Annotated in this window: 56 protein-coding genes, 4 tRNA genes and 2 pseudogenes (2 of these 62 cut by a window edge); 26 read left to right on the top strand and 36 right to left on the bottom strand. The window is 63.2% G+C overall.

Annotation, left to right across the window (positions count from 1 at the left end; translation table 11 throughout):
- Positions 1-302, top strand: partial view of a dihydrolipoyl dehydrogenase family protein gene (locus tag B586_RS16950; protein WP_054879335.1) — the 3' portion only. It extends 1,159 nt beyond the left edge of the window; 302 of the gene's 1,461 nt are visible here — the last part of the coding sequence; its start codon lies off the left edge, out of view; it ends in the stop codon at positions 300-302.
- A 398-nt stretch (positions 303-700) separates the two neighbouring features.
- On the opposite strand, the gene B586_RS20460 is transcribed toward B586_RS16950, so the two are convergent.
- Both B586_RS20460 and B586_RS16945 read right to left on the bottom strand, forming a co-directional pair.
- A complete protein-coding gene (locus B586_RS20460) occupies positions 701-769 on the bottom strand; it encodes a hypothetical protein (RefSeq protein ID WP_082607758.1) in 69 nt (22 codons plus the stop codon).
- A gap of 111 nt (positions 770-880) precedes the next feature.
- Positions 881-1,180 (bottom strand): PE family protein, encoded by a 300-nt coding sequence (locus B586_RS16945; protein WP_047315178.1) that lies wholly within the window; start codon positions 1,178-1,180, stop codon positions 881-883.
- A gap of 371 nt (positions 1,181-1,551) precedes the next feature.
- On the opposite strand from B586_RS16945, the pseudogene B586_RS22625 reads away from it, so the two are divergent.
- A pseudogene (locus tag B586_RS22625) lies at positions 1,552-1,670 on the top strand (MOSC domain-containing protein); the annotation flags it as partial.
- Between the two features lie 267 nt (positions 1,671-1,937).
- Here the strand turns inward: B586_RS22625 and B586_RS16940 are convergent.
- From B586_RS16940 to dacB, 3 genes are all read right to left on the bottom strand, one after another.
- Positions 1,938-3,062 (bottom strand): FAD-dependent oxidoreductase, encoded by a 1,125-nt coding sequence (locus B586_RS16940; RefSeq protein ID WP_156406821.1) that lies wholly within the window; start codon positions 3,060-3,062, stop codon positions 1,938-1,940.
- 111 nt (positions 3,063-3,173) lie between these two features.
- Positions 3,174-4,121, bottom strand: coding sequence for a class A beta-lactamase (gene bla / locus B586_RS16935; RefSeq protein WP_082607672.1), 948 nt, complete (start codon positions 4,119-4,121; stop codon positions 3,174-3,176).
- Positions 4,122-4,255: 134 nt separating this feature from the next.
- Positions 4,256-5,689: a D-alanyl-D-alanine carboxypeptidase/D-alanyl-D-alanine endopeptidase gene (gene dacB, locus B586_RS16930; RefSeq protein WP_054880847.1), complete on the bottom strand. Its 1,434-nt coding sequence runs from the start codon at positions 5,687-5,689 to the stop codon at positions 4,256-4,258.
- A 244-nt stretch (positions 5,690-5,933) separates the two neighbouring features.
- On the opposite strand from dacB, the gene B586_RS16925 reads away from it, so the two are divergent.
- From B586_RS16925 to B586_RS16915, 3 genes are all read left to right on the top strand, one after another.
- On the top strand, positions 5,934-6,815 hold the full coding sequence (locus B586_RS16925; protein WP_054879336.1) for a LysR family transcriptional regulator: 882 nt from the start codon (positions 5,934-5,936) through the stop codon (positions 6,813-6,815).
- Positions 6,812-7,702: a serine hydrolase gene (locus B586_RS16920; protein WP_054879337.1), complete on the top strand. Its 891-nt coding sequence runs from the start codon at positions 6,812-6,814 to the stop codon at positions 7,700-7,702. The genes B586_RS16925 and B586_RS16920 overlap by 4 nt, the downstream gene beginning before the upstream one ends.
- 282 nt (positions 7,703-7,984) lie before the next feature.
- Positions 7,985-9,256, top strand: coding sequence for a M18 family aminopeptidase (locus B586_RS16915; protein ID WP_054880848.1), 1,272 nt, complete (start codon positions 7,985-7,987; stop codon positions 9,254-9,256).
- Positions 9,257-9,270: 14 nt separating this feature from the next.
- On the opposite strand, the gene B586_RS16910 is transcribed toward B586_RS16915, so the two are convergent.
- Positions 9,271-9,909 (bottom strand): acetyl-/succinyl-CoA transferase, encoded by a 639-nt coding sequence (locus B586_RS16910; RefSeq protein WP_054879338.1) that lies wholly within the window; start codon positions 9,907-9,909, stop codon positions 9,271-9,273.
- A gap of 116 nt (positions 9,910-10,025) precedes the next feature.
- Here B586_RS16910 and purL point away from each other — a divergent pair, with 116 nt between their 5' ends.
- Both purL and B586_RS16900 read left to right on the top strand, forming a co-directional pair.
- Positions 10,026-12,314 (top strand): phosphoribosylformylglycinamidine synthase subunit PurL, encoded by a 2,289-nt coding sequence (purL, locus tag B586_RS16905; protein ID WP_054879339.1) that lies wholly within the window; start codon positions 10,026-10,028, stop codon positions 12,312-12,314.
- Positions 12,315-12,444: 130 nt separating this feature from the next.
- Entirely contained in the window at positions 12,445-13,398 is a 954-nt protein-coding gene (locus B586_RS16900; protein WP_054879340.1) for a phosphodiesterase, read from the top strand.
- Here the strand turns inward: B586_RS16900 and B586_RS16895 are convergent.
- Positions 13,313-14,941, bottom strand: coding sequence for a stealth family protein (locus B586_RS16895; protein WP_054880849.1), 1,629 nt, complete (start codon positions 14,939-14,941; stop codon positions 13,313-13,315). The genes B586_RS16900 and B586_RS16895 overlap by 86 nt on opposite strands.
- 256 nt (positions 14,942-15,197) lie before the next feature.
- Positions 15,198-16,412 carry an MCE family protein gene (locus B586_RS16890; protein ID WP_054879341.1) on the bottom strand — a complete coding sequence of 405 codons (1,215 nt, stop codon included), beginning with the start codon at positions 16,410-16,412 and terminating at the stop codon, positions 15,198-15,200.
- Positions 16,413-16,431: 19 nt separating this feature from the next.
- Here B586_RS16890 and B586_RS16885 point away from each other — a divergent pair, with 19 nt between their 5' ends.
- From B586_RS16885 to purM, 3 genes are all read left to right on the top strand, one after another.
- Entirely contained in the window at positions 16,432-16,827 is a 396-nt protein-coding gene (locus tag B586_RS16885; RefSeq protein ID WP_054879342.1) for a sterol carrier family protein, read from the top strand.
- A 132-nt stretch (positions 16,828-16,959) separates the two neighbouring features.
- Positions 16,960-18,525, top strand: coding sequence for an amidophosphoribosyltransferase (gene purF / locus B586_RS16880; RefSeq protein WP_047315189.1), 1,566 nt, complete (start codon positions 16,960-16,962; stop codon positions 18,523-18,525).
- 90 nt (positions 18,526-18,615) lie between these two features.
- A complete protein-coding gene (gene purM, locus B586_RS16875; protein ID WP_047315190.1) occupies positions 18,616-19,710 on the top strand; it encodes a phosphoribosylformylglycinamidine cyclo-ligase in 1,095 nt (364 codons plus the stop codon).
- Between the two features lie 110 nt (positions 19,711-19,820).
- Here the strand turns inward: purM and B586_RS16870 are convergent, their stop codons facing one another.
- Together B586_RS16870 and ygfZ are read right to left on the bottom strand one after the other, a co-directional pair.
- Positions 19,821-20,012, bottom strand: coding sequence for a DUF3073 domain-containing protein (locus tag B586_RS16870; protein ID WP_054879343.1), 192 nt, complete (start codon positions 20,010-20,012; stop codon positions 19,821-19,823).
- A 156-nt stretch (positions 20,013-20,168) separates the two neighbouring features.
- A complete protein-coding gene (gene ygfZ, locus B586_RS16865) occupies positions 20,169-21,269 on the bottom strand; it encodes a CAF17-like 4Fe-4S cluster assembly/insertion protein YgfZ (RefSeq protein ID WP_054879344.1) in 1,101 nt (366 codons plus the stop codon).
- A 170-nt stretch (positions 21,270-21,439) separates the two neighbouring features.
- Here ygfZ and B586_RS16860 point away from each other — a divergent pair, with 170 nt between their 5' ends.
- A complete protein-coding gene (locus B586_RS16860; protein ID WP_047315256.1) occupies positions 21,440-22,312 on the top strand; it encodes an aminodeoxychorismate lyase in 873 nt (290 codons plus the stop codon).
- Positions 22,313-22,575: 263 nt separating this feature from the next.
- Here B586_RS16860 and B586_RS16855 read toward each other — a convergent pair whose 3' ends face one another.
- From B586_RS16855 to lmeA, 9 genes are all read right to left on the bottom strand, one after another.
- Complete coding sequence (locus B586_RS16855; protein WP_054879345.1) at positions 22,576-24,087, bottom strand: sensor domain-containing protein; 1,512 nt, start codon at positions 24,085-24,087, stop codon at positions 22,576-22,578.
- A gap of 149 nt (positions 24,088-24,236) precedes the next feature.
- Positions 24,237-26,570 (bottom strand): hypothetical protein, encoded by a 2,334-nt coding sequence (locus tag B586_RS16850; RefSeq protein WP_236971314.1) that lies wholly within the window; start codon positions 26,568-26,570, stop codon positions 24,237-24,239.
- Between the two features lie 120 nt (positions 26,571-26,690).
- Positions 26,691-27,299, bottom strand: coding sequence for a heme-binding beta-barrel domain-containing protein (locus B586_RS16845; RefSeq protein ID WP_231584538.1), 609 nt, complete (start codon positions 27,297-27,299; stop codon positions 26,691-26,693).
- 279 nt (positions 27,300-27,578) lie between these two features.
- A complete protein-coding gene (locus tag B586_RS16840) occupies positions 27,579-27,881 on the bottom strand; it encodes a DUF1416 domain-containing protein (RefSeq protein WP_047315195.1) in 303 nt (100 codons plus the stop codon).
- A gap of 1 nt (position 27,882) precedes the next feature.
- A complete protein-coding gene (locus tag B586_RS16835) occupies positions 27,883-28,725 on the bottom strand; it encodes a sulfurtransferase (RefSeq protein ID WP_047315196.1) in 843 nt (280 codons plus the stop codon).
- 49 nt (positions 28,726-28,774) lie between these two features.
- Positions 28,775-29,245 (bottom strand): DUF4395 domain-containing protein, encoded by a 471-nt coding sequence (locus tag B586_RS16830; RefSeq protein ID WP_047315197.1) that lies wholly within the window; start codon positions 29,243-29,245, stop codon positions 28,775-28,777.
- A gap of 109 nt (positions 29,246-29,354) precedes the next feature.
- Positions 29,355-29,468 carry an Ms5788A family Cys-rich leader peptide gene (locus B586_RS22840; protein WP_368859894.1) on the bottom strand — a complete coding sequence of 38 codons (114 nt, stop codon included), beginning with the start codon at positions 29,466-29,468 and terminating at the stop codon, positions 29,355-29,357.
- A 5-nt stretch (positions 29,469-29,473) separates the two neighbouring features.
- Complete coding sequence (locus tag B586_RS16825) at positions 29,474-29,905, bottom strand: thioredoxin family protein (RefSeq protein WP_047315198.1); 432 nt, start codon at positions 29,903-29,905, stop codon at positions 29,474-29,476.
- A gap of 106 nt (positions 29,906-30,011) precedes the next feature.
- Positions 30,012-30,824 carry a mannan chain length control protein LmeA gene (lmeA, locus tag B586_RS16820; protein WP_047315199.1) on the bottom strand — a complete coding sequence of 271 codons (813 nt, stop codon included), beginning with the start codon at positions 30,822-30,824 and terminating at the stop codon, positions 30,012-30,014.
- 296 nt (positions 30,825-31,120) lie between these two features.
- On the opposite strand from lmeA, the gene B586_RS16815 reads away from it, so the two are divergent.
- The 5 genes and pseudogenes from B586_RS16815 to pstB all read left to right on the top strand — a co-directional run bounded on the left by B586_RS16815 (position 31,121) and on the right by pstB (position 35,306).
- Positions 31,121-31,879, top strand: coding sequence for a winged helix-turn-helix transcriptional regulator (locus tag B586_RS16815; RefSeq protein WP_047315258.1), 759 nt, complete (start codon positions 31,121-31,123; stop codon positions 31,877-31,879).
- The gene (mshD, locus tag B586_RS16810) at positions 31,876-32,814 is read left to right on the top strand and encodes a mycothiol synthase (protein WP_054879347.1); all 939 of its coding nucleotides are present in this window, start codon (positions 31,876-31,878) and stop codon (positions 32,812-32,814) included. Before B586_RS16815 ends, mshD begins: the two co-directional genes overlap by 4 nt.
- Before the next feature lie 190 nt (positions 32,815-33,004).
- A complete protein-coding gene (pstS, locus tag B586_RS16805; protein WP_197079853.1) occupies positions 33,005-34,096 on the top strand; it encodes a phosphate ABC transporter substrate-binding protein PstS in 1,092 nt (363 codons plus the stop codon).
- 252 nt (positions 34,097-34,348) lie between these two features.
- A pseudogene (locus tag B586_RS22265) lies at positions 34,349-34,516 on the top strand (phosphate ABC transporter permease PstA); the annotation flags it as partial.
- Positions 34,517-34,529: 13 nt separating this feature from the next.
- The gene (pstB, locus tag B586_RS16800) at positions 34,530-35,306 is read left to right on the top strand and encodes a phosphate ABC transporter ATP-binding protein PstB (protein ID WP_054879349.1); all 777 of its coding nucleotides are present in this window, start codon (positions 34,530-34,532) and stop codon (positions 35,304-35,306) included.
- A gap of 22 nt (positions 35,307-35,328) precedes the next feature.
- Here the strand turns inward: pstB and phoU are convergent, their stop codons facing one another.
- The 6 genes from phoU to B586_RS16770 all read right to left on the bottom strand — a co-directional run bounded on the left by phoU (position 35,329) and on the right by B586_RS16770 (position 41,978).
- Positions 35,329-36,000: a phosphate signaling complex protein PhoU gene (gene phoU, locus B586_RS16795; protein WP_047315203.1), complete on the bottom strand. Its 672-nt coding sequence runs from the start codon at positions 35,998-36,000 to the stop codon at positions 35,329-35,331.
- 56 nt (positions 36,001-36,056) lie between these two features.
- A complete protein-coding gene (locus tag B586_RS16790) occupies positions 36,057-38,159 on the bottom strand; it encodes an LCP family protein (protein WP_082129342.1) in 2,103 nt (700 codons plus the stop codon).
- Between the two features lie 166 nt (positions 38,160-38,325).
- The gene (dusB, locus tag B586_RS16785; protein ID WP_054879350.1) at positions 38,326-39,459 is read right to left on the bottom strand and encodes a tRNA dihydrouridine synthase DusB; all 1,134 of its coding nucleotides are present in this window, start codon (positions 39,457-39,459) and stop codon (positions 38,326-38,328) included.
- Positions 39,460-39,465: 6 nt separating this feature from the next.
- On the bottom strand, positions 39,466-40,482 hold the full coding sequence (locus B586_RS16780; protein WP_047315205.1) for an acyl-ACP desaturase: 1,017 nt from the start codon (positions 40,480-40,482) through the stop codon (positions 39,466-39,468).
- A 182-nt stretch (positions 40,483-40,664) separates the two neighbouring features.
- Positions 40,665-41,306 (bottom strand): TetR/AcrR family transcriptional regulator, encoded by a 642-nt coding sequence (locus tag B586_RS16775; protein ID WP_047315206.1) that lies wholly within the window; start codon positions 41,304-41,306, stop codon positions 40,665-40,667.
- 261 nt (positions 41,307-41,567) lie between these two features.
- Positions 41,568-41,978, bottom strand: coding sequence for an ArsR/SmtB family transcription factor (locus B586_RS16770; RefSeq protein ID WP_047315207.1), 411 nt, complete (start codon positions 41,976-41,978; stop codon positions 41,568-41,570).
- 95 nt (positions 41,979-42,073) lie between these two features.
- On the opposite strand from B586_RS16770, the gene B586_RS16765 reads away from it, so the two are divergent.
- A complete protein-coding gene (locus B586_RS16765; RefSeq protein WP_054879352.1) occupies positions 42,074-42,973 on the top strand; it encodes an SAM-dependent methyltransferase in 900 nt (299 codons plus the stop codon).
- Between the two features lie 27 nt (positions 42,974-43,000).
- On the opposite strand, the gene B586_RS16760 is transcribed toward B586_RS16765, so the two are convergent.
- Positions 43,001-43,813 carry a TIGR04255 family protein gene (locus B586_RS16760; protein ID WP_047315260.1) on the bottom strand — a complete coding sequence of 271 codons (813 nt, stop codon included), beginning with the start codon at positions 43,811-43,813 and terminating at the stop codon, positions 43,001-43,003.
- 159 nt (positions 43,814-43,972) lie between these two features.
- Positions 43,973-44,045, bottom strand: a tRNA-Lys gene (locus B586_RS16755).
- A gap of 124 nt (positions 44,046-44,169) precedes the next feature.
- Between B586_RS16755 and B586_RS16750 the strand changes: the two genes are divergently transcribed.
- The 3 genes from B586_RS16750 to B586_RS16740 all read left to right on the top strand — a co-directional run bounded on the left by B586_RS16750 (position 44,170) and on the right by B586_RS16740 (position 44,451).
- Positions 44,170-44,242 (top strand) — tRNA-Glu (locus B586_RS16750).
- Positions 44,243-44,272: 30 nt separating this feature from the next.
- A tRNA-Asp gene (locus B586_RS16745) sits at positions 44,273-44,349 on the top strand.
- A gap of 28 nt (positions 44,350-44,377) precedes the next feature.
- Positions 44,378-44,451, top strand: a tRNA-Phe gene (locus B586_RS16740).
- A gap of 183 nt (positions 44,452-44,634) precedes the next feature.
- Here B586_RS16740 and B586_RS16735 read toward each other — a convergent pair.
- From B586_RS16735 to B586_RS16730, 3 genes are all read right to left on the bottom strand, one after another.
- Positions 44,635-44,979 (bottom strand): site-specific integrase, encoded by a 345-nt coding sequence (locus B586_RS16735; protein WP_054879353.1) that lies wholly within the window; start codon positions 44,977-44,979, stop codon positions 44,635-44,637.
- A gap of 15 nt (positions 44,980-44,994) precedes the next feature.
- Positions 44,995-45,186: a helix-turn-helix transcriptional regulator gene (locus B586_RS20450; protein ID WP_236971309.1), complete on the bottom strand. Its 192-nt coding sequence runs from the start codon at positions 45,184-45,186 to the stop codon at positions 44,995-44,997.
- Between the two features lie 70 nt (positions 45,187-45,256).
- Positions 45,257-45,598, bottom strand: coding sequence for a hypothetical protein (locus tag B586_RS16730; RefSeq protein WP_054879354.1), 342 nt, complete (start codon positions 45,596-45,598; stop codon positions 45,257-45,259).
- A 9-nt stretch (positions 45,599-45,607) separates the two neighbouring features.
- Here B586_RS16730 and B586_RS16725 point away from each other — a divergent pair, with 9 nt between their 5' ends.
- From B586_RS16725 to B586_RS16715, 3 genes are all read left to right on the top strand, one after another.
- Positions 45,608-46,420, top strand: a complete 813-nt coding sequence (locus tag B586_RS16725) for a hypothetical protein (protein WP_054879355.1) — start codon at positions 45,608-45,610, stop codon at positions 46,418-46,420.
- Positions 46,413-46,898 (top strand): hypothetical protein, encoded by a 486-nt coding sequence (locus B586_RS16720; RefSeq protein WP_054879356.1) that lies wholly within the window; start codon positions 46,413-46,415, stop codon positions 46,896-46,898. Before B586_RS16725 ends, B586_RS16720 begins: the two co-directional genes overlap by 8 nt.
- A 114-nt stretch (positions 46,899-47,012) precedes the next feature.
- Positions 47,013-47,225, top strand: coding sequence for a hypothetical protein (locus B586_RS16715; RefSeq protein WP_054879357.1), 213 nt, complete (start codon positions 47,013-47,015; stop codon positions 47,223-47,225).
- A 188-nt stretch (positions 47,226-47,413) separates the two neighbouring features.
- Here B586_RS16715 and B586_RS16710 read toward each other — a convergent pair whose 3' ends face one another.
- From B586_RS16710 to csoR, 3 genes are all read right to left on the bottom strand, one after another.
- Positions 47,414-49,759, bottom strand: a complete 2,346-nt coding sequence (locus tag B586_RS16710; RefSeq protein WP_156406912.1) for a copper-translocating P-type ATPase — start codon at positions 49,757-49,759, stop codon at positions 47,414-47,416.
- A gap of 76 nt (positions 49,760-49,835) precedes the next feature.
- Positions 49,836-50,111: a DUF1490 family protein gene (locus B586_RS16705; protein WP_156166264.1), complete on the bottom strand. Its 276-nt coding sequence runs from the start codon at positions 50,109-50,111 to the stop codon at positions 49,836-49,838.
- Between the two features lie 86 nt (positions 50,112-50,197).
- A complete protein-coding gene (gene csoR, locus B586_RS16700) occupies positions 50,198-50,557 on the bottom strand; it encodes a copper-sensing transcriptional repressor CsoR (protein ID WP_047315214.1) in 360 nt (119 codons plus the stop codon).
- Between the two features lie 140 nt (positions 50,558-50,697).
- On the opposite strand from csoR, the gene B586_RS16695 reads away from it, so the two are divergent.
- Positions 50,698-50,937, top strand: a complete 240-nt coding sequence (locus B586_RS16695; RefSeq protein WP_054879359.1) for a copper chaperone — start codon at positions 50,698-50,700, stop codon at positions 50,935-50,937.
- 18 nt (positions 50,938-50,955) lie between these two features.
- Here B586_RS16695 and B586_RS16690 read toward each other — a convergent pair whose 3' ends face one another.
- Both B586_RS16690 and B586_RS16685 read right to left on the bottom strand, forming a co-directional pair.
- On the bottom strand, positions 50,956-51,771 hold the full coding sequence (locus B586_RS16690; protein WP_054879360.1) for a hypothetical protein: 816 nt from the start codon (positions 51,769-51,771) through the stop codon (positions 50,956-50,958).
- Positions 51,749-52,777 carry a type IV toxin-antitoxin system AbiEi family antitoxin gene (locus B586_RS16685; protein WP_047315217.1) on the bottom strand — a complete coding sequence of 343 codons (1,029 nt, stop codon included), beginning with the start codon at positions 52,775-52,777 and terminating at the stop codon, positions 51,749-51,751. The genes B586_RS16690 and B586_RS16685 overlap by 23 nt, the downstream gene beginning before the upstream one ends.
- Before the next feature lie 415 nt (positions 52,778-53,192).
- Between B586_RS16685 and B586_RS16680 the strand changes: the two genes are divergently transcribed.
- Together B586_RS16680 and B586_RS16675 are read left to right on the top strand one after the other, a co-directional pair.
- On the top strand, positions 53,193-53,852 hold the full coding sequence (locus B586_RS16680; RefSeq protein WP_054879361.1) for a class I SAM-dependent DNA methyltransferase: 660 nt from the start codon (positions 53,193-53,195) through the stop codon (positions 53,850-53,852).
- Between the two features lie 231 nt (positions 53,853-54,083).
- Entirely contained in the window at positions 54,084-54,995 is a 912-nt protein-coding gene (locus B586_RS16675) for a uridine phosphorylase (protein ID WP_236971307.1), read from the top strand.
- A gap of 258 nt (positions 54,996-55,253) precedes the next feature.
- On the opposite strand, the gene B586_RS16670 is transcribed toward B586_RS16675, so the two are convergent.
- A protein-coding gene (locus B586_RS16670) for an MFS transporter (RefSeq protein WP_054879362.1) crosses the window boundary here: on the bottom strand, positions 55,254-56,647 show its 3' portion. Its footprint extends 196 nt past the window's final position; only the last 1,394 of its 1,590 coding nucleotides appear in the window; the start codon falls outside the window, past its right edge; its stop codon occupies positions 55,254-55,256.

Genomic DNA, 56,647 nt, shown 5'->3' with positions numbered 1-56,647 from the left:
CGGGTCACCGGATCAAGATCATAGATGTGGAAATCGGTGCTGTCGTTACTGGAGCCAAGCTGTTCGCCGACGGATACCCGGGTCGAGCGCGCATGGTGGTCGACGTCGATCAGGGCCATCTGCTCGGTGTCACATTGGTCGGCCCGGGTGTCACCGAGCTGCTGCACGCGGCCACCATCGCCGTCGCCGGCCAGGTACCCATCGATCGGTTGTGGCACGCCGTGCCGTGCTTTCCGACCATCAGTGAGTTGTGGCTGAGACTTCTTGAAGCCTATCGGGATTCGTTCTATCTGATCGTCTAGGAAGCCTGCTTGGGGCGACAACAAACTGCAGGACTCATGGGAACCTTGGATGGATTCCCCCCGCCTTCGACTCCGCTGCGACACCGCACAATCGGAGGGACTGCGATGCTTCGCATCTGCGGGACTAACCCGGCTTTGTGGTGATGCGTCCGAGTGCGGTTATCGGCGATCTCCTGCGGAGGCGCCATCGCGCGACGCGCATCGGCATAGGCCTCGCTAGAGGCGCAAGGTCTGTTTACGTGTCTCAGAGAGCTGCTCAGAGAGATCGGTCAGCCACTGCCGAAACGGCTCGGCTGCCTCAACCGCCTGTAAAACCGACAGACCTGACCACTGCTGTAGCAGCCCCTCGAACACTTGCTTGAACCAGGCAATTAGGGATACATCTCCGCATGCACGCCCTACCACGTCTGAAAGGCGGCAAGCATCGAGCCAGGACCCGGGCCGGCATATATGTTGCCGGAGTTGATCTCTGGTGGTCGCGGTTCGTTGGAATAGTTCTCTTTGTTCGTTGTTTCTTTTAGGTCGTAATGACTGCTGCTGCTCGTGTGTTTGCTGTGCTGGTATTGCGTTCAGTGAGGTCAGGTGAAATCCTTGCCGGTGTTGGCCTCGGTGGTCGCATACTTTTCGGCGCCGGTGGTCAGGGCGACCGCAAACGCCTCAAGAACCGTCGCCGCCTCAGCGATGGTGTCCTTATACTTCTTCGCGTGGTCGACCAGGTAGGTCGCCGCTCTCGTCGATACCGCGTCGATCGCAGGGGGCTTAACAGCGTTTGTCACCGGGGCCGCCTGAACAGAGATCGCAACCGCTCGATCCTTGATTTCTCGAACTCCCTCAGCTGCTGCCTTCAACGCCTCGGGGTTTGTGGTCACAAAAGACATGTCAACTCCGCTCCTGTTTAACGAACCCGAGCAAATTGCACGGGACGGTCAATTACCGGTCCTCGCGTTGTCGGCACCGCCTGTGTTGGTGGTGCCCAACGACTCCGCTGCTCACAGTTATGCGATGGACCTAAGCGGTTGGTTCCACGTAAACTGCTGCAGTTCAATGTGCAAAATACACACACCGTCGCCTCTCGAGGTGAGGGGACCACCCGTGTCGACGTTTCAGGCGGTGATGTATAGATGCGAGCCGCGTTTGATGCACACTTCTGAGTTTCGTCAAATCGGTCGCTTTGCCACCCGGGGCTGATCGTTGTACTTGGCTTGGCCTTTAGCTGGTGGGCGGCGGCGCTTCTGGAAGACTCACTGAGCCCGGTCACTTCGGGGAAAGCTTCACCATGACCGGGCCTGCCGATGGCGAAGTCTGCATCGGCGACTGCTATCGCATCGGCGAGCCGAATTCGAAGTCACCCAGCCGCGTGTCGCCTGTATCCCATCGGTCAGGTTTCTATTCCCGCGTAATCGCCGATGGGCAACGACATACGTCCAGTCACCGCTTGAACTGCCTGACAAGAGAACGGTGCTGACCTATTCAGCCGCTCCGGCAAGCGATCTGGTGCTAGGCCCTTGGGAGAAGTTGCCGACGGCAGCCATGATGGAGATCCCGGCGGCGACATCCACACCGGGAATGATCATCAACCGCGCCACTTTCGCCTCGGCGAGAGCTTCCTACGAGTTCTGCCCCGCACTGGGCTCATCAGACAGGGGCACTGTGCAGCGGTGGTGTGCAGCGGTACTCGTTGAACAAGCCCTTGTGAGCGTTGAGGATCTTGGTGATGTCGCCGGCCTGGGGCGCGGGATCGAAGACTCCGTTTTCGAATGTGCCGCCCAAGATGATGCCGTCGGGACGTGGGAACATGTAGCCGGATCTCTTGAAGGCGTAGGCGTACTGGATTTCGGGCTGCGGCAGCAAGATGGCCACTTGTCCGCGTATGGGGGTTAGGTCGGTGTCGCCAAATAGTTGACGTGCACCGAGCCCGGTGCAATTGAACACCAAACGCTCGGGCAGCGACGTAAGATCAGCAGCGGTGGCAAAGTCGCGAGTGTGGATTTTGCCGCCAGCTGTTCGTATATCGCGGATCAGCTGCCGAAGATAGCGGCCCGTTTCGATGTACATCGTCTCGAAGTACGCCACGTGGTCGACGGGGAATGGATGGTCGTCGTGGGTGAGCATACGGCTATCGGGCGGGAAGCCGGGAAGCAATTGCGATATGGCGCTGCTGCTTTCTTGATACGTGGGTAGCCAGCGAACGCCGTAATCGTCTCCCACGAGAGTCTGAAACCGGCGCCAGCTGTAGGCGGCGGCAGCGAGGTATTGCTGGCGCCATGCGGCAGTGACGACCGTGTCGTCGAAAAGGTGAGCAGGCTGCCATTGGCCGCCGGCGACGTTGGAGGTGGTGTCCGGCGGCAGCGCCTTGGTGTACACGGTGACATCGAAGCCGGCTTCTTGCACAAGTCGGGCATTGCTAAGGCCCACGACTCCTGCTCCGATGACGGCGACCGGGCCGCTGTGGCCGGGCAAGCTGAGATCCACGGCTAGTCGTGAGGTGCCCCATGACAAGGTAATTCCCGCGCCACCGTGACCGTAGTTGTGTACCAAACGTTTATCGCCTAACGCCTCGGCGCGCACGACGAACCCGCCTGGCCGGTACGGCCGCAGCCCGGCCATGGTGTGGATCACCCGCTCGGGGGCCACGTCGACTTTCGGTAGGCATGTCATTGGTTTTCGTACCGTCCGTGTGCAGCCCGCGAAGGCCAGAGATGCCGCTCCTGCCGCAGCAGAGCCCAAGAAGGCCCGACGGCCGATCTCCATGTCAGTCATCTCGCTATTCCTATTCGTATGACGGCAATTGGGGTGACGATCGCCGGGTTTGCGGCGAGACCGGTCAGGCTCTGCGACGTTGATGTATTCCTGACGTGATGGTCGGGCAAGCTAAACCAGCACCGAAGCAACACCAGCGGCTGCATCGGCGATGAGTGCATCGCTGGGTTGGGCCTCGTATCCGCCATTGCGATCGGACATGATCGCCACGACAGATGGCGCGCCGGCGGGCGACCACACGACGGCAATGGCGTTCGCGCGTCCGTAGTCACCGGATCCGGTGCGGTCAGCGATCTTCCAGTCGGCGGGAAATCCGGCTCGGATGCGTTTGTTGCCGGTGGTGTTTCGGACCATCCAGTCGGTGAGCATCGCCCTTTTATCAGACGTCAACGCATCACCGAGAATCAGCTTTTGGAGGACCCCGCCGACAGCTCGAGGAGTCGTGGTGTCTCGCTCATCACCAGGCGGGTTCCTATTCATTTCCGGCTCTGCCTGGTCCAGCCTGCTGACTGTGTCACCCAGACTGCGCAGATAGGTGGTAAATCCAGCGGGCCCGCCGATATCGTTCAGCAGCAGATTGGCCGCAGTATTGTCGCTATATCGGGTAGCCGCATCGCAGAGCTGGCCAATCGTCATGCCAGTTTCCACGTGTTGCTCGGTGATTGGCGAGGCCGCATGAATGGCATCTTGTCGATAGGAGATCACGGTGTCCAGATATGCGACCGGATGACCCTGCAGCACAGCTGCAGCCAGCGGGGCCTTGAAGGTGGAGCAGAACGCGAATCGCTCATCGGCCCTGTAGGCGATCGTGGTCGCCGTCGTGGTGGACAGCGCATACACCCCAAGGCGGGCGTCGTACTTACGTTCAAGCGCGGCAAAACTTTGAGATAACGGTGAGTTAGGTGATGCAGTAGTCGCGGCTGGCGGACGACTGACCTGACTGCGGTGCGCACATCCGGCCAGGGGGATTAGTGCCGCCATCGCCGTCAGCATTTCGCGTCGACCGAAACGACCTGCATGCCACGAAACTTGGCTATCGGGGCTCGGTTGATACTTCATATCGCCAGATCACGCAAGCGATGGTCGGTGGGCAGTGCTGCCACGCCAAATCCTCCCTATGCAGATGAGTTATATAAGCGCCGATTGATGGACTGAACGTTGGATTGCACCTCGGTGTTCGATGGTCGGATAGATCACGGCGGCGGCTCACCGACGGGAAGGCCGTCAGCGGACGTTGGGGTTTCACAGTCGTAGCTGCGCAGTGCGGCGGCGACAGTGTCGAGGGCGGCGCGGCCATGGGGGCCGGCTCCATTGGCGATCAACGCGAAAGTCAACACACGTCCGTCGACGTTAGTGACGATTCCGGCCAGGGCGTTGGTACCGGTGAGCGTTCCAGTCTTGGCGCGTAACCATCCAGCAGCTGCCTGGGTGTCGTGATCGAGAAATCGGTGCGCGAGTGTGCCGCTGCGGCCGGCGACCGGCAGCAAGTCGAGTAGGGGTCTTAGTTGTTGGTGCTTTGAGCTGGCGGCGGTGTTGAGCACCTGATCGAGGGTGTCAGCGGTGAGCCGGTCCTCGGTGGACAAGCCACTGGCGTCGTGCAAAGACGCGTCGTTGAGGTCGATTCCGAAGTTCAGAACAGTGTCGAGAACGGCCTGGACGGTGCCGGCAAAGCTTTGTGGGTGATGGGTCGCGGCGGCGACCTCACGGCCTATTGCCTCAGCCAGCACGTCATCGGACGTGTTCATCATCGTGCGTAACCGTTCCATCAAGGGCGGCGATTGCACCGAAGCGATATCGCGTCCCACGGTCGGCGTCGCGGTAAGGACTACATCAGCAGGGTCAAGACCGAGTGCGTCGGCGAGCGCACGGCCGGCATCGAGGGCCGGGGTGTGTGAACGAGGTGAGTCAGCAGTGGCAGGTTGGGTCCGTCCACCATCGAGCATCACCGATTCGATAGGGGCGATGTCACCACCATCGATATCGGCGGGGTCCCAGCCCGGAGCCATTTCGGCGCCGGAGAACTGCGACGTGTCGACCTGTATCGAGGTCGGGGTGAAGCCGCTGCGGCGAACCTGCTCGGCTAGGTCGCCGATGCGCGCTGCGTCGCGAATCCAACTGTCCTGATCGGATGGCGCCGCCGAGAGGGCTGGATCACCTCCACCAACCAACACGATCTGCCCTGGCTTACCGGATCGGGCGGGGGTAACGACACGCGTGGTGAGCCGAGCATCGCGATCGAGCGTGAGCAGTGCAGCGGCTGCGGTCAGCACCTTGGTGGTCGATGCGGGCTGCATCGGTACCCGCTCGCCCTGCGTCCACAAGAGCTGCCCGGTCATCGCGTCGGCCACTTGTCCTGTTAACGTGCCCAGCTCAGGGTTTGCTAACAGGGGCGCTAATGTGGCAGCGAGTCGACCCGAGTCAGGGGCAGTCAGCGTCTCGTCGAGGCGTATCAGCGCCGGCTGGGACCTTCCCTGCTTTGGTGGCGGGCTGTCCACTTCGCCAGTGGCACGGTGGCCCGCCAGTATTGTCATCGCCGTAGCCGCTATCAGACCGGTCATCAGGCCTTTGCAGATCAGACCGATCAAGCGGCGGGGACCGGTAAACCACCTCAGCCCCACCGAGGTCATGACAGTCTCGCCCGATCCGGCATCTCGCATATATCCATGGCTAACAACCTCCACGTCTTGCGTCTGTACGTGCCACCGATCACACAGGCTTTGGTCATGACGGGGGTAGCCAAGCACGGCACCTGGCCATGCGACTATTTCGCTAAACCATATATCGTGATAGCAAACGTGTATAACTGCTTTTCAGACGGTTAAAGAAGGGAAATTTTTGCCTCGTGATGGGCGTGGAAGGGTTCATTGATTCGTGGATCTGATCAGGCACTTGCGCTACTTCGTCGCGGTCGCCGAGCAGTGCCACTTTGGTCGCGCCGCCGACACTCTGGGAGTGACCCAGCCCCCGGTCTCTCAAGGAGTGCGCCGGCTGGAGCAGACGTTGGGTCTGCAACTATTCGAGCGCAAGCCCACCGGCGTCGTATTAACCGACCATGGAGCGTCCCTGCTCTCGCGCGCTCGCCTCGTTGTCGGGGACACCGACCGATTGCTCGAAGAAGCCGCTCGGCTCAGTGGCCCACCGCGCCAGCTGCGTATTGGCTTCACTACGGCAATCGATGACTGCTTGCTGAGCGCATGCGTTACCGCGGTGCGTGAGTCGATGACGGATCCGCACCTCCCGATCTTTACCGCGACCGGAAGTACCGTGGACCTTGCTGATCGTTTGCGATTGCGTGAGCTCGATGTCGCTGTCGTCGAACATCCTGCGCTGCTTGATGAAATTCAAGCCAGCCCAACAGTGCGGATTCCTCGTTGGTTCTTGTTGCCAAGTGAGCACCGTGCGGCGCGGGCGGCCGCGCCGCACATCCAGATGCTGAGCGGCCTATGCTTTGCCACCCCACCGCGGGCGCACAACCCACCAAGCCATGACCAGCTCATCGACAGATTGCGCGCGCGTGGCCTAGACCCAGCGATCATGGCAGCGCCGTCGCTTCGCGATGTCATCAGCGCCGTGCTGTCTGGACAGTGTTTCGGCCTTACTACCGGACAATCACCGAATCTTGCCGGCATCGCACGGCGCCGGATGATCCGCAAGGAATCTAGTCTGACGGTGCGCGTAGCAACAGCAGATGTGAATCGCTTCCAACGACCAGTCGACATCCTGGACCGAGTACTGCGGAGTGCAAATCGATGAACGAGGTCAGCCGCCAGATCCAGGCCGTGTTCACCGACGCCGGTTGCCGGGGCTGGCTGCAGGCGCGCCCGGTAAGCACAGTCGAGCCGGCGATCAACTTCCGTGCTGATGAACCGGTCCCCACAGCATCGATCTACAAGGTGCTGCTGCTGGCCGCGGTGGCTCGGTCATTCGATCGCGGCGAACTCGATCCCAGTGCACGAGTAACCATCAGGCCAACCGATTGCACTCCAGGACCAACTGGCTTCAGCACATTCATCGATCCGGTCACGGTCAGTTGGCGCGACCTGGCACGGTCGATGATCGTCTTATCGGACAACGCCGCCGCCGATATTCTGCTAGCCGCGGTCGGTCTGCCTCGGATGGACGAGATCATTGACGAACTCGGACTGGCGTCCACACGTGTGATCGGCGGCGCTGCCGCCCTATATGAGCAACTTATCCATGACATGGGTGCGCAGACACTCGACGAAGCGATCAGTGCCCTCGGCAACAGCGACACTGCGAACTCGCTGTCCATCTATGACCCTGATCAAACCAACGCCACCAGCGCGGCCGACAGCAATACAATCCTGGCCGCCATCTGGACTGACACCATTGCATCACCCCACGCGTGTAGCTACATGCGTGGGGTTCTGGCGCAGCAAGTCTGGCCTCACCGCATCAAATCGGGCTTCCCACAGCGTGAGATCAGCGTTGCCGGAAAGACTGGAACGATCGGCAAGATCCGTAGCGAAGTAGCTGTTATCAGCTTGCCCAACGAAACGCCCATTGCCGTATCAGTTTTCACTCACGCCGCACGATCCGAGCACTCCTTACCTGCGGTGGACCGTGCAATCGGCACCGCGGCCCGCATCGCAGTCACCGCTGTACGAACGGGAAGTTAGCCTGGGCTAGCGGTTTCGGAGCAACGCCACTGCCGGAGAGTCGAACTCGGTCTCTAAGCCGTGATTGCGAGGCATGGTTGTCACAGACCGCGTTGGTGTGCCGTGCCCGTTTTCGGACGTAGTTCGTGTAGGCGTCAACGGTGCGAGTATGGGTTGTGGCGGAACCGGAGGCACTCTGCCGGCCCCGCGTGGCGACGGCGAGCGTCGGTATCGGCGCGAGTGAGGAGCGCGCATTTTGGCCCCGCGCGAACTCCGCGGTGGCCAACAGCCATGATGTTGAGCATGTCGGCCAGCGCCGCAGGCCTCTGCGAATTCATCGACGCCTCCCCATCGCCATTTCATGTCTGCGCCACGGTGGCCGCACGACTGCTCGGCGCCGGTTACACCGAACTCAACGAAGCCGACCCCTGGCCGCCCCAGCCGGGCCGATACTTCACCGTCCGCGCCGGTTCACTGGTCGCCTGGAATGGAGACGCATCAGCCAGCGCATTCCGGATCGTCGGCGCGCACACCGACAGCCCCAACCTGCGGGTCAAGCAGCATCCGGATCGGCTGGTCGCCGGCTGGCAGGTGGTCGCACTGCAGCCCTATGGGGGAGCCTGGCTCAATTCCTGGCTGGATCGCGATCTAGGCGTCTGTGGACGGTTGTCGGTGCGCTCGGCGGGTAACGGCGCCGGGATCACCGACCGGCTCGTCCGGATCGACGATCCAATTCTGCGGGTGCCGCAGTTGGCCATCCATTTGGCCGAGGACCGTAAGTCGCTCACCTTGGATCCGCAGCGCCACGTCAACGCGGTATGGGGTGTTGGCGACAAAGCGGGGTCATTGATGGGGTACGTCGCCGAGCGCGCCGGAGTGGCCGCGGCCGACGTGTTGGCCGCCGACCTTATGACTCATGACCTGGCTCCGTCGACCGTGATGGGCGCCGCCGCCAACCTGCTCAGCGCACCTCGGCTGGATAACCAGGCCAGCTGCTACGCGGGCATGGAGGCGTTACTGGCAGCCGAGCCGCGCGGGTTCCTACCCGTGTTGGTGCTCTTCGACCATGAAGAGGTTGGTTCGGCCTCGGACCGTGGTGCGCAGTCAAACCTGCTGAGCACCGTCCTGGAACGTATTGTGCTCGCCGCCGGCGGCGGTCGGGACGACTACCTGCGGCGGCTGCCTGCGTCGCTGCTGGCTTCCGCCGACATGGCACACGCCACGCACCCCAATTACCCCGAGCGTCATGAGCCCAGCCATCTCATTGAGGTCAACGCGGGGCCGGTGCTCAAGGTGCACCCGAATCTGAGGTATGCCACCGACGGGCGCACGGCGGCGGCGTTCGAGTTGGCCTGCCACCAAGCCGGGGTCGGATTGCAACGCTACGAGCACCGGGCCGACCTGCCTTGTGGTTCGACGATCGGGCCGTTGGCTTCGGCTCGGACCGGTATTCCCACCGTCGATGTCGGTGCCGCCCAGCTTGCGATGCACTCGGCGCGGGAATTAATGGGTGCTCACGACGTGGCCGCGTACTCCGCAGCGCTGCAGGCGTTCCTTTCCGCTGAACTGGTCTAACGTTCGACGACCAACTACAGGCCAAAGAGCGTTCGGCAGCCGTCGAAACCCTCCACCTGCACTTCGACGCTGCGATGCCGCTGCCAATCGTCGCGGGTCAGCCGGAACCGAAGCTGTTCAGCCAGGGTCCCCTCGCGTGCCATGCGGTCCACGCCGTTGTCTTGGTAGCCGTTGCGACGCGAGACCGCGATCGAGGCTGGGTTATCGACGAACGACGCTGAGGTCGCGACCTGGGCGCCGAGCTCGGAAAACGCGAAATACAGTGCAGCTGCACGCATTTCGAAGCCATAGCCTTGGCCATGGTGGGGTAGTCCGAGCCACGATCCGGACCCTACTTCGCGAGTGATCGGGAAGTCCTTCGCGTTGAGGGCCTGGATACCGACCGCTTTCCCACCGATGACAACGGCAAGCGGCAGGGCCCAGCAATCTTGTTTGAATCCGGCCAGTTCCTGCCAAAGGTAGGAGAGTGTGTTGAACGGCACCTCCTCGCGAGGAGCTCGCGTCCAGGGGATCGAAAACGGCATCAGGTCAGGGTTGTGCACTCCCTCGAGAACGGTGTCGATCAGCTGGTCACACAGCTCTTCGGTAGGTAGCCGCAGCTGCAATCGCCGGGTGGTGATCCGCAGGTCGAACAGCGGCCAGTGACGAGACATCGCCCCATTATCTGGACCGCGCTGGGCAGTGTCATCTGGTTTTTGCTGCGGGTCTCGCGCGCGAGCCAAGGGGCGTGGGACTCTAGACTGGCTCCGTGACGAGCACGCGCACCCACGTGACTGACACCGTTGAACATGCCGCCGCCACCCCCGACCAGCCACAACCATTCCACGAGCTGGGCCTCAAAGACGACGAGTACCAGCGAGTTCGCGAAATTCTGGGCCGGCGGCCCACGGACACCGAGCTGGCGATGTATTCGGTGATGTGGAGTGAGCACTGTTCGTACAAGTCTTCCAAAGTCCACCTGCGCTACTTTGGTGAAACCACCACCGAGGAGATGCGTGCCGGAATGCTGGCCGGTATCGGCGAAAACGCCGGTGTGGTCGACATCGGTGATGGCTGGGCCGTCACCTTCAAGGTGGAATCGCATAACCACCCTTCCTACGTCGAGCCCTACCAGGGGGCCGCGACCGGCGTCGGCGGCATCGTGCGCGACATCATGGCGATGGGCGCGCGACCTGTCGCCGTGATGGACCAGCTTCGGTTCGGTGCTGCCGATGCGCCCGACACCCGCCGCGTGCTGGACGGCGTGGTCCGCGGCATCGGCGGCTACGGCAACTCACTGGGCTTGCCCAACATCGGCGGCGAGACCGTCTTCGACGCGTGCTACACCGGCAACCCGCTGGTGAATGCGTTGTGTGTCGGGGTATTGCGCCAGGAGGACCTGCATTTGGCGTTTGCCTCGGGTGCGGGTAACAAGATCATTCTGTTCGGCGCGCGCACCGGCCTGGACGGTATCGGCGGGGTCTCGGTGCTGGCGTCGGACACCTTCAGTGTTGATGGCGACGAAGACGCCGCTCGTAAGAAACTCCCGTCGGTTCAGGTGGGCGACCCCTTCATGGAGAAGGTGCTCATCGAGTGCTGTCTGGAGCTGTATGCGGGCGGGTTGGTGATCGGCATTCAGGATCTCGGAGGGGCCGGATTGTCTTGTGCTACTTCGGAGTTAGCATCAGCTGGGGACGGCGGAATGGTGATTCAACTCGACACCGTCCCGCTCCGGGCGAAGGATATGACGCCCGCCGAGGTGCTCTGCAGCGAGTCGCAGGAGCGCATGTGTGCGGTGGTGGCACCGGAGAACGTGGATGCCTTCCTGGCGGTCTGCCGCAAGTGGGAGGTGCTGGCCACGGTGATCGGTGAGGTCACCGACGGTGACCGGCTGCAGATCACCTGGCACGGCGAGACGGTCGTCGACGTGCCGCCGCGCACCGTGGCCCACGAAGGCCCGGTGTACCAGCGGCCCGTCACCCGCCCCGAATCACAGGACGCCTTGAACGCGGACTCATCGAAAGAATTGCCGCGACCGGTCACTGGAGCCGAGCTGTGTGCGACTTTGCTTGCGCTGCTGGGCAGTCCGCACCTGTGCAGCCGGGCTTTCATCACCGAGCAGTACGACCGGTACGTGCGCGGCAACACCGTCCTGGCCGAGCACGCCGACGGCGGTGTGCTGCGTATCGACGAGTCCACCGGTCGCGGTATCGCATTGTCGACCGACGCGTCGGGACGCTACACCCGGCTGGATCCCTACGCTGGTGCCCAACTGGCGCTGGCCGAGGCATACCGCAACGTGGCCGTCACCGGTGCCACCCCGGTCGCGGTGACTAACTGCCTTAACTTCGGTTCACCCGAAGATCCCGGGGTGATGTGGCAGTTCGCACAGGCCGTGCGGGGGCTGGCCGATGGCTGTGCGGCCCTAGGGATTCCGGTGACCGGTGGCAACGTCAGCTTTTACAACCAGACCGGGTCGGCGGCGATCTTGCCCACACCGGTGGTCGGGGTGCTCGGCGTGCTGGATGACGTGAGCCGGCGCATCCCGACCGGGCTTGGTGTTGAACCGGGGGAGACCCTGATGCTGTTGGGCGAGACCCGCGACGAGTTCGACGGGTCGGTCTGGGCGCAAGTGACCGCCGACCATCTGGGTGGGTTGCCGCCGATGGTGGACCTGGCGCGCGAGAAGCTGCTGGCCGAGGTGCTGAGTTCGGCGTCGCGCGATGGGCTGGTATCGGCGGCGCACGACCTGTCCGAAGGCGGCCTTGCTCAGGCCATCGTGGAATCGGCGTTGGCGGGTGAAACCGGTTGCCGCATTGTGCTTCCCGAAGATTTTCAATCAGGCACAGGTCCGTTCACATTTCTCTTTTCTGAATCAGCGGGCCGGGTGCTGGTGGCTGTACCACGCACCGAGGAGAGCCGGTTTCGGTCGATGTGCGAGGCGCGGGGTTTGCCAGCCATTCGTATCGGCGTCGTCGATCAGGGTTCGGACTCGATCGAGGTTCAGGGTCAATTCACCGTGTCCCTGGCCGAACTGCGTGCGACGTCCGAGGCGGTGCTGCCGCGATTCTTCGGATAGGTGGGCCTCGGAAATCGAGGCTAGCGTGGCGGAGCGGCTCACAAGTGCACGTCGTTGCTCGTCGGAGCGGCTACACTGAATGTTTCGTTTGTGTAAAGCCAATTGATCATGGAAGGGGTTGGCACCTCCGGTGCACAGACTTAGGGCCGCGGAGCATCCGCGGCCGGATTACGTCCTTTTGCACATCAGCGACACACATCTCGTTTCGGACGGCGCGCTCTACGGGGCGGTCGACGCCGACGGCCGGCTCGGCGAGTTGCTCGAGCAGCTGAAGCGCTCCCGACTGCGTCCCGACGCAATCATCTTTACCGGCGATTTGGCCGATCAGGGCGAGCCGGAAGCATACCGAAAGCTCCGAGGCCTGGTTGAGCCGTTCGCGGCCGAGCTGGATGCCGAACTCTTCTGGGTGATGGGCAACCATGACAATCGGGCCGCATTACGCACGTTGTTGCTGGACGAGGCGCCCTCCATGGCACCGCTGGACCGCGTGCGCAGAGTCGACGGACTCCGGGTCATCACGTTGGATACCTCGGTGCCGGGCCAGCATTACGGCGAAATCAGTGCATCACAATTAGATTGGCTTGCCGACGAGTTGGCAATCCCGGCCCCGGACGGCACCATCTTGGCGTTACACCATCCGCCGATTCCAAGTGTCTTAGACATGGCCGTCACGGTGGAACTACGCGACCAAGCTTCGCTGGGGCGGGTGCTCAAGGGTAGCGATGTTCGTGCCATTTTGGCCGGGCACCTGCACTACTCGACGAATGCCACCTTCGTCGGAATTCCAGTGTCAGTCGCCTCGGCCACGTGCTACACCCAAGATCTAACAGTTGTCGCCGGGGGAACGCGCGGTCGAGACGGCGCCCAGGGTTGCAACCTTGTGCACGTCTACCAAGACACTGTGGTGCACTCGGTGATTCCACTTGGCACCGGAAACACTGTGGGTACCTTTGTCTCTCCCGCGCAGGCGCGACGCAATATCGCCGAAAGCGGTCTGTTTATCGAGCCGTCTGGGCGGGATTCGCTGTTTGCCCATCCACCAATGGTGCTGACACCGTCGGTGACGCAAAGTCCCGGCGATTGACGTCGGTCGCGACCTTTTCCCAGGGCGCCGGTATTGGAAAGTAGCGTTCCAGGAAACTGACGACCCGTTCGGCACGCTCGGTCGCGGAGACTTCGGGGAAACTACCGTCGTTGAGGCAGAAAAAGTCGTAGTTGCGATGCTTCCGCAACTCGGGAAGTAAGTCGAGGCCTGCATACGAGGTGGTATCCACGTACAGGACTTTGGCTTTTTCTTGTTGGACGGCGCGTCCAGTCATCAGCGCGTAGTAGTGGTAGAGCGAATTGGTAACCGAGATATCGGTGCCGGACCGGAACGCACTTGCCTGGGTCCGAGCGAATTCGTCCGGGAATTCGCGTTCCATCTCGATCAGCACGCTCTTGCGCAGCGGGACCGCGGTGTGTTCCAGATGACGCGTGATCAGTTGGCCGAATCGCTGTAAGAGGAGCTGGCGGTTAACCCGGGCCGCATTCTCAAAGCCACTGCGCGTTGGATCGTTAGTACCTAATCCGATACGGGTCTTGGCTTCGATGAACCTGGTCACTCCACCCGGGGAGAAGAACATGCTTGCTTTAAGCGGGCGACCGAAAAACATGTCGTCATTGGAGTACAGGAAATGCTCGCTGAGGTCGGGGATGCGATGCAGTTGGCTTTCCACGGCGTGCGAGTTGTAGGTAGGCAACGCCGACCTATCCGAAAAGTGGTCCTCCGCGGGGACAATTGTGATCATTGGGTGATCGGCTAACCATGCCGGCGGGGCTGAATCCGTCGCGATGAAGATGCGCCGGATCCACGGAGCAAACATGTTCACCGACCGCAGGGCATATTTCAACTCGTCGATCTGTCGAATCCGCGCGTCGGCGTCGTCGCCTTCTCCCACTACGTGGTGCGACATTTGGGCCGCCCGACGTGCCCGAAATTCTGGATCGCTACCGTCGACCCACGAGAACACCAGATCGATGTCAAACCTGACGTCACTTGCGTGCGGGGTGAACATCCCCTCAATGGTCTGCCACTTGTACCCGTAGAGCTTGACGGTGGCCGGTGTTATTTCTTTGCGTGGCAGCACCTTGCGGGTCAGGGAGTTTTCCAACGGGCAGCGGATCAGGGTCTCCTCGAAGGCCCAGAACTGGAGTTCGACACTGAACCTCGGACCGAACCGAAATCCTCCCGGCGCAATCCGTCGTCGATACAACCGTACGATACGTGGATCGATCGACTGCGATAACTGACCCTTGGCCACCAACACGGGAGAAACTCGGCGCTCATCAATTGTCTTGGCGTACATAGGTTCGCTGGCGCACGCGGTGACGAGCGCGCGTTCGACCGCGGGGCGCAGCTCGATGTTGACGGCAAGAACCGGCCGGTTTTTGTGGTTGCGGATAAGTAGGAAAGGAATGTCGGCACGGTGCAACGCCTTTCGCAGAAAGATCAGATCTTCGATCTGTGCTTCGTGCGGGGTCAAACTGGACTCGAGGCGGGCAACCTTTCCCTGCCGGGTAACTATGATGGGATCGAGGGTGCGTCGCACGGGCCGATCGTCTTCGCGCGACACAATCTTGCTCATCGAACACCGCCTAATGAAATAGCCTGACCACGGCACCGGGGGGATCTCGCAGACCATGGTGCCGGTTGGTCGACACCTCTTGCAAGACAGCAGATTTAGTAGCCTGCAGTTACCTGCGAGCAACCTTTCGGTCGCAACTGTGCCATATCAAATTCAGTTCCGAGCGCGAGAATTCTCGCTTCACTACACCCAGTCTAGCTGGTCGGGGACGACGCCGCCGAGTCGCCGTAGCCGGCGGCCCCAGCATACAAATTTCTCACGGGTTGATGGTGTTGTCACCCAATTGGCGGCCCCACACGTATTCGACCGCAACCGGTGAACCGGGCTCGAAGTGGTTGTACGGGGCCAAACTCATGCCGATGTCCGCCACGAGCAGTGGAGCCGGCCAGAGTTCTCGGGTGATTGCTTGCCAACAGCCCGGTTTGCCGCCGGGGCCACCCTTGGCGCTGGTCCGGGGCAGGTTCTCCGGATAGATGTATGGGTTGGGTGCTCCGGCAATGGCGCCCGAAGCGTGGGCCCCCAGCGCGTAGCCATTATCGCCGAGCGCGTTGTGGAGCTTGGGTGCGACTTCGTTGAAGTTGCGGATGGTGCAGAAGATCTCGGGGCTGTACTCGTCGAGCAACTGGCTGGAGGTGACCAGATCGGCGGCGCCACGTGCCAGGTATGGCCCGCCCCGTCCGAATGCCTCCCCGCCCACGTTGCCGAACCCGACCGCCGCCAACAGCGCGTCATCCAGATTGCGTTGCTGCTGATTGATGGTGCGCGCCGTGGTCACCGCATGGCTGAGGGCATCCCACAAGTCCGGCGCGGCGTTGGCGTAAATGTCACCCAGCTCCGCCAGCCGCTGGTTGTCAGCCCGGATTTTGGGCAGCCGGGGGTTCACGTCATCAAGGAGCACGTTGCCGTCGATGAGCGCGGCACCGATCTTGTCGCCCAACCTGCTCAGCGCCTCGGCGGCCGCGCTCAGTGTCAGGTTCAGCTTGACCGGATCAACCTTCTCCATGATCGCTGTCAACGTTTCGAATAACGTATTGGTCTCCGTGGTGGTCGACGTCGCGTCAATCACCTGGGATGGCGTGATGGGTGGCAGCGGCGCGGCCTGCGGCGACGTGAACGACACGTACTTACCACCGAACACGGTGGCCGCCTTGATATTGACCACGACGTTGCCTGGAATCAGCCCGAGGTACTTGGGATCCACCTCCAGCACGAATTTGGCCGCCGGGTTGCCGTCGGGTTGGATCTCGGAGATGCTGGCCACCCGGCCGATCTCTACCCCGTTGTAGGTGACCTTCGAACCGGGAGCTATCACCAAACCCGCCCGCGAAGCCACCACTGTCAACTTCGTCTTCGGGGTTAGGTCCCCGCGAAACTGCACATACACGCCCAGGCCGATCAGCGTCATCACCATCAGCGATACCAGGCCGATGGCCTTGTACGGTGGCCGCGCCCCCCAACGACGACGCTCCATGATTCTGAGACCCTAGGCTATGGCCGCCCGTGATAGAGCCGATCCGGCAAAGACTCGGCAAGCCGTCCTTGCCATCGCGGACTGGCTGGAGGACAAAACCCGGCCGGCGCCCGACCGGGACGTTGTGGCTACGGCGGTTCGGCTCACTGCGCGCACCCTGGCGACGTTGGCGCCCGGTGCCAGCGTCGAGGTCCGGATCCCGCCGTACGTGGCGGTGCAGTGTGTTTCTGGGCCCAGCCACACCCGCGGAACGCCACCCAACGTCGTCGAGACCGATCCGCGGACGTGGCTGCTGGTTGCTACCGGGCTGATGCAGCTAGCGGAGGCGGCGGCGACCGGTGCGCTGCACATGTCCGGCTCGCGTGCTCATGACATCGAGGCGTGGCTGCCATTAGTTAATCTCAGCTGTACGTAGTTGGCTGAACTGTGTGTTTAGCTGTCGGGGTAGCTGCCCGGCACCTGACACGCGCCACAGATTCGTCGACCGGGCCGCGCTGGCCGTAGACTCCGTTACGTCACCAACTGCGCCCCAGGGAGCCGCCAAATCGTGACCGTCCAGCAACCCGAGCAGGACTTCAACTCGCCCCGCGAAGAGTGCGGTGTATTCGGGGTTTGGGCCCCGGGTGAACAAGTTGCCAAACTCACCTATTTCGGCCTCTACGCGTTGCAGCATCGCGGCCAGGAAGCTGCGGGGATCGCTGTCGCTGATGGGTCGCAGGTGCTGGTCTTCAAAGACCTTGGCTTAGTTAGCCAGGTCTTCGATGAGCAGACGTTGGCGGCGATGGAGGGCCACGTTGCCATCGGGCACTGTCGCTACTCCACCACCGGCGACACCACCTGGGAGAACGCCCAGCCTGTCTTCCGCAACACCGCTGCCGGCACCGGGGTTGCGTTGGGGCACAACGGAAACCTGGTCAACACCGCCGAGCTTGCCGCACGCGCCCGCGACGCGGGGTTGATCGCAAAACGTTGCCCGGCCCCAGCGACAACGGACTCCGACATCCTGGGCGCGCTGCTAGCCCACGGTGCGGCCGACTCGACCCTGGAACAGGCCGCACTGGAGCTGCTGCCGACCGTGCGGGGCGCGTTCTGCCTGACATTCATGGACGAAAACACCCTCTATGCCTGCCGGGACCCGTATGGGGTACGGCCGCTGTCGCTCGGACGACTGGATCGCGGCTGGGTGGTGGCCTCTGAAACGGCCGCGCTCGACATCGTCGGCGCCTCGTTTGTCCGCGACATCGAACCGGGTGAGCTGCTGGCGATCGACGCCGACGGGGTGCGGTCCACTCGTTTCGCCAACCCCACGCCCAAGGGTTGCGTCTTCGAATACGTCTACCTGGCGCGGCCCGACAGCACGCTGGCCGGCCGGTCGGTGCACGGCACCCGGGTGGAGATCGGCCGTCGACTCGCCCGCGAATGCCCGGTCGAGGCCGACCTGGTGATCGGTGTGCCGGAATCAGGCACCCCCGCCGCGGTGGGATACGCGCAGGAGTCCGGCATCCCTTACGGGCAGGGTCTGATGAAGAACGCATACGTCGGACGCACCTTCATCCAGCCGTCGCAAACTATCCGCCAACTCGGTATCCGGTTGAAGCTCAATCCGCTCAAAGAGGTGATCCGCGGCAAGCGGCTGATTGTTGTCGATGACTCGATTGTGCGGGGGAACACCCAGCGCGCGCTGGTGCGGATGCTGCGCGAGGCCGGTGCCGTCGAGCTGCACGTGCGTATCGCTTCACCGCCGGTGAAGTGGCCCTGCTTCTACGGCATCGACTTCCCATCGCCGGCCGAGTTGATCGCTAACGTCGTCGAAGACGAGGAGGAGATGCTCGAGGCGGTACGGCATGGCATCGGCGCCGACACGCTGGGCTACATCTCGCTGCCGGGCATGATTGCGGCTTCCGAGCAGCCTGCTTCGCGGTTGTGTTCCGCCTGCTTCGATGGCAGGTACCCGATCGAGCTGCCCAGTGAAACCGCGTTGGGCAAAAACGTCATCGAGCACATGCTTGCCAACGCGGCGCGTGGAGCCGGGCTAGACGATCTGGTTGCCCAGGAAGTACCAGAAGTCCAGTCGGCGCGGACGAAAATTGCGCTTGGAACTGACCAGACGTAAGAGCCTTCAGCACGTGGCGCTTGGTGGGCAAACCGTCCAGGTGCAGTACCTGATTCCGGCGGTGCGCGACGCCCGGTAGCCTTTATCGCGATGACGGATCCCGGAAATAGCCCCGGAAGCCAGCCGGGCAGTCACGGAATCACCTATGCGTCGGCAGGGGTGGACATTGAAGCCGGTGACCGCGCGGTCGAGTTGTTCAAGCCGATGGCCGTTAAGGCCACCAGGCCCGAGGTGCGCGGCGGACTAGGCGGATTCGCTGGATTGTTCGCTCTGCGGGGCGGCTACCGCGAACCGGTGCTGGCGGCCTCCACCGACGGTGTTGGTACCAAGCTGGCAGTCGCTCAGGCGATGGACAAGCACGACACCGTTGGCCTCGACCTGGTGGCGATGGTGGTCGACGACCTGGTGGTCTGCGGCGCCGAGCCGCTGTTGCTGCAGGACTACATTGCCGTCGGCCGAACGGTGCCAGAACGACTGAGCGCGATCGTCGGCGGTATCGCCGAGGGGTGCATGCTCGCGGGCTGTGCGCTGTTGGGTGGCGAGACCGCCGAACACCCCGGTCTGATGGAAGCCGACCACTACGACATCTCGGCGACCGGTGTCGGTGTTGTAGAGGCCGACGACATTCTGGGGCCAGACCGTGTCAAACCCGGTGACGTAATCATCGCGCTGGGGTCTTCGGGTCTGCATTCCAACGGATACTCGCTGGCCCGCGCGGTCCTACTGGAGATCGATCGGATGAACCTGGCCGGTTATGTGGAGGAGTTCGGTCGCACCCTGGGTGAGGAGCTATTGGAGCCCACCCGCATCTACGCCAAAGACTGTCTGGCATTGGCCGCCGAAACCCATGTCCGCACGTTCTGCCACGTCACCGGCGGCGGGCTGGCCGGCAATCTGCAACGCGTCATCCCGCACGGGCTGGTCGCCGAAGTCGACCGCGGCACGTGGACACCCGCACCGGTCTTCGCCATGATCGCTCAGCGTGGACGGGTCGCGCGTGAGGAGATGGAAAAGACATTCAACATGGGCGTCGGCATGATCGCCGTGGTCGCGCCTGAAGACACCGACCGTGCCTTGGCCATACTGACCGCACGGCACTTGGACTGCTGGGTACTGGGAACCGTCTGCAAAGGTGGCAAAGAAGGCCCGCGGGCAAAACTGGTCGGGCAACACCCGAGATTCTAAGGAACTACGCCTAACTCGAACTAACAACGTGCCGATGCGGAATGCATCGGCACGACGGAGTTGGAAGTTCTAGCAGCGGGTCACTACTCAATAAAGCTCGCTCAATAAGGCTAGCGGCGCCAGGCGTCCTCGTCGTCCCATGACTCGTCACTCAACCGGTCGTCTCCGTCCAGTCGGCCGGGGTCGACGGCACCCGTCCCTGATAGCTCGCGCTGAAGCCGCTGGAAGTCGGTCTGCGGGGAGCTGTATTTAAGTTCTCGAGCAACCTTGGTCTGCTTTGCCTTAGCACGGCCGCGGCCCATGGGGGAACCCCCTCGCGAAATAACGGAGCGGCCTAACGAGTAGGCGGCTCCGATCTCTTAGTGTCGTTATTGTCCTGCCGACAGCTTACCGTGCCGTGCGGCAGCGCGTCGGCCCCCCTCCCCGCTGTGGCGGACGCCTCAACTGTAGTCCTTGGCTCACCGCCCGCGTAACCGCTCGACGGCCAGTCGTCCCGCGCCTACCTCGTCGGCGGCTGGCAGCGAGTCGGCGTCGATCACCGCCGCGACCGACCCGCCTTCCGCGTCTTCCGGTCCGATAACCAGTTCGGTGTCGGCCGGCAGCCCGCGCTTCAGCAGCGCCAGCGCCACCGGGCCCAGGTCCACATGCTCGACGACGGTTCCGAGGCGTCCGACGGCGCGACCGCTGGCCAGCACCGCATCGCCCGTCGAGGGCCGTTCCACCGAGCCGTCCAGATGCAACAACACCAGCATCCGAGGCGGTTTACCCAAGTTGTGCACCCGTGCGACGGTCTCTTGGCCGCGATAGCAGCCTTTGTCCAGATGGACGGCACCTTCGCCGGGACCACCGATCCAACCCACTTCGTGCGGGATGGTGCGCTGATCGGTGTCGACGCCGAGCCGCGGGCGCAGTGCTGCCACGCGGTGGGCTTCATAGGCCCACACCCCGGCCTGCCGGACGCCCGCTCCCGCCAGCCGGCGCTGCCAGTCGGCCGACTCACGTCGCGGTACCAGCAGGTCCAGTTCGATGTGGTCGGCAGCGGTGCCGCGCATCCGGCGCACGAAGCCCCCGCCAGCCAGCGGAACCGCCGTCGGCTCGGCGGGCAGCGCATCCAGGTGAAGCGCATCGAGCACCGCCTGCTCCGTCAGTCGCGGACCCAGCAGCGACAGCACGGCCATCTCGGCGCTGCCCGGGGTTACCTCGGACCAGAACACCATCTTGCGCAGGTACTCCAGCAGTGGCTCACCCCGCCAGGGTTCGGTATCGAGATAAGTGGTGCCCGCCAGCTCGGTCTGGATCCAGTGGTCCTCAACCCGGCCTTGGCCGTCAAGGCTGAGATTCTGCGTGCTGGCACCGTCGGGGAGTTCGCTGACATGTTGGGTGGAGATGTTGTGCAGCCACGTCTGCCGGTCGCTACCGGTCAACGTGAGTACCGCTCGGTGTGAGCGGTCTATCAGCACAGCATCGGTTTCGGCCGCCCGCTGTTCGCCCAGCGGATCGCCGAAGTGCCAGATCGCGCCCGCGTCGGGTCCGAGATCGGGTGCAGGGACTGCAGTCACGTGCGCCGCTCCTCCTCATCGCTTCGCTTTGCATCGTCGCCGGCGCGGTTCACACGTCAACTCTACGGACCGGCCGGCGAGCGTGAAGCCAGCCGCACATTGGTCGACGAACGTGCGTCCAGCCGCGCGTTCGCGGCGCGGGCCATTTAGGCTCCTTTTTCATGTCGGGTGTGATCGTCACGTTGGACGGCCAGATCCATACGCCGGGGACGCCGCTGTTGCACGCCGACGACCTCGCCGCCGTTCGCGGTGACGGCGTCTTTGAGACGCTGCTGGTCCGCGACGGCAGGGCCTGTCTGGTCGAGCCGCATCTGCAGCGGCTCACCCAGTCGGCGCAATTAATGGATCTACCCGAGCCGGACCTGCCGCGCTGGCGGCATGCGATCGACGTGGCCGCACAACGATGGACCGCGACTACCGCTGACGAAGGCGCGCTGCGGTTGATCTACAGCCGTGGCCGGGAGACCGGCTCAGCGCCGACGACCTACGTGATGGTTAACCCTCTCCCCAGCCGGGTGGCGTCGGTGCGGCGCGATGGGTTAGCGGCCGTCACGTTGGACCGCGGGCTGCCTGCCACCGGTGCCGGCGCCACGCCTTGGCTGCTGGCCAGCGCCAAAACACTGTCGTACGCAGTGAACATGGCTGCCCTGCGGCACGCCGCCCGGCAGGACGCCGGTGACGTTATTTTCGTTAGCTCGGACGGCTACATCCTGGAAGGCCCGCGCTCGACGGTGGTGATCGCCACGAATTCCGAAGGCGGGACGGACGATAACCTCTGCCTGCTGACGCCGCCGCCGTGGTATCCGATCCTGCGTGGTACCACCCAACAGGCCCTCTTCGAGGTGGCCCGCGCCAAGGGGTACGACTGTGACTACCGAGCGTTGCGGATCGCCGACCTCCATGGGGCACAGGGGATCTGGTTGATATCAAGTATGACCTTGGCCGCCCGCGTGCACACCCTTGACGGCCGACGACTGCTTCGCTCCCCAATGGCTGCAGCATTCGTCGAACTCGTCGATGCCGCCATCGTCAGCGACCGCTGAGGCGGTCAAATTCTGTTGTGGGCAGACCGGAGTGCGGGTACGGTCGGCCGTACACAAGGAAGGAGGTGGTCCGCGAAATTGATTGCTTCATGGACATGTGAGGTGGCTGCGCGCTAGCTGCATTGGCTTCCGAAGAGCTGGCGTCAACGCGCTGGCGAATTCCCCGCAGTCACCCGGCCCCCGAGCTTCCGGTCTTGTCCAACCAGGCGCATGCTCGGGGGCCGCTCCATGTCATGGATCCGTTGCGCGCGGGCGGGGCCGCGCTATTGCCTGACGTTGGCGGCCATCTTTTGGACGATCTGGCTGCCTTGGTCGGCGACATTCACAGCGCACGCCTCGACGTCGAAGACAACGTCGGACACCGCGCTCAGCACGCGTTGGCAGGAGGGCCGACTGGGATCGCCGGGCATGCGAACCTGAGTAATCGTGGGGGGAGTCCCCGTGAGGTCACCGAACGTCCAGTGAAATTCTCGGCCCTGTTCGGTGGTTAGCGTCACGGCTTGGCCGGCGCACGTCTTCCATTGCTCAGCTTGCTTCGCCACGAACGCCTTGGCCTTTTCGGCGTTCGAAAAGCCAACCGCGGCCTCGTAGACCCGGAGGGTGTTGTCCGCCGCGTGCAACTGCTGGCCGCGCACACCTTTGTCGCCGCTGCCCGCATAGATCGGGTCTTGGATGGGTTCGAACGCGCCGAGGCAGTCCAGGTTTGACAAAGTCCCGGCGGGCGCGCGCAGCTGCTGGGTCTGGTTGGCGATTTCCATGGATGCGACGCCCATAATGGCGGCGACGTCGTTTGGCGGAAGAAGAATCGATTCCAGGCGACCGGGAGCTACCGGTGCCGCCGGTGCGGAATGTGCGCTGGCCGACGTCGACGGCTTCTTGGGGGACGATCCTTGAGTGACGAACACAACCGCCACCACGATCGCAACAACGGCGGCTAGGACGGCCCCTCCGATAATCAACAACCGCTTGTTGGACGCGGTACCGCTGGCACCGGCAGCCGGCGCGTGAGGCGCCGACGGCACCGGGCCGCTAACATGCTGCGACCTGCCTCCGGGTTGGGTAGGGCCCTCGTCGGCAGTCTTTGCTGGCTGCGGTTGCGCCTTGGCATCGGCCGTTTCGGCTGACTCGATGGACGCCAACACTTGGTCGATCTCGTTTCGGGTGCGATAGGTCACGTCGTGTCGGAGGCGCAGCATGCGCAGGAGTTGACCGATATCGCTTCGGGCGCTGGGGTCGTCGCCGTCCTCAGCAAGTCCGGCCTTGAGTTCGACCAGCAGTTGAATCTGCTGCTGGGGGCTGAGTTCTTTTTCCGCCAGGGTGTTGCCCAACCGCGTGATATAGCCAAAAGGCACCGGCGGCTCGTCGGGCAGCGGGTCCGGTAACGGCACCGGGGTGGCACGCAGCGCGTGCACCGCGGTCACCAATTGAATGCCGGCGTCAACGGTGGGGTTCGTGTAGTCGATGATCTGCAACGTGGCAAGGGGATTCACGCGCATGCTGTCGACCGCACCGATCCGAACGGGAAGGATTGGCCGCTTCAAAGCCTGCGCATAGCGCAACTCAGCCTGACTGGGCTTGGACTGTAGCCAGTTACTTGACAGTGCGACGATGAACACGTCGCACGACCGGATCTGCTCGAGGATCTTGCTCCACCAGGCGTCGCCACCGCCCAGCTCCTGGTCGAACCAAACCTGTTGTTGGCCCCGCCGAAGTGCGGTCGTGAGGGCGTCCACCGTTAGCCTGTCCTGGCTCGAGTAGCTGATAAACAGCGCCATAGCACTCTCCTCAACAAGGCACAGCAAGCAAACACGGCGAATCCGTGATGCGACGCTAGCGCATGCTACTACGCACAGTAAACGGCTCCAGCCATAGCCAGGCCCGATTCCGCGAACAGGTCATCGGCTAAATCACAGAGTTGGATCCCTTACCCCTCAAGGTGTTTAGCTTGTGGCTGGAATTCGACGTAGCGACGTGCGAACTCGTCACCGGGAACCGGCCATTGTTCGCCGTTGGATCCCCGCACCACCCAGTCTCCGTCCGCAGCGGTAGTTGGGCCCTCTAGGGTGTTGACGGTCTCGCCGGCCTGCGCCGGACGGGCTTGAACTCGTCCCTTCCGGCGCCACTGGCCGTCGCCGGTCTCCTCATAGGTGTCGCGGAAGATGTCGTCGCGCACCGACCACATCTTTCCGTCGGACTGGACCGCCCAGTCTCCGGCGTCGGCCCGCATCGTGTGTCCGGAGTCCGATCGCCAGGTCCACGGTGTCTGCCGCTGCTCGGCGGTGACCGTCCCGACGCGAGTGAACGATTGCCACAGCGGACGGGACCGAAAGCCGAGCTGGCGCAGGCTCCACAGGGTGGCCGCCAAACTGCGCACCGCGGCCTCGACAAGATCCGGCTTGCTTTCGACCACGGACCAGTCGACCAGCTTGTCATGGATCCGGCGGGCATCGTCGCGGATCGGACCATACTTCCAGCCGTTGCGCCGGTAGTAGCGACACCAGTCCTCGTGTTCGGCGCGCGCCATGCTCATCGCGGAGTAGTGGTCAAAGCCCATGAGAGCAAGCTGTTCTAGTGGCGGCGATCCGGCCATGTCGCGCCCGGACAGCTGTGCCGGCGGGCTGCCCCAGGTGTTCCAGGTGTGGCCGGCGATCTGTTCGACCATCCACAAGGCATTGCGCACCTGGCGCCGGTTGGATCCCCGGTAGAACTCATCGAGCTCAGCCCATGGCACGGCCGCCGGGCCACGCGGCCAACTGGGGTCAATCGTCGACACATAGCGTTCGTGGATCAGCCTCGCCGCGCGCTCCCACGCATCCTGGACCTGACCCTCGCGGGTGTCCAGCACCAGGGAGTAGGACTGCAGCATGCCGACGACTTGGATCGAGTCATCGGCGATGCTGGTGTTGAGGTCCGAGGTGTAGACGGGCATGTCGGGGAAACGCGCGGCCAGCCTGGTGCCCGTCGTCGCCGCATGGGCGTCCACCAAGATCACCGCGCTGGTTGCCGGATCGGCGTCACCGATCAGCTTCAGCAGGGTCGGTATCGTCGGAGCTTCCGCTACCGCGTCGATGGCCGGTCCCGTTGATATGAACCCGGTTTGCTGACGGTGAAACTCGTGATCGCGCAAGTACTCCTCAGCGTCTCTTTCGACGAGGGTCAGCGCCGGCAGCGGCACGGAGCCCGGAGGGGTGTAGAAGTCGCGTTCCAGGGCGCGTTGGGTCAGATCCGCGCACAACGCTAGGGTCAATTGCGAAGTGCCGCAGATGAATACACGTTTTGTTCGGCCCGTCGCGATGATGCCGTCGAGTAGCCTGCCGGCGGTCACCTCGTACTTGCCCACCACATCGGCGGCCCACCGGGTGTCGGATCCGCCGAACTGCTGGGCGCGCCAGGCCTGGGCCAACCAGGGGTCGTCCATGCGCACGATAAGGGGCAACCGCTGCTTGTGGGCGACCTCGGAGAGTCGACGACTGATGAGGTCCAGCCACAGCAGGTTGGTTGCGGGATCGGCCGACATCAGATAGAGGCGAGACAGGTGTCGCCAAAGCCGTAGCGACACCAGGGCGGATGGTGCATTGAAATCCACCAAGACCACCCGGGCGCCCTGGCGGCGGGCCTGTTGTACCCGGTTGTCGCTGGTGCCGGTGATGACGACCAGGGTGCCGCGCCGGTCCAGCGTTTGGGCGACCCCGCTGATCATCGATTGCGTGTCGTCGTCGACACCGACAATCGCGGTCACAGAATCGGCGAGGTTGGCTCGGAGCCGATCCACCTGGGACCGGAACACGCCGACCACCACACCACCCAAGCCGGTGAAGATCGCCGACAGAGCCGCTATTCGTGCTACTTCTAGGCCGGCTGGGGTGGGATACGGGCAGGTGCGCCCGCTCACGGAAAAGTCGCCGGTGCCGCCTTTGACCAACTGGGCTGTCGCCATCAGCGGGGTGAAGAAGGCGGGATGATTGGCGTCGTGGCATCCCCAGTAGGAGGTGAGGCCCAGAACCGCGCTCATCGCGATCAGCACGGCGATCACGGTGAACGACATGCCTACTACCCGGTGGCTGCTATCCGATCGGAAGGTCAGCACACACGCCGCGATCAGCACGGTCACCACGATCCCGATCGTCGGCATCGATCCCGGCCGGCCGAACCACCCGAGCCAGGTCGGTAGTGCGTCGATGATGGCGGGTTGCGCCGCCACCACGGCCAGATAGCCGATCAGTAGCAGGCCAACCGCGGATACGACCCTGCGCGTCACGGGCGAGGTTGTTCTGGTGCGACGCATCCGGCCGACCTCCTTCCTGGGATATCGGCTGTTCAGACGTCGAACAGTACACACAGAATGATCGTTCGAAGGTGTCTTTTTAGGCCCACGCCGCTATCCGGCGAATCGGGACAGTCTCGCCGATAGATGTGGCACCAGTCCCCCGTCGGCGTCTACTCGTTCTTCGACGTAGGCGAGGTCGCCGCCTTCGACGATGCCGTAAAGCCGTTTGGCGCCGCCGACGAGCACGCCGGATTTACTGCAAGCCAGGGCATCGGTGACCAACTCCCACGATGACGCGTTGCGTGGCCGCCCGTAAAACAATTCGACGTAACCAGCCGAGTGGGCTAACAGCAATTCGATCGCCTGGGATTCGGTCGGATCGTATGGATCGCTGACGAAACGCCAGAAACCCGTCTCACGTAAGCCAGCTTCCTGATACTCGCCGGCGTCGTTGAGCCGCCACGACCGGGCTTCCCAATTCAGGTAATCACCACCGTCGTGCGAGACCACAATCTGCTGGCCGAAGCGGTAGTCGCCGTTGGGTCCGCGGCCCTCGCCTTCGCCGCGCCACACGCCGACCAGCGGCAGCAGTGCCAGCAAAGCGTCATTGAGGTTAGCGCCTTCGCGCAGATTCGCGGTGTCGGAGGGGATCGGCAAATCATCGAAAGCTGGGATATTTCGGGCTGCGCTCACCGTCGATCGCTCGGCAGCGTGAAACATCCCAGCAGCCGCACGTTCACCGGAGTCCGCGGGATCGCCCGGTCCGTCACGGACCTCGTCGGAGGTCACGTGCGCCGCTCTTCCCCGTCGCTGCGCTCTGTATCGTCGCCGGCGGGCTTCACGACTCGTCAGTGATCAGCCGGTACAGCGTATAAAGGGCAAACCACGAGATGACCACCACGGCCACGACCAGCATGATCTCGAAGAAGAGCACCACGGGGACGAGTCTATTCGTCTTATTGGTCGGTGGTGGCTTCCGGGGCAGGTCTGTCAGGCCGGTCAGGCGATCTTGACGTTGACCTCGTGGATGCCCGCACCCGACGGCGACACCACGGCGTCGCCATTACCGACTGAAGACAGCGCGCGCAGCGTCCAGGATCCCGGCGCGGCGAAAAACCGGAAGTCACCGGTGGCCGAGGCGACCACCTCGGCTGTGAACTCGTTGGACGAGTCCAGCAGACGAACGAACGCGCCACCTACGGCTTGGCCTTCGCGGTCAACCACGCGACCGGTGATCACCGTTTCCTTCTCGAGGTCGACGCTGGCGGGCAACGTCAGTCCTTGTTTCGGCCCAGAGCACATATCAGCTTCCCAACTCGATCGGGGCGCCCACCAGGGAGCCGTATTCCGTCCAACTGCCGTCGTAGTTCTTGACGTTCTGATGTCCGAGCAACTCGCGCAGCACAAACCAGGTGTGGGATGACCGCTCACCGATCCGGCAGTAGGCGATCGTCTCCTTCGACCCCTCCAGGCCGGCGTTGGCGTACAGCGTGGCCAACTCCTCGTCGGATTTGAAGGTGCCATCCTCATTGGCGGCCTTGCTCCACGGTACGTTGATCGCGCCTGGGATGTGGCCGGGTCGCTGGCTCTGCTCCTGGGGCAGGTGGGCAGGCGCCAGGATCTTGCCGGAGAACTCGTCGGGGGAACGTACGTCGACGAGATTTTTGATGTTGATGGACGCGATGACCTCGTCCCGAAAGGCCCGGATGGTGTTGTCCGGTGCGGCAGCAATGTAGGAGGTCGCCGGTCTGTTGACGGTGTCGGTGGACAGTGGGCGACCGTCGAGCTCCCACTTCTTGCGGCCGCCGTCAAGCAGTTTGACTTTGTCATGCCCGTACAGCTTGAAATACCAGTACGCGTAGGCGGCGAACCAGTTGTTGTTGCCGCCGTACAGGATCACGGTGTCGTCATTGGAAATGCCACGGTCACTCAGCAATTTGGAGAATTGCTGGGCGTCGACGAAGTCGCGCTTCACCGGGTCTTGCAAATCCGTGCGCCAGTCCAGCTTGATCGCGCCGGCAATGTGGCCGCCGTCGTAGGCGCTGGTGTCCTCGTCCACTTCGACGAAGACGATCTTCGCGGCCTGAGGGTTGCTGAGATTACTCTCGGCCCAGTCGGCGGAGACCAGGACATCGGAGCGTGCCATGGTGGGATCCTTTCACTTACTTTGGGGTGAACAGGGTGGTCAACCAGGGTTAAACGGGACGGGGAGTGCGTCGGAACCGCGCCACAACCGGGTAGAGCTGACAGCCCAGGCAGATGCCGAATGCTGCGTTGAGGAAGGCGGCCACCAATGCGGCCGCCGTCGCGATGACACCCGCCAAGAAAGCGCCGGCGGCGAATCCGGCAACACCGCAAACCGCGAAGACGAAGCCAACCAGTTGGGCGAACTTGAGCGGTGGCACCGGTTCGCGCTCTTTCACCGGACCCAGCCGAGGCGCCACCAGGGCGGCGAACACCCGTCCGTATGGGTGCCGGCGCGGGCCGCCAACAGCGCCGCTGGCAAAAACCACGGCCTGCAGGCCCAGCAGTAACGCGGCCGCCAGCGGACTGACGACCGAGACGATTAGGACGGTCTGCAGAACTGCGGTCGTAACCCAGGCAGCAAACCGTGGGCCGCGGACATCGACAACATCTCCTCCGATGGAGGTGCTATTGATCGTCACTGTGCTACTCCTAGCTACTTCTAGATCTCCTGTTGCACGGAAAAATGGGAGTCATGCCTTAGTAGGCTCCGAAAGCTGCTCCAGGTGCGGCGTCGACGAGCGCGGCGACTCAGCAGCTACAGCAACAGCAACAACCCGCGATGCGGCACAGATCGACTGCGCGGCGCTTGGTGAGCATGGGCTCGAGGCGGGTTGACACGTCGGCCAGCTTACCCAATGACATGGTGATCAAGCCAACAATGGTTCGAGTGCGGACTGCAGGTCAGCGGCCTTGGGGACTCCCGACGTCCGGTACCGTTGCTGTCCGTCGGCATCGAAAATCAATGTGGTGGGCAGCGAGAGCACCGAAAATCGGCGCGCAGCTGCGGGATTAGCGTCCAAATCGATCTCGACGTGGGCTATGTCTCCCAGGTCGCGCAGGTCTTCGCAGACCTGATCAACCACCCGACGTACCCGATCGCACGGCCCGCACCACGGTGCGCTGAAATGCACGATGGTCGGCCCGGTACGCGACAGGCCCAGGTCTGCGGTGTCTGCGCCGGCGCCCTGACCCGGCGCAGAACGAATTTCGCGAACGTTTCCCGAGCGCCGAGTCAGCAACCATCCGGCAAGGGCTGTCAGCACCCCCACCGCTATGGTCGCCACAATCACCGCCATCATGGGCGCCGCTCTCCCCCGCAAGCGGGTGGTGCCCCCACCTCATCGCTTCGTCCCCCTCGCCGCTTCGCGGCTGGGGGTGCCCCCACCGCATCGTCGTCGGCGCGCATCATGACTGCTTAAACCCGTCGAGGGTGATCGTTACTCCCCGGGCGATGCCTTCGATGATCACATCCGAGCCGCGTGCTCCCTCGCTGGTCGGCGCCACCCCGAACGGAAGCCTCTGGTGGGGCATTCTGGCGCTGAAGGCACGTAGCACGGCGTCCCGTTTGTCATCCGGAACGGGTTGGTTGGCGGTGTCGGGTCCGGTCACGATGCCTGTGGGGGTAAACACCAGCGTCGCCTGGTCTTCAGGGGCGATGGAGAGGTCCACCAAGACGCTGACCCGGCGGTCGAAGTTGGCCGATTTCGGGGTGCCGCTGAATACCAGCCCATGGCCGCTGGAGATCCCCGATTCGGTGGTACCGCCGGTAGCGTCGTTGGTTTCTCGGTGTGGTGCCTCGACCATGAGGTCGCTGATGCCCAGATACTGGCCCAGATGCATCGAGTCGATGATGATGCGGCTCTCTAGCCGGTCTACCGGGAGCTTCGCATCGGGCTTGATCAGCCAGGACGCGTAGGTCAGGTCGATCGAGTACATGGTGGCTTCGAGGGAGGCCTTGCCGACCATAGCGTGGTCGACGGCGTTGGCCTTGATCTCCAACTCGGTGTAGTGGTCCCGCATCGCCTGCGGGATGAACGGGAACGCCAGGATCGCAACAAATGGGTCCGACCCGAGATTTGCCGCGTTGCGCACGTTGACCGACAGGCGGTACTCGGCGTAGATGCTGGTGCCGTAATCGACGCTGAGGGCGCCGACAACAATCACAGCCACGGCGACCACCGCTGTGACCACACCGGTTAGCACCTTGCGCATCCGCATATTGTGGCGTAGCTCTATTCAGGTTGTGCCTGAACCACCTCCGGCAACCGGCACGACGACTCTCGCAACGCCTTGTCGCCGGGCTTACTTTGATTGCCCGGTTCCTCACCGCTGCGTCCCGCAACGCCTTGTCGCCGGGCCCACTTTGATTGCCCGGTTCCTCACCGCTGCGTCCCGCAACGCCTTGTCGCCGGGCCAAAGACCAGGTGGCACGTTATCGTTAATTGACTTAGCCGCAAACGGCACATGTCGCTATCGATTTGGGAAATGCCTTTCCCACGACGCTGGAGGGGTCGTTGGAGCTACTACTGCTGACCTCGGAGCTGCATCCTGACTCGGTGTTGCCGTCGTTGTCGCTGCTGCCCCACACCGTGCGGACCGCGCTGGCAGAACCGTCCTCGTTGCTCGAGGCTGGAGCCGCGGATGCCGTGCTCGTCGACGCACGCCACGACTTATCGTCCGCACGCGGTCTGTGCCGCCTGCTGAGCACGGCAGGCCGGTCCGCCCCCGTCCTAGCGGTGGTGAGTGAAGGCGGGCTGGTGGCGGTCAGCGCTGACTGGGGGCTGGACGAGATCCTCTTGCCCAGTACCGGGCCCGCGGAGATCGACGCCAGACTACGGCTGGTCGTCGGCCGCCGCGGCGGGCTAGCCGACCAGGAGAGCGCGGGGAAAGTGAGCCTGGGCGAGCTGGTCATCGACGAAGGCACCTACACCGCACGACTGCGGGGCCGGCCGCTTGACCTCACCTACAAAGAGTTCGAGCTGCTGAAGTACTTGGCGCAGCACGCCGGCCGGGTGTTCACCCGCGCGCAGTTGCTGCACGAGGTGTGGGGGTATGACTTTTTTGGCGGGACCCGGACCGTCGATGTGCACGTGCGTCGACTGCGGGCAAAACTTGGGCCCGAACATGAAGCGCTGATCGGCACGGTACGCAACGTGGGTTACAAGGCGGTCCGGCCGGCTCGCGGCCGCTCGCCGATCGCGGAGCCCGACGACGAGGACACCAAACCCGACGATTTCAATGACCCATTAGTCGACCCGTTACGCAGTCAGTGACGGTGCTTGACTGGCGCTTCGCACTGTCCGCCGATGAGCAGCAGCGAGTGCGCGAAATTGTTGCGACGGCAACCGAATTCGATGGAGTAGCACCCGTCGGCGAGCAGGTGCTGCGGGAACTCGGCCACGACCGGACCGAGCACCTGCTGGTCACGGATTCAGGACCAGAAGCATCGGTCATCGGCTATCTCAATCTCAGCCCGTCACGCGACGCGGGTGTCGCGATGGCGGAGTTGGTGGTGCATCCGCGGGACCGCCGTCGCGGTGTTGGCGCCGCAATGGGACGCGCGGCGCTGGCGAAGACCGCGGGGCGCAACCGGTTTTGGGCGCACGGCACGCTAGCACCGGCCCGGGCAACGGCGTCCGCGCTGGGGCTTGTCCCGGTGCGCCAACTGGTCCAGATGCGACGCTCGCTGCGAGATGCCCCCGACCCGGTGGTTCCCGATCAGCTGGGGGTGCGGGTGCGGACTTACGCGGGTACGGTCGATGACGCCGAGTTGTTGCGGGTCAACAACACCGCGTTCGCCGACCATCCAGAACAGGGCGGCTGGACTGAAACCCAGTTGGCGGAGCGACGCAGCGAACCGTGGTTCGACCCGGCGGGCTTGTTTTTGGCTTTCGGTGACTCCTCAAGCGACCAGCCGGGCAGGCTATTGGGCTTCCACTGGACCAAGGTGCATCCCGATCGCCCGGGCCTGGGTGAGGTCTACGTCCTAGGCGTCGACCCGTCCGCTCAGGGCCGCGGCCTGGGGCAGATGTTGACATCGATCGGCATCGCCTCGCTGGCGCAGCGGCTTGCCGGACCCTCAGCCGAACCTACCGTGATGCTCTATATGGAATCGGACAACGTCGCCGCGGCGCGGACCTATCAGCGGCTAGGCTTCACCACGTCCAGTGTTGACACTGCCTATGCGCTAACCCGGATCGATGACTGAGCGAAAGCCCAGTTTCACGCGGCATTCACAGGTGTTGTTCACCCCACTACCGATGTTTCTGGGTGCCCGCGGCGCATACTTTCCGGGTGACCAGGCAACCTCGCGCTCGGCCAGCGGCGCGGGTGTGCGTCGAAAGTGCGCTGAGAAAGCGAGATCGGTGAGCCGCGACAGGGTACGCAGGGCATTGGCGATGGTGTTGACGACGACGGTCACCGCCGGGGTGTTGGCTGCGTGTGGCAGTGACGACAATCGCGGCCATGCTGCGACAACAGCCATCTCAGGGAAATCGGCTAACACGGCGGCTTGTGGCGGTAAAAGGGCAGTGACGGCTGAGGGGTCGACCGCTCAACAGAACGCGATCGCATTGTTTAACCAGACTTGGGGGAAGTTGTGCCCCGACAAGAACGTGTCTTACAACCCAACCGGGTCGGGTGCCGGTCGTGAGCAGTTCATTGCCGGCCGTGTCGACTTCGCTGGCTCGGACACGCCGCTGCTCGCGGATCAACTCGCCCCGGCCGCCAAGCGCTGTAAAGGAAACCCGGCGTGGGATCTGCCGCTGGTGTTCGGGCCGGTTGCGTTGGTCTACAACCTGCCAGGCGTTCAGACGTTGATCGTCAATAGTGACGCGTTGGCCAAAATCTTCAGTGGCGTGATTACGACATGGAATGACGGGATACTGGCGGCGCTCAATCCAGGTGTTGTCCTGCCCAACCTCAGGATCCTGCCGATCTATCGGGCGGATTCATCGGGAACCACCGACAACTTGCAGAAGTATTTGACGGCCGACGCACCGCAGAGCTGGGCCAAAGGGGTCGGTGCCGAGTTTCTGGGCGGTGTTGGCGAAGGGGTTCAGAAGTCGGCCGGGGTAATCCAGGCGGTGCAGACCACGCCCGGCGCCTTTGGCTATGTCGAAAAGGGCTTCGCTGATCGAGCCGGATTGCCGTTCGCCCAGATCGACACCGGCAGTGGCGGCGTGCCGCTTACCGACGACACGGCACGCAACGGCATCAACGCGGCCAACTTTGTGTCCGTCGGCAACGACCTCGTACTGGACCTGAACGCGATGTACAGCACTGAGCAGCCGAATGCTTACCCGTTGGTGTTGGCCACCTATGAGATCGTCTGCTCGAAGGGCTACGACCCGGACACGTTCGCGGCGATTAAGTCGTTTCTCACCGTGGCCGCCGATGACGGTCAGACCGGCCTTTCGGCGGTCGGCTATGTTCCGCTGCCCGATACAGTCAAGAAGCGACTGGTCAGCGCGATCAACGCAATGCAGTAACAAATCGCGCCCCGTGCGACGCCCTTCTCAGGGGGCAACAGGCGCTTTAAAAGCGACGGCAGAACTAAGAACTAGCAGGGATGGGATCACGGTGACAACGCCAAACCCAGCCGATGCGGGCTCGGGTGCGGTGGTCGCCGCGGCCTCTCCGGAGCTGCCGATCGCCCCCATAAGCCCGTGCGGGGCTAAGTGGCCGAGCCTGGGAGACCGGATATTTCGCAGGCTGTCGGAGGGTTCCGGGGTCCTGATCGTGGGTCACTGCCCGGCATGATGTATGACCAAACGTCGGCCGGCGCTGGCAGCAACCCGGTTCCCGCGGATCGACTGCGGGGCGCCGCGCTGACCCTGATCCTGATAATTGCTGTGCTTAATATCGGGGCCAGAGCAATTGTGAAAATGTTCGCCCCTAGGAAGTCGTAGGCAGGAGCACCACGTGGCCAAGAGATTGGACCTCAAAGGCGTCAACATCTATTATGGGCCGTTTCAAGCGGTTTCGGATGTGTCGCTGGCGGTACTGCCCAGAAGCGTGACGGCCTTCATCGGAGCCTCGGGCTGCGGCAAGACGACGGTGCTGCGCACCTTAAACCGGATGCATGAGGTCGTCCCCGGCGCCCGGGTTGAGGGCACCGTGTTACTCGACGATGAAGACATCTATGCCCCTGGTGTCGATCCCGTCGGTGTGCGGCGGGCAATCGGGATGGTATTCCAGCGGCCCAACCCGTTCCCCGCCATGTCGATCCGCGACAACGTGGTGGCCGGTTTGAAGCTGCAGGGTGTGCGCAATCGCAAGGTGCTCGACGACACCGTCGAATACTCGCTGCGCGGCGCGAACCTGTGGGATGAGGTCAAGGACCGATTGGATAGGCCCGGCGGCGGATTATCCGGGGGTCAGCAGCAGCGGCTCTGTATCGCTCGGGCTATCGCCGTGCAACCGGATGTGTTGCTCATGGACGAGCCGTGCTCCTCGCTCGATCCCATTTCGACGATGGCCATCGAAGAACTGATCAGTGAGTTGAAACAGGAGTACACCATCGTCATCGTTACCCACAACATGCAGCAGGCGGCGCGGGTGAGTGATCAGACCGCGTTCTTCAACCTGGAGGCGGTAGGAAGACCCGGCCGGCTGGTGGAGATCGACGACACCGAGAAGATCTTTTCTAATCCGACTCAGAAGGCCACTGAGGACTACATCTCCGGCCGCTTCGGCTAGCACATCGAAGCGACTGGATAATCTATTGGCTTGAGCTGGGTGTCGTGTCGTCTTCCGGAAGACTGCCGGTCGCCTGGAAGATGACACGGCGTGCCACTTCGACGGCGTGGTCGGCGAAACGCTCATAGAACCGGCCCAGCAATGTCACATCGACGGCGGCCGCCACGCCGTGCTTCCATTCGCGGTCCATCAGCACCGAAAACAAATGCCGGTGCAGATCGTCCATCGCGTCGTCTTCTTCACGGATACGGGCGGCTTTCTCCGGGTCGCGGGACAACACCACCTCTTGTGCGCCGTTTCCCAATTCGACTGCGACTCGGCCCATTTCGGCAAAATACCCATTGACCTCTTCAGGCAACACGTGCTGGGGATGGCGCCGGCGGGCGATCTTAGCAACGTGTAGGGCCAGCGCGCCCATCCGATCAATGTCGGCCACCATCTGGATGGCGCTCACGATTGCTCTAAGGTCACCGGCCACCGGCGCTTGTAAGGCCAGCAGTACGAACGCGCTCTCTTCGGCGCGAGCACTGCGGGTCGCAATCTTTTCGTGGTCGGTGATCACTTGTTCTGCCAGCGCCAGGTCGGCTTGCAGCAACGCTTGGGTGGCCCGCTCCATGGCGATCCCTGCCAGCCCGCACATCTCGCCGAGCCGCTCGGATAACTCCGAGAGTTGCTCATGGTAGGCGGTTCGCATGGGGTTAAGCCTACGTTCTCGAGATCGGAAACGGCGGTAATGCACCGACCTGGCCGTTATCCGCAGGTGGTGTCGGCCGCGTTGGTCAAGGTCAGGTCCTCAGGCAGCTCGGTTGGCGGGCTGCTGGAGTTGCGGTATATCTGCACGGTGACCGATGAGCCGCTAGGTGGGGGAGCGATCACCGCGCTGAAGTCTGGGCCGAGAACCACGCGAACTACTTGGCCAATGCCGGTAACTCGCTGGACTTTTGAATTGGGGAACGCCGAGGCCACGGTGGCCGCGGCTTGCTCGTTGCCGGGCGAGAAGAACACCGTGGTGGTCTTAAGCGAACTCGAGTAGTCATCCGGCGTCATGACGTTGAAGCCGGCACGCTGGAGTTCGTTGGCAGCTACGGCCGCCAGACCTGCCCGGCTGGTCGAATTGGACACCTGCACGGTGATGCCTTGCGGCGAGGTCGTCGTCACCTGCTCGCGCTGAACCTCTGGGGTGGCGCTGTCCGGTGTCGCCTTTTTGGGGGTGGGCGTGGTTGTCGGCGTCTTCCCCAAACTCTGCGCATTTTGGTCGTTTTCCAGAGGTAAGGGATCGTCGTTGATGATGGCATCGAAAAGTGCCCGCATGTCGGCCGTGCGTGGTGGTTCGTCGCCGTTCTCGTCTGTCACGCCGGTTGGCACGGTGACAAACGTGATGTGCCCGGCGGCCATGCCCTGCAACGACATACCCAGCTGGACCAGGTCTTTGGTCTTGACATTGTCGACATAGCTATTGCCGATGAACATGTTGACGACGTTGTTGAGCTTATTCAGGTTGAACAATGTATTCGTCGAGATCATCGAACGCAGCAGCGACGACAAGAACAATTGCTGTCGTTTGATGCGGCCGTAGTCCCCATTGACCTCGGTGGTGACCTTACGGGCTCGCACGTAGTTCAACGCGGTTGCCCCGTTGAGAACCTGGTGTCCCGAGTGGTCTAGCACCGTGCCCAATTCGTAGTCCTGTATCGGAGTTTTGCTGCACACTTCGACGCCGCCGACCGCTTCGACCATCCGCGCAAATCCGACGAAGTCAGTGGCGATGAACCGGTTGATGCTCAAACCGGAAAGCTTCTGGATTTCCTTCACCAGACATTTCGGACCGCCGTAGGAGAATGTCGAGTTCAATTTGGTCTCCGTGTAGACCACTCGGGGACCAAATTTTCCCTTCTGCTCGTTGTAGATGGGTCCGTACTTGCCGGTTTCGGGGTCCCAGACCTCGCACTGTATCGGGGTGATCGCCAGGTCGCGGGGGAACGAGATGACTACCACGCGTTTGCGGTTTGCCGGGATGTTGACCAGCATCACGGTGTCCGACCGGATGCCGTCGGCGTCTTGAGTGTCGCCCGCGCCCATGTTGGCGTTGGCCCCTGCGCGCGAGTCCATACCGACGATCAAGAAGTTTTCGTCGCCGTACTGCCCGCCGGGGTCGACGATGTCGTGCGAGCCTGGGTCGAGCGCGCTGACGGTGTTGAGGCGGTTGTTCTTCGAGGCGTTCCACTGCCAAGCCGCGCCGGTCAGGACCAGTGCCAGCACGGCAACCAGCGCCGTCAGTGTGCGTCCGGCTAGCAATATCGGTCGGCGGCGGGATTTGGGTTGGTGCTCGCGCGTCGTAAGGGCCTCGGGAGCCAGGGCCCAGTCGCTTGGCGCGGGCACCTCGTGCGACGGGGTCGGCGTGTGTACGCCGTTGGGCGGGTACTGGGCAGCTCCGAGGTCGGGAATCTCTGAGACGATCTCCAAGGAGTAGGCCGGGATGTCGATGACCTGAGTGTCTTGCTCGTCGTCGGGGTAATCGGAGACGTCGGCGAAGACCTCGGGCGGTTCGATGTCCGGGGCTTGGTGGCGGGCTCCATGAGGGTGACTGGACCGCTGGGGAGTGGGGGCGCCGATTTTGGCGATTAAGTCGGCGACGGTTATTCGGCCGACGGCGTGAGATCCGGTCTTTTCGGTGTCGACGGGCGATTGGTCCGGCCATCGGCAGGCCACGTCCTCGGGCGCGGGTGCACGGCTGCGCTCGCGTGGCGCGGCGCTTAGCTTTCGCTGCGCGTCGGGGGCAATTCGTTGCTCATCGCTGTCGGCGCCGGACCCGCGTTGATGGTCAAGAGTGGCGCCATTCTCGCCGTCACTCACGTCTTGCCGGCCTCCGAAACTCTGATGCGGACGTCAGTGATGTCCGCGCAAAATGGTCAGTGCACCGTGCTGGCATTATCAGCGCCGCAACTCGCGCTACAACTGCCACTAAAGGGCAAATGGTACTGAGTTATCGGCCGAGACGCGATTTCGGTCGCGTTTCGACTCAGCCACCGGATCCCATGACGTCGGCCCCGACCGGCACGGTGCAGTCGTCGGGGTCAGTCAGCCAGCCGTCGGGCAACGCCACCCGAGCGGATGAACCCTGCCGACCCCGGGGTCCGGTCGCTGCGTCCGGGAACGGCACAGCCCCATCCAACCGGTCTAGTAGGCAGTCAAGTTCATCGAGCGTTTTGACTAGTGCCAATGCGCGCCGCAACTCCGATCCGGCGGGAAAGCCATGCAGGTACCACGCGACGTGTTTGCGGATATCGCGCATGCCCTTGTCTTCGCCGAAATGGGCGGCGAGCAGCCTGCCGTGCCGACGGATGATGTCGGCGACCTCGCCGAGTGTCGGTGGGGTGGGTGCCGGATTGCCGGTGAACGCGGCCGACAGCTCGGCGAACAGCCACGGTCGTCCCAGGCAGCCGCGGCCGATGACAACACCGTCGCATCCGGTGGCGGCCATCATCGCCAGGGCGTCGCTGGCGTCGTAGATGTCTCCGTTACCGAGCACAGGAATCGTCCGTACCTGCTGCTTGAGCTGGGCGATCTGTTCCCAGTCGGCGGTACCGGAGTAGCGTTGGGCCGCCGTGCGGGCGTGCAGCGCGACCGCGGCGGCGCCTTCGGCTTCGGCGATACGGCCGGCATCTAGATGGGTGTGATGCTCGTCGTCGATGCCGATGCGGAACTTGACGGTCACCGGAATGTCGGTGCCCTCGGTAGCCCGCACCGCGGCAGCCACGATCTGGCCGAACAGCCGCCGCTTAAACGGCAGCGCAGCCCCGCCGCCGCGCTTGGTGACCTTGGGCACCGGGCAGCCGAAATTCATATCGATGTGATCGGCCAAGTCTTCGTCAGCGACCACCTTGGCGGCCGCATAGGTGGTGTCGGGGTCGACGGTGTAGAGCTGCAACGAGCGCGGTGACTCGTCCGGGGCGAAGGTCGTCATGTGCATGGTGACCGGATGGCGCTCCACAAGTGCACGCGCGGTCACCATTTCGCAGACGTAGAGCCCGCTGACCGTGCCGACCCTCGATAGCTCTAACTCACGACAAAGCGAGCGGAATGCGACGTTCGTCACACCGGCCATCGGAGCCAACACAACCGGGCTGGCAAGCTCGATCGGGCCGATGCGCAATGGTCACTACCGCCCGCTCATCCTTAGCGTGCCCTTGGTGGAGAGCACTTTGCGTGCGGTGATTTTCTCGGTCCTTTGGGCCTCGCGCTCAATGTAGCGTTGCTTGGAGACTTCGAACTTGTCGCACGCGGCCTCAAGCTCCTTGAGGTGCGCGCCGATTTCGTCGCGCAACCGTGCGCCTTCGCCGCTGAAATCTTCGCGCTCCAAGATCCGCCACTTTTTGAGCACCGGCATGACCACCTCGTCCAGGTGGATCCGGATGTCGTAGACACCGCCGACCGCGATCATTACGGCCTTACGCCGGAACTCGGGCACCAGGAATCCCGGCATCTTGAAGTTGTGCAGGATCTTGTGCAGTGCCTTGATCGCAAGGTTGGGCGCAAGCTCGATGCCGGCTTCGCTGACGTCCCGGTAGAAGATCATGTGCAGGTTTTCGTCGCCCGATATTTTGGCGAGCAGCTGATCTGCGATCGTCTCGTTGCAGGCCTTACCCGTGTTGCGGTGCGAGACCCGGGTGGCCAGCTCCTGGAATGTGACGTAGAGGATCGAGTCGAACAAGGTGTCGGCGAAGAGTCCGCCTTGGTGATTCTGGCCCGGGCTGAAACCGCGGTTGACCACCTCGATGCGTAGCTTCTCTAGCTCCACCGGATCGACCGCGCGGGTCACCACCAGATAGTCGCGCAGCGCGATTCCGTGCCGGTTCTCCTCAGCGGTCCAGCGGTTGACCCACTGCCCCCACGCGCCGTCCATGCCCATGGTCATCGCGATCTCGCGGTGATACGACGGCAGGTTGTCCTCGGTAACCAGGTTCTGCACCATCGCCACCTGGGCGACGTCGGAGAGCTGGCTCTGTTCGGGGTCCCAATCCTGACCGCCGAGCGCGTAGAAGTTCTTGCCGTCCGACCACGGGATGTAGTCGTGCGGGTTCCAGTTCTTGTGCATGCGTTCATGCCGGTTCATGTACTTCTCGACGACCGGTTCGAGCTCGTGCAGCAGCTGTAGATCGGTCAGCTCGGCTGACATGGCTCCTCCAGTTATCTGTGTCTATTGGTTGCAGTCAATATATCTGTGTATCTCGGTAGCATCAAGTTCCGTCCCAGCGTGCCACGTCGTGAGTGACCAGCCGCAACGGCCTGCCGATTCATCGTTCGCGTAACCCTCGAATACGGGACCGCTGGGACGTTGCGGCCCGCGGACGGGCAACCTCAGTCACGCGCCGCGGAAGGAACCGATCGCTCGGCTTCCTTCCGCTCGCTCGGGGGTACATACGTGGCAGCGGTGTTGAGCAGCATCTCGACGCAGTAGTCGATGAACTGTTCGCGTGTGGCCCCCAGCCGTCCGTGCAGATACGCGGTGAACAGACTGGTCAGACCCCCGATCAAGCTGGTGGCGACCATTTTTTGTAAGACGGGGTCGCTGATCCGGGACAGCTTGTGCTGCAGCAGCGTGATGAAGTTGGGCATCCATTCTGCGCCGGACTGAGTCAGCACTGGCTCGACTGTGGGTGCCAGCAGCAGCACGCGCCCGCGCACCGGGTCGTCGACCATCAGCGCGACAAATTGTTCGACGGCTTCTCGAGGGGTTTTCGCCGAGACGAGGGTTGTCATCGCCCGCGTGCAGACGTCGTCGTAAACCGCACGCACGAATTCGTCACGGTCAGGGAAGCTTTCATAGAAGTAGCGTTCGGTCAGCGCGGCCCTGCGGCATACTGCGCGGACGGTCAGCGCAGGTCCGCTGTCGCCGCCGAGCAACTGCACACCGGCGGCGATGAGGTTGTCGCGACGTACGGCGAGGCGACTCTCCAGTGGGACGCCGGACCAACGGCCCCGTCGTTGATCGGACTGCACAGCGCTCCCTAAGCTTGCAAAGTGACAACGCGTGTAGTCAGAATGACTCACATCTGCCGGAAACGCATCAGTGACTCAAGATGCGTCGGCCGCGTGCCCGCTGGCGCAGACGCTTGCGCCCAGCCTGCCCGCCCCCGGGATGAGCGGGACAACCCGTGCCCGGAGGTCTGACGGAGCTCTGCGGCTCGGGCCGCATGGGGTGCACCTCATGGTGGTGTTCATGCGCACGCGGCGCGTCGTGAGTGTGCTGCTTGGTGATCGTTATCCGGCGCCCCGGCGGGTTCGAGAGCCGGGCGGCTTTAAGGATTCGGCGACTGGCTTCAACCCGCCCTCGGCGCGGTGATGACGCGGAATGCCTGGGCCGGCGTGCTCGGCGTTAAAGACGGCGTCGATGACCAGCTGGCGTATGTGTTCGTTTTCCAGGCTGTAGAAGATGGTGGTGCCGTTCCGGCGGGTGCGCACCAGACGTGCCATCCGCAGTTTCGCCAGGTGCTGGGAGACTGACGGCGCTGGCTTGCCCACATGTTCGGCGAGTTCGTTAACTGACATCTCACGATTCGTCAGCGACCACAGCACTTGAACGCGGGTGGCGTCGGCCAACATCCGGAACACTTCGACCACCAAACTGGCCTGATCATCGGGCAATCGACCTTGGCTATTACCTGCATGCATATGCAGATAGTAGCGCCGTCTTGAGCGCGTGAAGAATCGACTTGCCGCAGTAACTAGACTGTCTATATTTATTGTGGCTCGGGATGGGGAGCGCCATGGCTCGTACCGATCGTGATCGTTGGGATCTCGCGACGAGCGTCGGGGCGACGGCAACTATGGTCGCCGCTCAGCGAGCGCTGGCTTCCGACGCGACGCTAATCGATGACCCATATGCCGCGCCGTTGGTGCGTGCCGTCGGACTCGATGTCTACACGCGACTGGTCAATGGCCAGATTCCTGTTGACGAGAATTCCGAATTTAATCCGCAACGAATGGCCCAGGGGATGGCCTGCCGTACCAGGTTCTATGACCAATTCTTTGTCGACGCGACAGACAGCGGCGTCGGCCAGGTGGTGATCCTCGCGGCGGGTCTCGATGCGCGCGCTTACCGGTTGACGTGGCCGGCGGGCACCGTGGTCTACGAGGTCGACATGCCGGAGGTGATCGAATTCAAGACGGTGACGCTGAGCGATCTCGGTGCTGAACCGACCGCCGAGCGGCGCACCGTCGCCGTCGACTTGCGCGATGACTGGGCTGCGGCGCTGCAGGCGGCGGGATTCGACCCGCAGGCTGCTACCGCGTGGAGCGCCGAAGGGTTGCTGGTCTACTTGCCGGACGCGGCCCAGGATGGCCTGTTCGATAACATCACCGCTTTGAGTGCCCCCGGCAGTGGGCTGGCCTTTGAATTCGTGCCCGACACCGCTATTTTCGTGGACGAGCGGTGGCGCGCACACCATGACCGGATGAGTGAATTGGGCTTCGAAATCGATCTCAACGATCTCGTCTATCACGGTCAGCGCAGCCACGTCGTCGACTATCTGAGCCAGCGCGGCTGGCAGACATCGTCGCGCACGGCCAAGGACCTGTATGCGGCTAATGGCTTCATCTACCCCGACGACGACATCGCCGAGGCCTTCGCCGATCTGACCTACAGCAGTGCGGTGCTCGCCCGCTGATGCGATACCCCCGGCGCGGGCGAACGCCTAGTGGTGCAGAAGGTCATCTTTCATGCGGCTGGTGAGCATGTCCTGAAACACCGTACGAGCTGGCGCGTACAAATCGTGATAAGTCGTAACCAGCGCATCCCTGTCGTACTCCGGGATAGGGCCGTTGGGCGTCCAGAAGCTGTCGATATCCATCAGGAAAAATGGCCCAGGTTGGGCCTGCGTGACCCGGCGCAGGTGGTAATTCGGATCGAGCGCCTGACCGTAGCCCGGGCCGTAACGGAGAATGAGCGATTTGCCTGGCTGCGGTTCGCGATAGACGGCTGCGCCCTGCCACTCGGTGAGGGACAGACCACCAGGAGCGATGCGCTGGGGCCCGAGTAGCGGCTCCTCGATCCAGTTGCTCCACTCGACACGGCCATCCACGCCGACGGGCACTCGGATCTCTAACACGTAGCGCAGGCCGATTCGTTCCATTCCGACGATCGATGAGACCTGTGCGCGGGCGTCCACCACCCGCATGGCAATCTCGCAGAAGGCCTCGAAGTTGGTGTAGGCACTGGTCTCGACGACGATTGCTTGGTTCTTCATCGAGGCCGCAACGGTGTTGTCGCGGTTGACATAACGAACGAAGTGTTCCGCGGTCGGCGTCGGGGCTGTGCCGGGGGCCGCCATCCCCCAAGCCACGTCTTGAGCCTGACGTTCGATTGGCAACTGATCGGCGAGCAGGTGCTTCAACTCCCGGCCGGATGACTCGGTTAGGGAATCAGTTGCCGGATGACGGATCTCCATTGTGACCAGGGCAACGGGCCCGGTTGAGTTGACTCCATCGCCGTTCATCCAGGGAAGCATAGCCAACGATATGGCGGTAAAAACGCCGTTTGGCCGCACGTCGTGCCAGTGGATCCGGTGCCACCGTAGGTCGCTGGCAAGCGAGTTGCTGCCCGGCGCCATCGGGGTCATCGACGACGGCGCCAGCGTCGGGTAAGCGGTGGTAGCACCGGGTTTCGGTGCCCCCACTAGGACTCGAACCTAGGACCTGCGGATTAAAAGTCCGTAGCTCTACCAACTGAGCTATAGGGGCGCGGAGATTCAGGATACTGCGTTCGGTAACCGAGCTCGTTTGAGGATTGGGCCCACGGTGGCCTAAGCTGACTGGGCCCCCAACGGTAACTACGTTGCGAGTGCCCCGGAGAGATTCGGTTCTGGCCCCCTTCGTCTAGCGGCCTAGGACGCCGCCCTTTCAAGGCGGTAGCGCGGGTTCGAATCCCGTAGGGGGTACTGCGACGTGGTGACGCGGAGCATAAGCAAGGCCCTGTGGCGCAGTTGGTTAGCGCGCCGCCCTGTCACGGCGGAGGTCGCGGGTTCGAGTCCCGTCAGGGTCGCCAGCGCGGCGAGGCACACACGCTGCCTTCTGGCCAGGTAGCTCAGTCGGTATGAGCGTCCGCCTGAAAAGCGGAAGGTCGGCGGTTCGATCCCGCCCCTGGCCACTCAGTATCGGCCCAGTTCAGGGCATTATTTTACTCCTCCTGCTTACAGGATCCCGTCCTGTTCGGAGCCCTATGGGGCCAAAATGGGGCCAACTTCTGGCGCACATCGGATTTGCTAGGTGCTGAAGGTCGCCGTCTTGCGGGCAGCCGCCAGCGTCGCGCGTGCCCGCCGGTCCACAACACTTACTCTCCGGGCTGAAGTTCGCCCAGTGCGTGACCCATCGCTTTCTGAAGCAGGCGAAGGTCGGCTCCGGCCCGTCGCGACAGCGACGCATAGGTGTGCCGCAGCTTCTCGCGCCCGATCTGGGCGATCACCGTCGGCCAGCGGACCGAGCGCTTCCAGCTCTCTAGCCTCAGCCGCGATCCACGCGGGGATGCCACCGCCGGCGCTCCGGGTGCACGGTCGTCGATGCGTCCTTTGAATATTGGGACCAACAGCTGAGGGATCAGTACGGACCTGTGCCCAGCCTTGGATTTCGGATTGCCTTCCACGAGCTTGCCGCCGACCTGAGTAATCGAGCGGCGCATGCGCGCGGATTCCAGCTAGTCGTCGACATCGCCGCGCGTCCACCGCCGATGGCGACCGCTCAGCCGTACGTGATGGGGTCCCGGGGCTTGAATCCCGTGTTCTCGCTTCGCGGCCCAGTCGCGCAACGTCGATACCGGGACGCCGGTCAGTTCACGCACCTGACTTGCGGTCAGCATATCCCTGCGGTCCCTGCCGTCGTTCTCCATGATCCGACCCTTCTCCCCGCATGTAGGGCTAGAGGTGTGTGCTTATGCGACGGTCGCGCCCTATCCGATTTCAAGTCGCGTGTTCGCCCGTATCGTCGGCGGCTCTGCCGATGAACACCGCTTGATCGTCCGGATCAATCCCGATATCTATGGAGGCCCAGCTGAAACAGGCAGTCCAACACCAATAATCCTGAATATTGAGGGTCCGCTGGAAGGGGACGCCCTCAGCATCCTCCATCAAATACCCGGGGTCGCGACCAAGCCGGCTGCGGGCGGCCGCAAACGGCCGGACATTGTGGTCCGCGCTGGAGACGTCTCCCACGTCGTAGAAGTAAAGACGCAGCGCGAGACGAACGCTGCCGCTGCTCGGCAGCACATCGAATACGCCCGTCGACTTCCGGATGACACGCATCTCCTAGTCGTGGCACGAACTACGACCGAGGAAGCGCGCCGTCTCCTGGAGGATGCCGGCGTATGCATCATCGATGCTCAAGGCAACATGCGCGTCGAGCTGCCTGGCTTGTTCGTGTGGACGAAGGGGCGTCCAACCTCCGCCCCACGCGAAAAGCGTTATGAACCGCCAGTCAAACTCACTGGCAAGGCCGGAGTGGCCGCGCAAGCGCTCCTGCTTGAGCCGCTGCGCTGGTGGCAAGTTCGCGACCTAGCGAATGCTGCCAATGTTTCAGTTGGACAAGCACACCGTGTCCTCGCACGCCTGGAACGTGACCGACTAGTCGAGGTTCAAGGAAGTGGACCCAAGCGCACCCGTCGCGTGTCCAACCCGACGGCGCTGCTGGATCTCTGGGCCGAGGAGATGCGTGATCGCCGGGTAACTCAAGTCCGCGCGTTCCGCCTCGTGCGTGACAGCCGCGCCCATCCGCAGACCCTCAGCGGCATTCTCGCGGAGGCGAAGGTCGATCATGCAGTGACCGGTCCGGCCGGGGCGGCGCGCCTAGCTCCGTTCATCACCTCTATCCCTGTCACTGACATATGGATCACGGAGACCGTGGTTCTCGCCGATGCTGTGGAGGTCGTGGGCGCCGAAATCGTTGACGAAGGCCACAACATTCTGCTTAAGCAAGCGGCGAAGGACACGCTCTCGTCTTTCACACCACGGTGGAGAAGGTATCGACGGTCAATCGCTTCCGGTTGTACTTCGACCTGCGCCAAGACCCGCGACGCGGGCGCGAGCAGGCGAACCGACTCCGCGAGGAGGTTATCGGCTTTTGAGTAAGCGCCACTACAGCGACTACGACGAGGCAACGACGGCCCGCTGCGAACGGGCTCTCGTCACAGTGCTCGGCGACATCGGTCCATGGAGCAACCGCGTGTACCTCGCTGGCGGTCTCGCGCCGCGCTATATCGTCGGCACCCTTCCGGAAGGCGCGCGGCCGCACGTCGGCACGACTGACATCGACCTCGCGATCGGGCTGGCAGTTGAGGACGAGAGCCCCGAAGCGTACCGGACGCTGGAGAACAACCTGAAGAAGGCGAAGTTCACGGCGGAGCACTCATTCCGATGGAAGAGGAACGTAGAAGGCGTCACGGTCATCCTGGAGTTTCTCTGCGAGACCGACCAGGTCGATGCAGGGGCAGATCTTCAAACCCAAGCAAGGCACCGGGTCCGGCCTCGGAGCATTCAACGTGCGTGGTGCGCAGCTCGTTACGCAGGACTACTTCGAGTGCGAGATCGAAGCGGACCGGCTCGATGATGGCGGGAGGTCGCGGGTCACCGTGCGCGTCGCCAACATCCTCTTACACGGTGTTGAAGATCCTGGCCTTCCAGGATCGCCACGAGAACAACGGGACGGTCCCGCTGACGCTGGGTGCACCGCAGCGCAGAGCAGAGCACAATCCACACTCACGAGCAGGTACGCGACGCGCTGCAGCTGCTCGCTGAACGATTCGCGTCGATCGAACAGGACGGTCCACACGCCTACGCCGCTTTCCTCGCCGAGGTGGACGATGACGGGACGGCCGCGAGGCTCCGCCAGGAGGCGGTGGCTGTGGTCCGTACGTTTCTTGTGGCGATTCAGTGAGATGCCGCGCAATCAGTTCCACGATACGTCGGTGAGCCGCCGTATAGCGGTTGCTTCGTTGCCTATCGGCATCCATCTTCGAGACACCTGCTGGGCGATCAGGCGGCGTGCTGAGGGACGAGAGCGTTTCTGCTGCAATCAAATCCGCTGTGTCTGTCTTCGCGCCCCTCAATTTCTCAGCGGTCAAATCACGGGGTCAACGCCGGTGCAGGTCGGCGGTCGATGACCGGTTGCTGTTGGGTGTCGCGGCCGAAGCGGCGTAGCCGTAGCGAATTAGTCACGACGCTGACCGATGAGAATCCCATCGCGGCGCCCGCAATGACGGGGTTGAGTAAGCCGAGTGCGGCAAGAGGGATGGCGGCGGTGTTGTAGCCGAACGCCCAACCGAGATTTTGATAGATGGTGCGTAGGGTCTGCCGTGACAGCTCGATCGCCTGCACGACGCCGTCAAGACGGCCGGACATCAGGGCGATGTCGGAGGCCTCGATGGCCACGTCGGTGCCAGTGCCGATCGCGATTCCCAGATCGGCCTGCACCAGTGCAGGCGCGTCGTTGACGCCATCGCCCACCATGGCGACCACTCTGCCGTCGCCCTGGAGTGCCCGGATCGCGCTGACCTTATCTTCGGGTAGCACCTCGGCCAACACTCGTTCGATCCCGACCTGCTGGGCGATCGCAGCCGCGGTGCGGGCGTTGTCGCCGGTGATCATGGCGACGTGTAGGCCCATCGCGTGCAGCCGTCCGACTACTTCGGCGGCGTCGTCTTTGACCGTGTCGGCCACTGCGAGCACACCCACAACGTGGTCGTCGCGCCCGACGAACACCGCTGTGCGGCCCTGGTTTTCGAGTTCGGCAGCGGCTTCGGCAAGGTGTTCGGGCAGATCCAGGTTGTGGTCGTCGATGAGTTTGCGTCGCCCGACGAACACGGGGTGAGCGTCGATTTCGGCGCGCACTCCGTGGCCCGCGACGTTGCTGAACGCGGTGGCGGCCGGTATCTGCAATCCGCGTTCCCGGGCGCCGGCGACAATGGCCGCGCCGATGGGGTGTTCGGAGCCCGCCTCGACCGCGGCGGCGATGCGCAGCACGTGATCGGGCTGGCGGCGCTTGCCGGCAATGACATCGGTGAGCTGCATTTGGGCGCGGGTGAGGGTGCCGGTTTTGTCGAACACCACGGTGTCGATCTTCTTGGAGGCTTCCAAGACCTCGCCGCCTTTGACCAGGATGCCCATGTCGGCGCCCCGGCCCGTGCCGACCGTGACCGCCGTGGGGGTGGCCAAGCCCAGGGCGCAGGGGCAGGCGATGATCAGCACCGCGACCGCGGCGGTCATGCCGGCGACCGGGTTGGCAGCGAGCAGCGCCCAGCCCGCGAACGTCGCAATTGCAACTCCGACGACGGCCGGCACGAACACCGCCGAGACCCGGTCGGCCAAGCGCTGCACGGGGGCCTTGCCGCCCTGGGCTTGCTCGACCAGGCGCACGATTTGGGCCAGCGCGGTGTCGGCGCCGACGGCGGTGGCGCGTACCGTCAGCACGCCGTTGGTGTTGACGGTGGCCCCGGCGACATGGTTGCCCACGGTTTTTTCGACGGGGACGGACTCGCCGGTCAGCATCGACTCGTCGACGGCGGCGCGCCCATCGGTGACCTCGCCATCGACCGGGATCTTCTCGCCGGGCCGTACCCGCACCAAGTCTCCGACTTGCACTTGGTCAACCGGGACGAGCAGTTCCTGGCCATCGACGAGCAGGCAGGCTTCCTTGGCGCCCATCTCCAGCAGCTTGCTGATCGCCTCCGACGCCTTGCCGGTGGCCCTAGCCTCGAAATAGCGGCCCAGCACCACGAACGCGATGATCAACGCGGCGGTGTCGAAAAACAAAGGGCCACCGGCGAACAACTCGTAGGTGGAGTAGAGGAACGCGGTCAACGTGCCCAGCGCGATTAGCGTGTCCATATTGGCGGTCAACGCCCGTGCCTGCTGTACGGCCCCCTTGAGGAACGGCCACCCGGTGACGAATTGCACCGGTAGCGCCGCGGCGAAGGCCAACCACCCCGCCCACGGATAGGCGCCGAACAGCATCGGCGACGCCATCGCCAGCAGCCCTAGCGGCATCGCCAGCCACAGCCGCCGCAGCCACGTCCGGCGCTGGCGCTCGTTGTCCTCGCGCGGCGACAGCTGCCCGCAGCTGGCCGGTCCCGACCCGCAGCCGCCACCGGTGTTGGTCGGCATGTCATCGTGCGGTGAGCGGCCGAGCAGGCGACGAATGCTGCCGGTGATTTTTCGCACCACACCGGTGTTGCGGGCATCAGTCGAGTGGGGGGCACGTGCGGGTACTGATTCTGCGGGGATGTGCTGCGCGTCGGCGATCGCCGTCAAAACGGCCGCAGTGTCGCAGCTTTCGGGTGAATACAAGATCACCACTGACGCCGTACGCGGATAGGCATACACCGCGCCCACGCCGGTCACCTTGGCGACCATATCCTCGATCGCGACAGCCTGAACCGAGTCGAAGCGAAACCCACTGGTCTGCACACGCATTCGTCCGGAAGCGTCGGAGATGACTTTCAGCGCAACGCCGTCATCAGCGATCGTGTCAGTCGTCATTGGTGTTGCCTCACTCGGTCGGTGTCGCCGGTGCGATGTCGTCTGCTAGACGCTCTTTGGCCTCGGCGATCACATCGGCAGTGGTGAGTCGGGCCCGTTCAGCACTTTCGCCGGCTTTGCGTTCGGCCTCGCGGGCAATACGGATGCCCCAGGCCGTGACGGTGACGGTCGCTGCGCGCAGCGGAACTTTCGCGAACCCCTTGCGCACCGCCTCGTAGGCCGCAACCCCAACCGCACCGGTCACCACGGTGGGCACCGCCTTGGCCATAAATCCATGCAACGCCAACATCTTCAACGTTCCCCTTTCATCTCATTCGCCCGCCACACGGCGGCGCGTGGTAGCTTCTGGCTGGCACCAAAATCTGGCGGTGATTACGTGAGGCCGCCCGCCGTCGCCGGCTCCTTATCGCGAGGTTCACCGACCGCCGCACCACCCAGCTGGGCCTGCGGACCGGTCAGCGCCGGAGTGAACTTGACGGCATCGATCAGCTCATCGATGGCCGCTTGTCCGCGGCCATCGATCACCGCCGAGGAAAAGCACGTCTCCAGGTGGTTGTGCAACATCACCCGGTTTGCCCGCTCTAGCGAGGACTGCACCGCTGAGATCTGCTTCATCACGTCCACGCAGTAAGCGTCGGATTCCAGCATCCGAATGATCCCGTCGAGGTGACCCCGAACCGTCTTGAGCCGGTTCAGCGCCGCGTGCTTTTTGGCCGTCAATTCGTCGCCCATAGCTGCCTCACAACTCCTATTGATATCGGACCTGGCCCATCATACCCCACCCCACCCGGGGTGGGTACTGTTGGAGTAGTAATCGTATTCTGGGCATCAACCGAAGGGAGCGACTACGTGGACAACGGCCATGTGCATGGATGGACGCGGACCGATATCTGGTTATCGGCAACGCCCTCCCGGCGATCCTGTTTATCGACGGATACCTGGCCGTTTGGACCGCCGTCGGCATTCCAGCCTTTGTCGCGTCGACCCGTCTAAACCCGGTAATGCACAGCTGTTCGTGGGTCGGACGCGTCGCCGGCGCGGTGGCGCTCGTCGCGGGGTTGCATCAGCTCAGCCCGTACCGTCTGGGTAAACACTCAACGCCAGAAAATTGAGAACCTATAGGTTGCCATTCAGGATTCCAGCGTGAGCTGGCCGAGTAGCGCCTCGACCAGCGGGCGCCGCCTAGCTGCAGTGGTCGGCCAGCCCGGTTGGCCGGCAGCGAAGTGCGCGGCCAGCAGGTCGTGGTCGGCCTGTGCCGCGCGTGTCGCCAGCACGGCGGCCTCCGGTGCGCTAACACTGGCGCGCATGTCGTGGCCGAGCAGCGCGGCAGCGGCGGTGCGTAGGTCGAAGTCGTGATGGCGCAGCGCCCACTGGTCTGGTTCGGCGTAAAGCCGGTCGAGGTCGCCGGCGTACCAGTGCACCGCCAAGGCCAGATCCGGGCCGTCTTTGTAGTTGTGGTCCGCGGACCGATCTAGCCATGCGTGCAGTTTGAGGACCGCATAGTTCGGCGGTTGGGGAAGGTGGACTGTCAGGCCGCCAGGGAGAGGCAGAACATCGGCACGCAGGTAGGCGTCGGTGCATCCGTGGACGTTCATGAGCTGGTTGCCTGGAGGATGGCGGGTTGTGCCGGTGGGCGACTCCACCTCGCCGAACGGGAGAACATCGACGGCGCGGTCGGCGATCAGGAATCGGTGCCCGGTGCTGCCCAGGGCGCGGAAGGTGGCGCGAATTGCCTCGAAGTGGTCCCAATTGTTCAGGGTCACTGCGATATCGGTGTCGTTGGTGGCCCGCGGCGGCACCCCGCGGCAGAAGCGCCAGTGCAGTAGATCGCGGCACTGTGCCCCGACGAGCATCAGCTGTTCAGCCGGCACGACGTCGGCAAGTGCTGTGACGATCGGTGTCACCCAGGCCAGGAGGACCGGGTCATAATCGGGAGAGTCGCTCATCCTGCCTTCTCATGAGGTGGGCGACTTCGATCTGGCGCGGCTCGCGCGAGGCAAGGAGGTCGGCATAGATCAAGGCCGCGGGAGCCAACCCCGGTTGCTCGTCAGGTAGGTTGCGCCAGAATAGCTTTCGGATCACGATGCTGCCGTGTGGGTCGCGGTGCCAGCGGTTGTGTATAAGCAGGTCGGCGGGTAGCCCGGGCGCTGGGGTGCCGACGTAGAGCATCAGTGATTCGGGATTGCGGATTTCGTCGGGCAGGGCCTGTTCACCGCTGACCGCCACTGCGAGTCCGTCGGGTGCGGACCACGTGTGGATATCACCGCTGGCGACCAGGAGTTTGTTGGCCCGGCCCAGACCCCCCGGATAGGCAGCCGCCCACAGGTCCAGCAGCTGATCGGTGCGCACCAGCCTGCGGCGGGAGCCGAGGTGTTCGAGGAAGCCGGTAGTGCGCAACGTATCCATCGTCTGCTTGGCCATACCGACTGAGACGCCGGCACTCTCGGCGATCTCACGCAGCGGCGCGTCGACCAGTTGCGGTGCGTCAAGCAGTACGCAGACAACCTGCGCGCGCTTGGGGGTGAATGGGTTACGCGGTCCATCGCTGTGCAGTCCGTCACCGAGGGTGCCCGGTTGTGCGGACACAGCTGACCGTCGGCCGCGCACGTCGATGAGCAGTCCACCCTGGTGCCGCAAATAAGCGTTCCCAGCTCCGTCGATGTACCAGAGTCCGCGAGCCCGCAGCGTTTCAGCGCTCGACGGGTGCAGACGCGGGCCCACCACAAGCAGCGGCGAACCGGCGCCGGCGGTATCCCAGGCCTGCAGTGCTGCCGTTGCCGACAGGTGAGGAAGGTAGAGGGCAGTGATCGTGAGGGGGTGACCGTCGATCTCAAGGTCTAGTGATTCGGGATAGGCGGAGTTCAATGCTGATAAGCCACCGAGCACCCGCACTCCGTATTCGGTGAGGTGACGCTCGACGGCCACGGCGAGATCAGTCCCGATCTGGTCCATGCGTTCAGTATAGTCGTATGTTCAGTTTTATTGAACATAATGATTTATTGAACACGTTAGGTCGGAGCTGGTCTAGAGTTCACGGAAGCTGCTGAGGCAGAGCAGTATCACGCCAGCGAGTCAATGCGCGAGGCAGAGCGGGCAGCGGATAAGTAACTGCCGGCCGACCTCATTGGGCGGTTGAATATCGGCTCGTCAGAGCATACGTAACGCGAATCAGCACCATAAGCGGAACCGACACGATCGACAACATCATCGATGACGACGATGACAACAACGGCGACGAGTTCTCAGTTCTTGTTGTCGCCGTCTCTGATCGCCGTGGCCACCATGTCGCGGACGTCACTACCATCCCTGGGATTGCTTTGGGCGCGTTGGGCTCGTCGGCCGGTGGTTTCCGACGCGCCGAGCGACAATGCTGGACGTGGATCAGCCCGAATTTGTGTTCGCGACACGGGAAGGCTACGACCGCACAGCTGCTTACTACGCTGAGCGGTTTCACCACCATCTTGATGACAAGCCGGTCGACCTGGCTGTGGTGACCGCATTCGCGTCATTGATCCTGAAGGGCAAGAACAGGTGTGTCGTTGATGTTGGCTGCGGGACCGGAGTAACTACCGCGTTACTGGCCGATTGTGGTGTGACCGCATCCGGGATCGACGTGTCTTCGAATATGGTTTCGCAAGCGCGGCGGCTCAACCCTGGCCTGCGGTTTAGCGTCGGGTCGATGACGTCCCTTGATGTCGCTGATGGCAGCGTCGCTGGCGTTTGCGCGTGGTACTCAATCATTCATGTTCCCGACGAGTACCTGGCGGGCGTGTTCGGCGAGTTTTACCGAGTGCTAGTGCCGGGCGGCCTGGTGCTGTTGGCGTTCCAAGTTGGTGACGAGCCTCGGGTGCTTACCAACGCATTCGGTCACGAGGTGCACTTGACGTTTATGCGTCGTCAGCCTCGGCAGGTCGAAGATCAGTTGGCTGGTGCGGGCTTTCGGGTCTACGCCAAGCTGGTGCGTCAGCCGGACGACGATGGGCTTGAGTCGACTCCCCATGCCTATCTCATCGCGCGAAAGCTCTAGTGAAACATCGCGGTTAGTCATCGGCAGCGCGGTTTTCTCGGGCGAGCAGTCGTTGTTTTCCGCGATGCAAAGGTTTGCTGCGCGAATCCGATGGTGACGGTGGCCGTGGATGGCCCCTTTAGGACGGGCGTACCACACCACCAGATGCCCGATGTTGTCTGTGGGTCGTTGTACCAACTTGATCCGCGGTGCGTAGATTTGCCTCGCGTCCGACGAACCGGAGAGGTCGAGGTGAAGACCGAGAACATCAACCACGCATTCCTCGATGGTGTCCTCGACGGCAGCCATGAGGATGTCTACTACCACGTCGGAGTAGCGTCCGCCGACCCGATTCTTGATGAGCTCCGCGATGTCAAAGCAGTCATCCTGGCCGGCACTGGGGAGCGCATCATCAAGTTCGCTGACCGTTGGAGCGAGCTCAACGGCGGGTCTCAGGTCTCCCCGGTCATCGCCTTCCCCAAAGAGGACCGGTTCGTCACCAGGTACACCGCCGGCGTGCTCTTCGCCTCCCACGGCATGGGCATGGCCAGTGCCTCGATCGCGCTGCAGGAGCTCATGCGCCTGGTGTTCTTCCTCAAGCGCGGCGACCTCAAGGCCTTGGATCAGGTGTTCTGGTGCCGGGTCGGCACCAGCGGCGGTGTCGGACTGCCCGGCGGAACCGTGGTGGTGTCATCCGAGGCCCTGATGGCTGATCTCCAGCCTTACCGACTGCTCAGGGGCGGCGACGGTGAGTACTGGTTCGATGGGCGCTTCCCCGCCGATACCCACAACGCCATCATCGCCGCCAACGAAGGCATCGATGACCTGACGGTGGTGTCCGGCAGGACGGTCAGCGGCAACGAATTTTTCCTCGAACAGTTCCGTCTCGACGGCGCGGTATGCCTCGAGACACCGCAGACAAAGATGGCGTGGCTGCGGTGGCTCGACGAGAACGGTGTGCGCAACATCGAGATGGAGGGCGCCATGATCGCGAGCTACCTCAATCACTGGGGCTTCCCGAAATTCGCGATGATCTGCTGCACGCTGCTCAACCGGCTCGAAGGTGACCAAGTAACGGCCTCGCCTGAACAGCTACGCAAGTTCAGTGAAGATTCAGGGGCGGCGTTGTTCAACTACCTCAAGGCCAGCCTGCTGGGTGCCTGACCAACCGATTCTGGTCGAGCGTGACGCGAAACCGTTCTACGCCAGGGTATTTCTCGCCCAACGTGGTAACTGTAAAGCCGTTTGATTGGGTAGAAGCCGACAGCCTCCGCATCGGATTCTGCGACGACAGACAACCCGGGTGAAACCAGTCCCAGCAGGGCGTTGAGCAAGTGGAACCGGCCACCACCTGTATTCCGTCGGACCGGGCATCATCCATATCGCCGCCAGGAGGACGGGCGGAGCAGGAAGCACCCAGCCCTAGGCGCTGACACGGAAATTGGTGGACTTCTCGTCAGCGGATCGTGTCCACACCCAGGCGAAGACCCCGCCCGCGACTGCGACGGCCGCCAGCACCAACATCGAGGTCGTGATTGCCACCGATGAAGCGCTCACCGCAGCCCGCTTGATGGCTTCGGCGGCGTCGTTGGGCAGCGCTGCCAGGATGCCGTTGGCCTGCGAGAGATTGCCGTCCTGAACCGCCCCGGCGTACTGCGCAGCCACATGCCGCAGTTCCGGTCGATTATCGAGGCCCGCAGCGACCTTCGATGCGGTGACGGTGCCGATCACCGACGTCACCAGCGCCACGCCAAGTGCCGCAGGGATATTGAAGGTCATCTGGATGAGCCCCGATCCCATCCCGGCACGTTCGGCGTCTACGGCTGACATGGCCGCAGTGTTGCATGCTGGAAGCGCGACGCCCACGCCAATACCCATGAGTGTCAACGGAATTACCATTTCCGCTAGCGTCGTGTCTGGGCTGAAGGAAAGCCCGATCCAAGCCAGGGCCATGGCTTGCATCGTCAGGGCAACCGTCATAGGGAGGCGGGGGCCGACCTTGTCGACCCATCGGCCGGCCGATGGTTGGAAGACTATGCAGCTGCCGGTCGTTATCACGATGACCCAGCTGGCCTTACCCGGCGAGTAGCCCAGGACGTTGATGAAGAACAGCGACCCGACAAACGTCAGAAATGGAATGTAGACCAAGCCGACCGCGCTCTGGGCGAAGAATCCGCCGGAAAACAGGCGCTGTTTCCACAGGCCGAAGTCCACCAGAGGGTGGGTGGTCCTAGTTTCCACGACACCGAAGAGCGCCAGCAGGATGAGGCCCGCCGCTAGGGATCCCCAGGTCCCCTGGGAAGTCCAGCTCACCGACGAGTTCTGCAGCCCGAACACGAGCAGCGTAACTGCGGTGCCGCCCAAAATCAGGCCAAGCCAGTCGTACTTCCCCGCAGCTATCACGCTCTGGTATCCGTGAGTCGCCGCGAGGGTGACGACAATGACCAGCGCTGTGAGCGGCACGGCCACCCAGAACACCCAGCGCCAGCTGGCGATCTGCATCATCCAGGCGGCAAACAACGGGCCAACGAGCAAACCGAATCCGTGCGCGAACCCCCACACGCCAACGGCGAACCCCCGTCGGGCTCTCGGGATGGAATTGACCACGATCGACAAGGTGGCCGGGGCGGAAATGCCGATACCGATGCCTTGGATGGCCCGACCGCCAATCATGAACGGGCCGGCCACGGCGATGGCCGACATCACCAGACCGGCGCCGAAAATGATGAAGCCGATGACAATCATCTTGACTTCGCCGAGCAGATCGCCCAGGCGTCCGCCCGCGACGAGCGCAGCACCAAACGCCAGGCTGTAGG

This window comes from Mycobacterium haemophilum DSM 44634, assembly GCF_000340435.2.
Lineage (GTDB): Bacteria > Actinomycetota > Actinomycetes > Mycobacteriales > Mycobacteriaceae > Mycobacterium > Mycobacterium haemophilum.
This window is presented reverse-complemented; position numbering and strand designations above follow the sequence as displayed.

Bases quoted from the DNA above. Each gene is read 5' to 3' on its own strand.
- B586_RS16890 (WP_054879341.1), bottom strand. From the start codon at position 16,412: ATGGAGCGTCGTCGTTGGGGGGCGCGGCCACCGTACAAGGCCATCGGC.
- B586_RS16840 (WP_047315195.1), bottom strand. From the start codon at position 27,881: ATGTGCTCTGGGCCGAAACAAGGACTGACGTTGCCCGCCAGCGTCGAC.
- B586_RS16680 (WP_054879361.1), top strand. From the start codon at position 53,193: ATGCTGGACGTGGATCAGCCCGAATTTGTGTTCGCGACACGGGAAGGC.
- B586_RS16735 (WP_054879353.1), bottom strand. From the start codon at position 44,979: ATGCGCCGCTCGATTACTCAGGTCGGCGGCAAGCTCGTGGAAGGCAAT.
- dacB (WP_054880847.1), bottom strand. From the start codon at position 5,689: ATGACCTCGGTGGGGCTGAGGTGGTTTACCGGTCCCCGCCGCTTGATC.
- B586_RS16760 (WP_047315260.1), bottom strand. From the start codon at position 43,813: ATGCTTCCCTGGATGAACGGCGATGGAGTCAACTCAACCGGGCCCGTT.
- B586_RS16910 (WP_054879338.1), bottom strand. From the start codon at position 9,909: ATGTCTCGTCACTGGCCGCTGTTCGACCTGCGGATCACCACCCGGCGA.
- B586_RS16765 (WP_054879352.1), top strand. From the start codon at position 42,074: ATGGCTCGTACCGATCGTGATCGTTGGGATCTCGCGACGAGCGTCGGG.
- B586_RS16895 (WP_054880849.1), bottom strand. From the start codon at position 14,941: ATGAGCAAGATTGTGTCGCGCGAAGACGATCGGCCCGTGCGACGCACC.
- B586_RS16870 (WP_054879343.1), bottom strand. From the start codon at position 20,012: ATGGGCCGCGGCCGTGCTAAGGCAAAGCAGACCAAGGTTGCTCGAGAA.
- B586_RS16685 (WP_047315217.1), bottom strand. From the start codon at position 52,777: ATGGACCAGATCGGGACTGATCTCGCCGTGGCCGTCGAGCGTCACCTC.
- bla (WP_082607672.1), bottom strand. From the start codon at position 4,121: ATGAAGTATCAACCGAGCCCCGATAGCCAAGTTTCGTGGCATGCAGGT.
- B586_RS16825 (WP_047315198.1), bottom strand. From the start codon at position 29,905: ATGATGGCGGTGATTGTGGCGACCATAGCGGTGGGGGTGCTGACAGCC.
- B586_RS16945 (WP_047315178.1), bottom strand. From the start codon at position 1,180: ATGTCTTTTGTGACCACAAACCCCGAGGCGTTGAAGGCAGCAGCTGAG.
- B586_RS16780 (WP_047315205.1), bottom strand. From the start codon at position 40,482: ATGTCAGCCGAGCTGACCGATCTACAGCTGCTGCACGAGCTCGAACCG.
- B586_RS16730 (WP_054879354.1), bottom strand. From the start codon at position 45,598: ATGCGTGTCATCCGGAAGTCGACGGGCGTATTCGATGTGCTGCCGAGC.
- purM (WP_047315190.1), top strand. From the start codon at position 18,616: ATGACGGATCCCGGAAATAGCCCCGGAAGCCAGCCGGGCAGTCACGGA.
- B586_RS22840 (WP_368859894.1), bottom strand. From the start codon at position 29,468: ATGTCATTGGGTAAGCTGGCCGACGTGTCAACCCGCCTCGAGCCCATG.
- B586_RS16690 (WP_054879360.1), bottom strand. From the start codon at position 51,771: ATGAGCGACTCTCCCGATTATGACCCGGTCCTCCTGGCCTGGGTGACA.
- B586_RS16940 (WP_156406821.1), bottom strand. From the start codon at position 3,062: ATGACTGACATGGAGATCGGCCGTCGGGCCTTCTTGGGCTCTGCTGCG.
- phoU (WP_047315203.1), bottom strand. From the start codon at position 36,000: ATGCGAACCGCCTACCATGAGCAACTCTCGGAGTTATCCGAGCGGCTC.
- B586_RS16920 (WP_054879337.1), top strand. From the start codon at position 6,812: ATGAACGAGGTCAGCCGCCAGATCCAGGCCGTGTTCACCGACGCCGGT.
- B586_RS20450 (WP_236971309.1), bottom strand. From the start codon at position 45,186: ATGGAGAACGACGGCAGGGACCGCAGGGATATGCTGACCGCAAGTCAG.
- B586_RS16855 (WP_054879345.1), bottom strand. From the start codon at position 24,087: ATGGCGCTGTTTATCAGCTACTCGAGCCAGGACAGGCTAACGGTGGAC.
- B586_RS16835 (WP_047315196.1), bottom strand. From the start codon at position 28,725: ATGGCACGCTCCGATGTCCTGGTCTCCGCCGACTGGGCCGAGAGTAAT.
- pstS (WP_197079853.1), top strand. From the start codon at position 33,005: ATGGTGTTGACGACGACGGTCACCGCCGGGGTGTTGGCTGCGTGTGGC.
- csoR (WP_047315214.1), bottom strand. From the start codon at position 50,557: ATGGGCGACGAATTGACGGCCAAAAAGCACGCGGCGCTGAACCGGCTC.
- B586_RS16885 (WP_054879342.1), top strand. From the start codon at position 16,432: ATGGCCGCCCGTGATAGAGCCGATCCGGCAAAGACTCGGCAAGCCGTC.
- B586_RS16915 (WP_054880848.1), top strand. From the start codon at position 7,985: ATGTCGGCCAGCGCCGCAGGCCTCTGCGAATTCATCGACGCCTCCCCA.
- B586_RS16845 (WP_231584538.1), bottom strand. From the start codon at position 27,299: ATGTTTCACGCTGCCGAGCGATCGACGGTGAGCGCAGCCCGAAATATC.
- lmeA (WP_047315199.1), bottom strand. From the start codon at position 30,824: ATGCGGATGCGCAAGGTGCTAACCGGTGTGGTCACAGCGGTGGTCGCC.
- B586_RS16695 (WP_054879359.1), top strand. From the start codon at position 50,698: ATGGACGCGGACCGATATCTGGTTATCGGCAACGCCCTCCCGGCGATC.
- B586_RS16770 (WP_047315207.1), bottom strand. From the start codon at position 41,978: ATGCATGCAGGTAATAGCCAAGGTCGATTGCCCGATGATCAGGCCAGT.
- B586_RS16710 (WP_156406912.1), bottom strand. From the start codon at position 49,759: ATGCGTGTGCAGACCAGTGGGTTTCGCTTCGACTCGGTTCAGGCTGTC.